The 49,326-nt window shown below is 69.5% G+C and carries 41 protein-coding genes and 2 tRNA genes; 17 read left to right on the forward strand and 26 right to left on the reverse strand.

Annotated features, from left to right (window positions below):
• The 6 genes from PROKR_RS00315 to pknB form a co-directional block, all read left to right on the forward strand.
• Nucleotides 1-362 (forward strand): FHA domain-containing protein FhaB/FipA (locus PROKR_RS00315; RefSeq protein ID WP_084800169.1); only part of this gene is annotated, 362 nt, incomplete at its 5' end.
• Between the two features lie 7 nt (nucleotides 363-369).
• On the forward strand, nucleotides 370-1,875 hold the full coding sequence (locus tag PROKR_RS00320; RefSeq protein ID WP_036958735.1) for a PP2C family protein-serine/threonine phosphatase: 1,506 nt from the start codon (nucleotides 370-372) through the stop codon (nucleotides 1,873-1,875).
• Nucleotides 1,872-3,362, forward strand: coding sequence for an FtsW/RodA/SpoVE family cell cycle protein (locus PROKR_RS00325; protein WP_036958736.1), 1,491 nt, complete (start codon nucleotides 1,872-1,874; stop codon nucleotides 3,360-3,362). The genes PROKR_RS00320 and PROKR_RS00325 overlap by 4 nt, the downstream gene beginning before the upstream one ends.
• Entirely contained in the window at nucleotides 3,359-4,888 is a 1,530-nt protein-coding gene (locus PROKR_RS00330) for a peptidoglycan D,D-transpeptidase FtsI family protein (RefSeq protein WP_036958737.1), read from the forward strand. The genes PROKR_RS00325 and PROKR_RS00330 overlap by 4 nt, the downstream gene beginning before the upstream one ends.
• Entirely contained in the window at nucleotides 4,885-6,702 is a 1,818-nt protein-coding gene (locus PROKR_RS32055) for a serine/threonine-protein kinase (RefSeq protein ID WP_157601780.1), read from the forward strand. The genes PROKR_RS00330 and PROKR_RS32055 overlap by 4 nt, the downstream gene beginning before the upstream one ends.
• Nucleotides 6,703-8,730: a Stk1 family PASTA domain-containing Ser/Thr kinase gene (gene pknB, locus PROKR_RS00340; RefSeq protein WP_036958738.1), complete on the forward strand. Its 2,028-nt coding sequence runs from the start codon at nucleotides 6,703-6,705 to the stop codon at nucleotides 8,728-8,730.
• A 58-nt stretch (nucleotides 8,731-8,788) separates the two neighbouring features.
• Here the strand turns inward: pknB and PROKR_RS00345 are convergent, their stop codons facing one another.
• Genes PROKR_RS00345 through PROKR_RS00360 form a run of 4 tightly spaced genes read right to left on the reverse strand, consistent with a single transcriptional unit; the run spans nucleotide 8,789 to nucleotide 11,294 of the window.
• On the reverse strand, nucleotides 8,789-9,466 hold the full coding sequence (locus tag PROKR_RS00345) for an anthranilate synthase component II (protein ID WP_036958802.1): 678 nt from the start codon (nucleotides 9,464-9,466) through the stop codon (nucleotides 8,789-8,791).
• A gap of 24 nt (nucleotides 9,467-9,490) precedes the next feature.
• A complete protein-coding gene (locus PROKR_RS33285; protein ID WP_020017313.1) occupies nucleotides 9,491-9,649 on the reverse strand; it encodes a hypothetical protein in 159 nt (52 codons plus the stop codon).
• The gene (locus PROKR_RS00355) at nucleotides 9,649-10,482 is read right to left on the reverse strand and encodes a class E sortase (RefSeq protein ID WP_020017314.1); all 834 of its coding nucleotides are present in this window, start codon (nucleotides 10,480-10,482) and stop codon (nucleotides 9,649-9,651) included. Before PROKR_RS00355 ends, PROKR_RS33285 begins: the two co-directional genes overlap by 1 nt.
• Nucleotides 10,479-11,294 (reverse strand): DUF881 domain-containing protein, encoded by an 816-nt coding sequence (locus PROKR_RS00360; RefSeq protein ID WP_036958739.1) that lies wholly within the window; start codon nucleotides 11,292-11,294, stop codon nucleotides 10,479-10,481. The genes PROKR_RS00355 and PROKR_RS00360 overlap by 4 nt, the downstream gene beginning before the upstream one ends.
• A 144-nt stretch (nucleotides 11,295-11,438) precedes the next feature.
• On the opposite strand from PROKR_RS00360, the gene PROKR_RS00365 reads away from it, so the two are divergent.
• Entirely contained in the window at nucleotides 11,439-11,711 is a 273-nt protein-coding gene (locus PROKR_RS00365) for a cell division protein CrgA (RefSeq protein ID WP_020017316.1), read from the forward strand.
• Between the two features lie 122 nt (nucleotides 11,712-11,833).
• Here PROKR_RS00365 and PROKR_RS00370 read toward each other — a convergent pair whose 3' ends face one another.
• Nucleotides 11,834-12,472: a rhomboid family intramembrane serine protease gene (locus PROKR_RS00370; RefSeq protein ID WP_342665837.1), complete on the reverse strand. Its 639-nt coding sequence runs from the start codon at nucleotides 12,470-12,472 to the stop codon at nucleotides 11,834-11,836.
• A gap of 324 nt (nucleotides 12,473-12,796) precedes the next feature.
• Nucleotides 12,797-13,336: a peptidylprolyl isomerase gene (locus PROKR_RS00375; RefSeq protein WP_036958741.1), complete on the reverse strand. Its 540-nt coding sequence runs from the start codon at nucleotides 13,334-13,336 to the stop codon at nucleotides 12,797-12,799.
• 89 nt (nucleotides 13,337-13,425) lie between these two features.
• On the opposite strand from PROKR_RS00375, the gene PROKR_RS30335 reads away from it, so the two are divergent.
• Nucleotides 13,426-14,460 (forward strand): TrbL/VirB6 family protein, encoded by a 1,035-nt coding sequence (locus PROKR_RS30335; RefSeq protein ID WP_211239980.1) that lies wholly within the window; start codon nucleotides 13,426-13,428, stop codon nucleotides 14,458-14,460.
• Nucleotides 14,461-14,545: 85 nt separating this feature from the next.
• Here the strand turns inward: PROKR_RS30335 and PROKR_RS00385 are convergent, their stop codons facing one another.
• From PROKR_RS00385 to gyrB, 7 genes are all read right to left on the reverse strand, one after another.
• Complete coding sequence (locus PROKR_RS00385; RefSeq protein WP_036958743.1) at nucleotides 14,546-15,748, reverse strand: beta-1,3-glucanase family protein; 1,203 nt, start codon at nucleotides 15,746-15,748, stop codon at nucleotides 14,546-14,548.
• 264 nt (nucleotides 15,749-16,012) lie between these two features.
• Nucleotides 16,013-16,085, reverse strand: a tRNA-Ala gene (locus PROKR_RS00390).
• A 13-nt stretch (nucleotides 16,086-16,098) separates the two neighbouring features.
• Complete coding sequence (locus tag PROKR_RS36710; protein WP_020017321.1) at nucleotides 16,099-16,218, reverse strand: DLW-39 family protein; 120 nt, start codon at nucleotides 16,216-16,218, stop codon at nucleotides 16,099-16,101.
• A gap of 35 nt (nucleotides 16,219-16,253) precedes the next feature.
• Nucleotides 16,254-16,327: transfer RNA gene (locus tag PROKR_RS00395), tRNA-Ile, on the reverse strand.
• A gap of 139 nt (nucleotides 16,328-16,466) precedes the next feature.
• A complete protein-coding gene (locus PROKR_RS37145) occupies nucleotides 16,467-17,687 on the reverse strand; it encodes a DUF3566 domain-containing protein (RefSeq protein WP_245605649.1) in 1,221 nt (406 codons plus the stop codon).
• Nucleotides 17,687-20,347, reverse strand: coding sequence for a DNA gyrase subunit A (gene gyrA, locus PROKR_RS00405; protein ID WP_036958744.1), 2,661 nt, complete (start codon nucleotides 20,345-20,347; stop codon nucleotides 17,687-17,689). Before gyrA ends, PROKR_RS37145 begins: the two co-directional genes overlap by 1 nt.
• Before the next feature lie 182 nt (nucleotides 20,348-20,529).
• Nucleotides 20,530-22,611 carry a DNA topoisomerase (ATP-hydrolyzing) subunit B gene (gyrB, locus tag PROKR_RS00410; RefSeq protein WP_036958746.1) on the reverse strand — a complete coding sequence of 694 codons (2,082 nt, stop codon included), beginning with the start codon at nucleotides 22,609-22,611 and terminating at the stop codon, nucleotides 20,530-20,532.
• A 607-nt stretch (nucleotides 22,612-23,218) separates the two neighbouring features.
• Here gyrB and PROKR_RS30340 point away from each other — a divergent pair.
• On the forward strand, nucleotides 23,219-24,028 hold the full coding sequence (locus tag PROKR_RS30340; RefSeq protein WP_051432544.1) for a hypothetical protein: 810 nt from the start codon (nucleotides 23,219-23,221) through the stop codon (nucleotides 24,026-24,028).
• A gap of 123 nt (nucleotides 24,029-24,151) precedes the next feature.
• Here PROKR_RS30340 and PROKR_RS00420 read toward each other — a convergent pair whose 3' ends face one another.
• The 5 genes from PROKR_RS00420 to dnaA all read right to left on the reverse strand — a co-directional run bounded on the left by PROKR_RS00420 (nucleotide 24,152) and on the right by dnaA (nucleotide 30,247).
• Entirely contained in the window at nucleotides 24,152-24,667 is a 516-nt protein-coding gene (locus PROKR_RS00420) for a DciA family protein (protein ID WP_020017325.1), read from the reverse strand.
• Nucleotides 24,668-24,686: 19 nt separating this feature from the next.
• Nucleotides 24,687-25,925 (reverse strand): DNA replication/repair protein RecF, encoded by a 1,239-nt coding sequence (gene recF / locus PROKR_RS00425; RefSeq protein ID WP_036958748.1) that lies wholly within the window; start codon nucleotides 25,923-25,925, stop codon nucleotides 24,687-24,689.
• A 26-nt stretch (nucleotides 25,926-25,951) separates the two neighbouring features.
• Nucleotides 25,952-26,848 (reverse strand): phosphogluconate dehydrogenase (NAD(+)-dependent, decarboxylating), encoded by an 897-nt coding sequence (gene gnd / locus PROKR_RS00430; protein ID WP_036958750.1) that lies wholly within the window; start codon nucleotides 26,846-26,848, stop codon nucleotides 25,952-25,954.
• A gap of 120 nt (nucleotides 26,849-26,968) precedes the next feature.
• Nucleotides 26,969-28,102, reverse strand: a complete 1,134-nt coding sequence (gene dnaN / locus PROKR_RS00435; protein WP_020017328.1) for a DNA polymerase III subunit beta — start codon at nucleotides 28,100-28,102, stop codon at nucleotides 26,969-26,971.
• Between the two features lie 708 nt (nucleotides 28,103-28,810).
• The gene (dnaA, locus tag PROKR_RS00440) at nucleotides 28,811-30,247 is read right to left on the reverse strand and encodes a chromosomal replication initiator protein DnaA (RefSeq protein WP_020017329.1); all 1,437 of its coding nucleotides are present in this window, start codon (nucleotides 30,245-30,247) and stop codon (nucleotides 28,811-28,813) included.
• A 431-nt stretch (nucleotides 30,248-30,678) separates the two neighbouring features.
• Here dnaA and rpmH point away from each other — a divergent pair, with 431 nt between their 5' ends.
• From rpmH to rsmG, 6 genes are all read left to right on the forward strand, one after another.
• A complete protein-coding gene (rpmH, locus tag PROKR_RS00445; protein WP_010849920.1) occupies nucleotides 30,679-30,816 on the forward strand; it encodes a 50S ribosomal protein L34 in 138 nt (45 codons plus the stop codon).
• A gap of 3 nt (nucleotides 30,817-30,819) precedes the next feature.
• Entirely contained in the window at nucleotides 30,820-31,197 is a 378-nt protein-coding gene (gene rnpA, locus PROKR_RS31210) for a ribonuclease P protein component (protein WP_084800171.1), read from the forward strand.
• Nucleotides 31,194-31,502: a membrane protein insertion efficiency factor YidD gene (gene yidD / locus PROKR_RS00450; RefSeq protein ID WP_036958751.1), complete on the forward strand. Its 309-nt coding sequence runs from the start codon at nucleotides 31,194-31,196 to the stop codon at nucleotides 31,500-31,502. Before rnpA ends, yidD begins: the two co-directional genes overlap by 4 nt.
• Before the next feature lie 83 nt (nucleotides 31,503-31,585).
• Nucleotides 31,586-32,776, forward strand: a complete 1,191-nt coding sequence (yidC, locus tag PROKR_RS00455) for a membrane protein insertase YidC (protein ID WP_036958752.1) — start codon at nucleotides 31,586-31,588, stop codon at nucleotides 32,774-32,776.
• An 11-nt stretch (nucleotides 32,777-32,787) separates the two neighbouring features.
• Entirely contained in the window at nucleotides 32,788-33,342 is a 555-nt protein-coding gene (locus PROKR_RS00460) for a Jag family protein (protein ID WP_036958754.1), read from the forward strand.
• 112 nt (nucleotides 33,343-33,454) lie between these two features.
• Nucleotides 33,455-34,123: a 16S rRNA (guanine(527)-N(7))-methyltransferase RsmG gene (gene rsmG, locus PROKR_RS00465; protein ID WP_036958809.1), complete on the forward strand. Its 669-nt coding sequence runs from the start codon at nucleotides 33,455-33,457 to the stop codon at nucleotides 34,121-34,123.
• Nucleotides 34,124-34,238: 115 nt separating this feature from the next.
• On the opposite strand, the gene PROKR_RS00470 is transcribed toward rsmG, so the two are convergent.
• Nucleotides 34,239-34,736: a hypothetical protein gene (locus tag PROKR_RS00470; protein ID WP_084800172.1), complete on the reverse strand. Its 498-nt coding sequence runs from the start codon at nucleotides 34,734-34,736 to the stop codon at nucleotides 34,239-34,241.
• Nucleotides 34,737-36,017: 1,281 nt separating this feature from the next.
• Here PROKR_RS00470 and PROKR_RS00475 point away from each other — a divergent pair.
• Together PROKR_RS00475 and PROKR_RS00480 are read left to right on the forward strand one after the other, a co-directional pair.
• Nucleotides 36,018-37,604 (forward strand): ParA family protein, encoded by a 1,587-nt coding sequence (locus PROKR_RS00475; RefSeq protein WP_425414843.1) that lies wholly within the window; start codon nucleotides 36,018-36,020, stop codon nucleotides 37,602-37,604.
• Nucleotides 37,605-37,701: 97 nt separating this feature from the next.
• Complete coding sequence (locus PROKR_RS00480; RefSeq protein WP_036958757.1) at nucleotides 37,702-38,979, forward strand: ParB/RepB/Spo0J family partition protein; 1,278 nt, start codon at nucleotides 37,702-37,704, stop codon at nucleotides 38,977-38,979.
• 92 nt (nucleotides 38,980-39,071) lie between these two features.
• Here PROKR_RS00480 and PROKR_RS00485 read toward each other — a convergent pair whose 3' ends face one another.
• The 7 genes from PROKR_RS00485 to PROKR_RS00515 all read right to left on the reverse strand — a co-directional run.
• Nucleotides 39,072-40,097, reverse strand: a complete 1,026-nt coding sequence (locus PROKR_RS00485) for a D-alanine--D-alanine ligase family protein (RefSeq protein ID WP_084800173.1) — start codon at nucleotides 40,095-40,097, stop codon at nucleotides 39,072-39,074.
• A 98-nt stretch (nucleotides 40,098-40,195) separates the two neighbouring features.
• Nucleotides 40,196-41,506, reverse strand: coding sequence for an aminotransferase-like domain-containing protein (locus tag PROKR_RS00490; protein ID WP_036958759.1), 1,311 nt, complete (start codon nucleotides 41,504-41,506; stop codon nucleotides 40,196-40,198).
• 187 nt (nucleotides 41,507-41,693) lie between these two features.
• Nucleotides 41,694-42,020 (reverse strand): thioredoxin, encoded by a 327-nt coding sequence (trxA, locus tag PROKR_RS00495; RefSeq protein WP_036958760.1) that lies wholly within the window; start codon nucleotides 42,018-42,020, stop codon nucleotides 41,694-41,696.
• Nucleotides 42,021-42,091: 71 nt separating this feature from the next.
• Entirely contained in the window at nucleotides 42,092-43,087 is a 996-nt protein-coding gene (gene trxB / locus PROKR_RS00500) for a thioredoxin-disulfide reductase (RefSeq protein WP_036958762.1), read from the reverse strand.
• Between the two features lie 238 nt (nucleotides 43,088-43,325).
• On the reverse strand, nucleotides 43,326-45,200 hold the full coding sequence (locus PROKR_RS00505; protein WP_036958763.1) for a protein kinase family protein: 1,875 nt from the start codon (nucleotides 45,198-45,200) through the stop codon (nucleotides 43,326-43,328).
• 169 nt (nucleotides 45,201-45,369) lie between these two features.
• Nucleotides 45,370-47,106 (reverse strand): murein biosynthesis integral membrane protein MurJ, encoded by a 1,737-nt coding sequence (gene murJ / locus PROKR_RS00510; RefSeq protein ID WP_051432545.1) that lies wholly within the window; start codon nucleotides 47,104-47,106, stop codon nucleotides 45,370-45,372.
• 81 nt (nucleotides 47,107-47,187) lie between these two features.
• The coding region (locus PROKR_RS00515) for a DUF6049 family protein (protein WP_036958765.1) at nucleotides 47,188-49,326 on the reverse strand (2,139 nt) is incomplete at its 5' end.

Below are 49,326 nucleotides of genomic sequence, written 5' to 3' on the forward strand. Positions count from 1 at the left end.
GGCCTGAGCAGGCGGGACCTGCCCCGACGCCGGCTCCCGGTGGCGGCGCGTCCCGCGCGCCCCAGCGCGGTGGCCCGTCGCGGCTCGTCGTGGTGGCCGGTCCCCTCACCGGAACGACCATCCCGCTGACCTCGTCCGGAGTGCTGATCGGTCGCGCGCCGAGCTGCACCCTCGTGCTCGACGACGACTACTCGTCGTCGCGTCACGCGCGGATCTTCCCCCAGGGCGGCCAGTGGTTCGTGGAGGACCTCGGTTCCACGAACGGCACCTACATCGGCGAGGAGCGGGTGCAGGGCGTCATCCCCCTCGGTCCAGGTGTGGGCGTGCAGATCGGACAGTCCGTAGTCGAGCTCCAGGGATGACCACCACGTGACCGTGACCTTGCGGTATGCCGCGCGCTCCGACGTCGGCCTCGTCCGCTCCAACAACCAGGACTCCGCGTACGCGGGGCCCAACCTCCTCGTCGTGGCCGACGGCATGGGCGGGCACGCCGGCGGCGACGTCGCGTCCGCGCTGACCATCGCGGCCCTCGTGGGCCTGGACCGGCCCGACCACAGCTCCGAGCAGTCGATGTCCGAGCTCGAGCGCACGATCGACCGCGCCCGGCAGGACCTCGTCGACGCCACGACGGCCGACCCCGACCTGGCCGGCATGGGCACCACGGTCACGGCGCTGCTCAAGTCCGGCAACACGCTCGCGATGGCCCACCTGGGCGACTCGCGCGCGTACCTGCTGCGCGACGGCGCCCTGGCGCAGGTCACGGTGGACCACACCTTCGTGCAGCACCTGGTCGACACCGGCCGCATCACCCCGGACGAGGCCGAGAGCCACCCTCAGCGCAACGTCGTCATGCGGGTCCTCGGCGACTTCGACCTGGACCTCACGCCCGACCTCTCCATCCGCGAGGCAGTGCCCGGCGACCGCTGGATGCTGTGCTCCGACGGTCTGTCCGGCTTCGTGCCGGACGAGGAGGTCGCCGAGGTCCTCAACACCGTTCCCGAGCCCTACGACGCCGTCGAGCGTCTGGTCTCGATGGCCATGCGCGCGGGCAGCACCGACAACATCACCGTGGTCGTCGCGGACGTGCTGGACGACGCCGCCTCGGCCGGCACCGCCGCCACGGTCACCCCGGAGATCGTCGGCTCGGCCGCCCTCGCGGGAGTGACCGCCGCGGGCGGCGGTACACCGTCCGCGAGTGCCACCCCGCACTCCGACATCGACGGCGACACCGTCACCGGGTTCAGCCGGGGCACCGCTGCGCCCGGCGGACAGCCGGCTTCGGCGCCCGTGGCGGTGGGCGTGCTGACCGACCCCACGGCCCCGGAAGACCTCGCCGACACGCTCGAGCAGGCCATGATCGCGGGCGGCTCCGACGAGGAGCAGTACCAGCCCGACATCCGGCCGGACGACGACGAGACCGAGGAGTCCGGCGAGGAGACGCCGGTGCGCAAGAAGCGCGCCTGGCTGACCGTGCTCGGTGCGCTGCTGCTGGTGGTCGGCCTGGGCCTGGCGGGCTGGGGCGGGTACCGCTGGACCCAGACCCAGTACTACGTAGGTGAGTCCGACGGGCAGGTCGCGGTGTTCCGCGGCATCCCTGCCACGGCGGGCCCTCTGACCTTCTCCACCGCGGTCGAGCTCACGGGCACCCGTGTCGACGAGCTGCCCGCGTTCGTCGGCGACCGCGTGAACGAGACGATCCGCGCCAACTCTCTCGAGGACGCCCGCGGCCGCGCCGAGCGGCTGATCTCCGAGGCCACCGCGGAGACGGAGCCGTCGGCCTCGCCGACGCCGTCCTCCACACCGTCGGCGACCACGAGCTCGACGCCGACGCCCACGCCGGACGCCTCGACCAAGAGCAGCGGGGGCAACGGATGAGCATCCTCCAGCCCGAGGAGAAGGCCCCGGCCCGCGTAGCGGAGGCGGTGCTGCTCCTCGTCGCGCTCGCGCTCGGCATGGGCGGCATGTGGATGGTGGGCTACTCGCTCGAGGACGGCCTGCCCGAGGGCTTCTGGACGTACTCGATCGTGCTGGCCGCGCTGGCCTTCACCATGCACATCGTGCTGCGTCTGCGTGCACCGTACGCCGACCAGGTGATCCTGCCCGCGGTGGTGCTGCTGAACAGCGTCAGCATGGCGATGATCCTGCGGCAGGACCTGGACGGCATCAACGGCGCGAACGCGTCCCGGCACCTGATGTGGACGGCGCTGGGCATCGTCGTGGCGGCCGTCGCCCTCTTCGTGATCCGCGATCACCGCAGCCTGCGCCGCCTGACCTACACGGCGATGGTCGTCGGCATCGTGCTCGTGGTCCTGCCCCTGATCCCGGGGCTGGGCCGCGAGATCAACGGCGCCCGGATCTGGATCTACGTCGGCAGCTTCTCGCTGCAGCCGGCCGAGTTCGCCAAGATCGCGTTCGCCGTGTTCTTCGCGGGCTACCTGGTCGCGAACCGCGACACGCTGGCCCTGGCCGGCAAGAAGTTCCTGGGCCTGCAGCTCCCGCGTCTGCGCGACCTCGGTCCGATCCTCATCGTCTGGGCGGTGTCGCTGGCGGTCCTCATCGGCGAGAAGGACCTCGGTACCTCGCTTCTGTTCTTCGGCCTGTTCGTCGGCATGCTCTATCTCGCCACGGACCGGGTGGGCTGGATCGTCATCGGCCTGGCGATGTTCGCCGGTGGCGCCGTCGTGGCCTGGTCGATCTTCAGCCACGTCCAGCTCCGCGTGAACATCTGGCTGGACGCACTCAATCCCGAGCTCATGGGCGGTCCGTCGTTCCAGCTGGTGCAGGGCCTGTTCGCCATGTCCTACGGCGGCATGTTCGGCGCCGGCTGGGGCGGCGGCTACCCCGAGTACGTGCCGTTCGCGTTCTCCGACTTCATCTACGCCGCGCTCGGCGAGGAGCTCGGCCTCACCGGCCTGCTCGCGATCCTGCTGGTCTACCTGGTGATCGTGCAGCGCGGCCTGCGCCACGCCGTGGGCGTCCGGGACGGCTTCGGCAAGCTGCTCGCGGGTGGCCTCGCCTTCGTGATGGCGCTCCAGCTCTTCGTCGTGGTGGGCGGTATCACCCGCCTCATCCCGCTCACCGGTCTGACCCTGCCGTTCATGGCACAGGGTGGTTCCTCCCTGCTCGCGAACTGGATTGTCATCGCCCTCATGCTGCGTATCTCCGACGCCGCCCGCCGCCCCTCGGCCCTGCCCACCCGCGGCGCGCTGGCCGAGCCGGTGCCCGCCGCCGTCTCGAACAGCGGTGCCATCGAGGTCGGTGGCCCCGGAGTGGGCCCGGTGCAGGCCGGGACCGAGGCCGGCGCGGGCCGTAACACGACGCCTGACGACGCGACCCAGATCGTCCGGGGGGTAGACCTGTGAACGCGACCCTCCGCCGGCTGTCGACCGTCGTCATGGTGATGTTCCTGGCCCTGATGGTGTCGACCACCTGGATCCAGTTCGTCTCGGCGGGGAGCCTGAACGAGAACCCCCGCAACGTGCGCGGCACCTACAGCGCGCTCTCGCGGGACCGCGGCCCCATCGTGGTCAAGGGCGGCGAGGCGATCGCCACCTCGGTGCCCGTGGAAGACAACTACAAGTACCAGCGCACGTACTCCGACGGGGACGCCGGCGCCGCGGCGGTCTACGCACCGCTCACGGGCTACTACTCCGTGGTCGGCACGATCAGCGGCATGGAGCGGTACGCGAACAGCTACCTCGCGGGCGAGGACGACTCGCTGTGGCTCGACCGCCTGCAGAACCTCATCACCGGTGAGGAGGCGCAGGGGTCCTCGGTCGAGCTGACCATCGACCCCAAGGTGCAGAAGGCCGCCTGGGACGCCCTCGGCGACTACACCGGTGCGGCGGTCGCGATGGACCCGAAGACGGGCGCCATCCTCGCGATGGTCTCCAAGCCGTCGTACGACCCGAATCCTCTCGCGTCGCACGACTCAGAGGCGGCCCGGGTCGCCGCGGAGAAGGTCATCAACGACAAGCCACGGGTCAACTCGGTCGGCGGCGAGGAGCGGTTCAGCCCCTACGGGCCCACCATCAACCGCACGATCAACGCCACCTTCCCGCCCGGCTCGACCTTCAAGCTGCTCACCTCGGCCGCGGCCATCGAGTACGACGGGAAGACCCCGGACACCGAGATCCCGGCGCCGAACACCTACACCCTGCCGGGTACCTCCACCGACGTGGCGAACTTCGGTGGCATCCCGTGCGCGGCCTCGCAGCAGATGACGCTCCTGGAGGCGCTCGAGATCTCCTGCAACACCGCGTTCCTGAACCTGGCCGACGAGGTCGGCAAGGACGGTATGCAGCGGATGTTCCAGGACTTCGGCTTCACCGACTCGATCGAGGTCCCGATGACCACCTCGGTCGGCGCCTACCCCGGTCTGATCGGCGGCGAGAACGACGACGACTCGGACGCGCGCATCGCGCTGTCCGGCATCGGCCAGGGCAGCGTCCGCATGACGCCGCTCCAGGTCGCCATGATCTCGGCGGCCATCGCGAACGACGGCGACCTCATGGAGCCGTACCTCATCCAGAGCGTGCGGGACAGCGACCTCGAGCTCGTGAGCCAGACCAAGCCGAGCCGCTACAAGAGCCCGTTCTCGTCGTCGACGGCGGACGCGCTGACCAAGATGATGGAGGCCGTTGTCAGCAACGGCTCGGGCAAGGGGGCGCAGATCCCCGGTGTCGCGGTGGCCGGCAAGACCGGTACCGCGCAGGACGAGCCGCGGTCCCCGTCGCTGTGGTTCACCTCGTTCGCCCCGGCCGACGACCCGCAGGTCGCGGTGGCGGTTGTCCTGGAGAACGAGGGCCAGTCCACCAACGAGACCACGGGTGGCGCCCTCGCCAGCCCGATCGCCAAGCAGATCATGCAGGCGGCGATCTCGAAATGAGACCGGTCGAGGGTCTGTCGCTGGGCGATCGCTACAAGCTGGTGCGGCGCATCGCCATGGGCGGCATGGGCGAGGTCTGGGTGGCGCGCGACGAGAAGCTCGCGCGCGAGATCGCCGTGAAGGTGCTCCGCGAGGAGTACACGGGCAACGAGGACTTCCTCCGTCGCCTGCGCACGGAGGCCCGGAACTCGTCGACCCTCGTCCACCCGAACATCGCGCAGATGTTCGACTACGGCGAGGAGAACGGCGCCGGCTACCTCGTCATGGAGCTGGTCCTCGGCGAGCCCCTCGCCGACCTGCTCGAGCGGGAGCCGGTGCTCCAGCCCGCCCGGCTGCTGCCGATCCTGGCGCAGACGGCGCGCGGGCTGCACGCCGCGCACCTCGCCGGCGTCGTGCACCGCGACGTCAAGCCGGGCAACATCCTGCTGGAGCACTCCGGTACGGTGAAGATCACCGACTTCGGCGTCTCGGTGGCCCAGAACCAGGTGCCCATGACGGCCACGGGCATGGTCATGGGCACGGCGCAGTACCTGTCGCCGGAGCAGGCCGTGGGCCAGTCGGCCACGGGCGCCTCGGACATCTACGCGCTCGGCGTGGTCGCGTACGAGGCGACGGCCGGCCGCCGCCCCTTCACCGGCCGGACGCCCGTCGACATCGCGATCGCGCACGTCAACGCGCCGATGCCGCTGCTGCCGACCTCGGTGCACCCCGGGCTCGCCGAGACCATCACGCAGATGCTGGAGAAGGACCCGGCCCAGCGCATCGCCTCGGCCGACCAGCTCGCGCGGCACCTCGACGTCCTCGCCGCGGAGATCGCCGAGGACCCGTTCGGCAGCTCGCGCTACGCGCGCCGGACTCGCCGGGACAACCAGAGCTCCGGTGGGCAGCGCTCCGGCAACGGCCGGTCCTCCGCTCCGCAGCCCGGCCCCTCGCACGCCCGCGGCCGCCAGACTCCCTTCGGCCCGACCAGCGGCGGGCGGCACACCACCGTGGCCAACGCCCAGTCCGCACCTCCCCAGCCGGCTCCTGGTCCGGCAGCGCCGCCCAGCACCTACAGCCCGGGCACGCCGGCCGGTGGCTACGGGTCGGGCACGCAGTCGGGCGGCTACGGCACGGGTGCCCCTGCGGGCGGCCACGGCTCCGGCCCGTTCGGCTCGGGCTCCTACGGCTCGGACTCGGCCGGGTACGGCACGACGTCCGGCGCCTACGGGACCGACGCCTACGGCCGCCCCTACGCGCCAGGTCAGGACGGCGCCGCCACCGGCGGTCCCGGTTCGGGGACGTACGGCACGGACTCCGCCGGGTGGGGCACGGACTCCGCGGGCTACGGCACCACGTCGGGCTCCTACGGGTCGGACGCCTACGGCCGCCCGACCACGCCCGGCTACGTACCACCGCCTGCAGCCGCGAACGGGGCCGCGCGCTCCTATCCGTCGCGGCGTGACCTGCACTCGACACGCCAGGACGGACGAAGGGTCCCCCAGCAGGGACGCTCGGGAGGGCACCCTGGTAAGGGACGGCGCAGCCTGTCGTCCGACATCCAGGGCTTTCTCAACAGGATCGAGGATCGTCTGGGGGTGCGCGTGTCCTGGCCGCTGGTCGCGCTCGTCGCGCTGCTGCTCATCGTCCTCGTCATCACGCTGGTCACCGGGGGCGGCAACGACGGCGCTCTGGGGGAGCCGTGGGGTTCCTCCGAAATCTACGCTGAAACGCTGAATCCCCCCGCAGCGGCCGGACTGGCCACTTCTGGGATGATGCTCCTCAACGAGTCGTATGCCCTGAGGCCGACGGCCATGACATCAAAGGACCTATGAGTGGTGGAGAACACGCCCCGCGTACTCGCCGGCCGTTATGAGGTCGGCGAGCTCGTCGGCCGTGGCGGCATGGCCGAGGTGCACATCGGCCACGACACCCGCCTCGGTCGTACCGTCGCGATCAAGGTGCTCCGTTCCGACCTGGCACGCGACCCGTCGTTCCTCACGCGCTTCCGGCGCGAGGCGCAGTCGGCTGCCGCGCTGAACCACCCCGCCGTCGTCGCCGTGTACGACACCGGCGAGGACATCCACCAGAACGCCGCCGGCGAGGACGTGCACGTGCCGTTCATCGTCATGGAGTACGTCGAGGGGCACACCGTCCGCGACATCCTGACGGACGGCGCCGCGGTGCCGATCGAGGAGGCCGTCGAGATCACGGTCGGCGTGCTGAGCGCGCTGGAGTACTCGCACCACGCGGGCATCGTGCACCGCGACATCAAGCCCGCGAACGTGATGATCACGCCCACGGGCGCGGTCAAGGTGATGGACTTCGGCATCGCCCGGGCCATGGCCGACTCCGCCGCGACCATGACGCAGACGCACGCCGTGATCGGCACCGCCCAGTACCTCTCGCCCGAGCAGGCCCGCGGCGAGCAGGTGGACACCCGGTCCGACCTGTACTCCACCGGCTGCATGCTGTTCGAGCTGCTCACAGGGCGCCCGCCGTTCCAGGGCGACTCGCCGGTCGCCGTCGCCTACCAGCACGTAGGCCAGGAGCCGCAGCGCCCGTCGGAGGTCGCCACCGACGTCCCCGAGGTGCTCGACCGCATCACCCTCAAGGCCCTCACCAAGGACCGCGACCACCGGTACAGCACGGCCGCGGAGTTCCGCCGCGACCTGGAGGCCGCGATGCGCGGTGGCCAGGTCACCGCACCCATGGTGGGCGCCGCGATGATGGGCGCGACCCAGGTAGCGGGCCAGCCCGCCTACGGGGCCACGCAGGTCATGACGCCGGGCCAGGGCAACTGGGGTCAGACGACGGCGCAGCAGAGCCCCGTCACGCCCGGCAACGGGTACCCGGGCCCGCAGACCCGCAGCGGCCAGCGCGAGCCCGAGAAGAAGAGCAAGGCGCTGATGTGGTGGCTGCTCGGGATCGCCCTGGCGGCGGTCGCGGCCATCGTCATCGCCATGGTCATCAACGGCGGTGGCGAGGAGGAGCCGACGACGGTCGCGGTGCCCAGCATCGCGGAGGGCATCACCGCGGACGAGGCGAAGGCGCAGATCGAGGCCGCGGGCCTGACGTTCCAGCAGGCCATCGACAAGGACTCCGACCTCGACCAGGGCCAGACCACCGGCAAGACCGACCCTGAGGCCGGCACGGACGTCGAGCCCGACTCGACCGTCACCGTGTACGTGGCGGGCGCCCCGGGGGAGGTCAACATGCCCGCCCTGAAGAACCTCTCGGAGAGCGACGCGAGGGCCAAGCTCGAGGAGCTGAACCTCTCGGTCAGCGGCACCGAGACGGAGAACAGCCCGGACGTCAGCCAGGGCCAGGTGACCAAGAGCGAGCCGAGCGCGGGTCAGACCGTGCAGGAGGGGTCGGACGTCGTCCTGTACCTCTCGACCGGCAACACCACACTGCCGAACGTGATCGGGCAGTCCAAGGAAGGCGCCCAGGCGCAGCTCGCCAACCTCGGCCTGGGCACCATCCAGTGGGACACCGAGGAGAGCGACCAGGTGAACCCGGGCACCGTGTCCCGCACCGACCCCGAGGCCGGCGACGTGAAGCAGGGCACGACCGTGACGGTCTACATCGCGGAGGAGCCGGCGCCCAAGGAGACCACCGTCCCGGCGGACCTGCTGGGCAAGACGCTCGACGAGGCCCAGGTCGCGTGCACCGGCGTTCAGATCACCTGTGACAAGGCATCGGAGGAACCGTCTGATGTCTTCGCGGCGGGCCAGGTCATGCGCTCGGACCCGCCCCCCGGTTCCACCGTGGACGTCGGCGCCTACATCAACCTCGTGATCTCGACCGGCCCGGAGGGCGGCGGTCCCCCCGAGGGCGACGGCGAGGACATCATCCCGTGAGGCGCGCGGCCCTGACCGGACTCCCGGTCAGGGCCGCTGCACTACCTGGCGTCGCAGGTCATGAGGTGACCAGCGGCGCCATTCCCTTTGCCCGCTCGACGGCGCCGTCGAGCCCGCACATCTCGAGCCAGTTCGCGAGCAAGCGGTGCCCGCCCTCGGTGAGCACGGACTCGGGGTGGAACTGGACGCCGTGCAGCGGCAGCTCGCGGTGCTGCAGGCCCATGACGATGCCCGAGTCCGTGGTGCCGGTGACCTCGAGCTCGGCCGGGACGCTGTCCGGCGTCACCGCCAGCGAGTGGTACCGCGTCGCGGTGAACGGCGTGGGCAGGCCGGCGAGCACGCTCGGCTGCGCCAGGTCGCCGTCCGCCGCGAACACCTGGCTCGTCTTGCCGTGCATGAGCTCGGGCGCGTGCGTGACCTTGCCGCCGAACACCTCGGCCAGCGCCTGGTGGCCGAGGCACACGCCGAGCATCGGGGTGCGGGACCGGGCGCACGCGCGGATCACGTCCTCGGAGGCACCGGCCTCCGCCGGCGTCCCCGGCCCCGGTGAGACGAGCACGCCGTCATAGGGCACGGGCACGCCGTCGTCACCGTCGTACCAGTAGCGGCCGTCGGCGTCGGGTGCGGGCACGGCGTCGTTCCGGACCACCACGGTCCGGGCGCCGATCTGGTCGAGGTAGCCGACGATCGTGTAGACGAACGAGTCGTAGTTGTCGACGACGAGGATGCGCGTCATGGCCACATGCTACGGCCCGGACCGTTACTCGCCCACGGTCGTGTCGTTGAACGGCATGTAGTCGCTCAGCCAGGGGAAGAACTGGGTGAAGCACACCGCGATCACGCCGAACGCGAGCACGAGGCAGACCAGGAACTTGAACCAACCGGGGCCCGGGATGGCCCGCCACAGCAGCCCGTACATCAGCTGATCAGCTCCTTCGGCTTGCCCTCGCCCACGGGGGACCAGTACTCGAGCTCACCGTGGACGATGTACCGCTCGGTCGCGGAGAACATCGGGTGGCACGAGGTCAGCGTGATGAACCGCTTGGTGAGCTCGGGCATCGGCTCGTCCTTGGTGACACCCGGGACCGGCGCGATGACCTCGACGTTCTGCGGGTAGACGATCTTCGACTCGGTGACCTTGTACACGTACCAGGTGTCCTCGGTGCGGACCACCAGGGCGTCGCCGTTCTTGAGCTCCGCGATCTGGTTGAACGGCTTGCCGTACGTGGTGCGGTGCGCGGCGAGGGCGAAGTTGCCGAGGTCGCCCGGCATCGCGGTGTCCACGTAGTGACCGATGCCGATGGTGTCGAGCACCGTGGCCTTGTCCGTGCCCTCCGCGACCGGCTTGACGTAGTCGTCGCCGAACCGCGGGATGTACATCTGCGCGAACAGCGTGCCGGCCTCCGGCGGCTCCTCCATCACCGGCGGCGGCCCGTGGTTCTCGACGGCGGTCTCGGGGCCGGTCGGAGCGGCCTCCCAGTCCATGCCGGCGATGATCTCGCTCTGGGCACGGGCGCCCTCGACGTCGGTCCACCAGAGCTGCCACACCACGAACAGCCCGAGCACCAGTCCCGCCGTCACGAGGAGCTCGCCCATCACGCCGATGAGCCAGGCGACGGGCCGCATGGGGCCGCCCGACGACTGCGGGCGCCGCGCGTTGCGGGGGCCCATCCCGGACGGACCGCGCTGGTACGCGATGGGGAACACCTCCTGGGGCAGGGGCACGTTGTGACCGGCCTGCGCGTGGGTCATCCAAAGACCTCCGTACCATCGGGAACCGTCGCGTACTGCAGACCGCCGCCGTCGTACGCGGGGAGGTCCAGGTGGTCGCTACGTCGCACGTCCCACCCCAGGTGTACCCAGTCCACGTACTCGAGGTACGTCTGGACACCCTCGGATCGGTCGAGCGACGCCTCCATCTTCGCCGGGTCTCCCACAGCCGTCACCTTGTACGGTGGTGAGAAGACCTTTCCGTGCAGCAGCAGGATGTTTCCCGAGCACCGGAACGCCGACGTCGACGTCACACGCTCGCCCTGGAGGCTCATCGCCTCGGCACCGCCGCTCCACAGCGCGTTGATCACGTGCTGGAGGTCCTGCTGGTGCACGACGAGGTCGTCCGGCTGCGGCTCCACGCCCCCGGGGCCCGCGCCGACCGCGGTGGACGGGGCGTCGTCGAGGGTCACGGTCAGGCCGGCGCCCTGCACCGGCGCGGTCCCGGAGACAACGCCCTCCCGCCGCCTCAGGTCGTCGTCCAGCGTGGGCACGGTCGTGCCGGCGCGGGCGCTCAGCGTCTCGATCTCGCGGTCCAGCACGGCACTGCGGTCGGTGAGGTCCTGGACCCGGTTCGTCTCGGTGTCCACGAGCTGCGCCAGGTCCTGCGGGTCGCGGTTGCCCGCGCCGCCGCCGTCGGCCAGGCGGGCGCTGGCGCTGAACATGAGGCCCGCCAGCACGGCGACGGCGCCCACGCTCAGCCAGGAACGCCGACGCGCGTGGGTGAGCGCACCAAGGAAGCCTCCCGCACCGCCCTTGGGCGCCGGTGCGGAGGTCGGCTCAGGTCCGGTCACACGCGTCCCTCCTGCAACATTCGACAAACCCGCGGACGCGTCTGGTCACGACTCGGGCTGTCGACCACTACGCTAGTCCACGAGCAAGCAGACGTCGGCTCGGCACACCCGTCGGGCAGACCCCCCAGGACAGGAGCCCGCCTCGTGCCCGAGTCGAAGTCCCGCAACAAGAAGAAGGCCACGCCCAAGGCCGCCAAGGCCGAGGCCAAGGTCGCGCTGCCCGGTGAGGCGGTCAACCCGCGTTGGCTCGCCCCCGTCATGGTCGGCCTCATGGTCCTCGGTCTCGCGTGGATCGTGACGTACTACCTGACGAGCGCCGACCTCGCGCTGCCGATCCCGCCGATCGGCCAGTGGAACCTTGCGGTCGGCTTCGGCCTGATCATCGTGGGTTTCGGACTCACCACGCGCTGGCGCTGAACACGGCGGCTCCGCGGCCGCACAGCGGCGGCCGCGGAGCTGTGTACCCATTTATCCACAGCTGTGGGTAAAGCTGGGGAAAAGAGAGCGGCGATACACCGCCAGCTGCTCCGTCCGCCTGTTCACAGGACGCCGACGGAGCTGTAGCGCCACACGGCGAGGCCGACAAGAACCGCGATCCCGGCCACCGGGACCAGCCAGGCGACCAGCTCGCGACGCTCCTTCGGCGCGTAGGCGTAGGCCGTCGCCACCAGCGCACCGGTGACCAGACCGCCGAGGTGCGCCTGCCACGCGATGTTGAGGTTCGGGACGAACCCGATGGCGCCGTTGATCGCGAGCAGGACGAGTACCTGACCCATGCTGCGGCCCAGGCGGCGCATCACGGGGAGCATCGCCCCGAACAGCCCGAACACCATGCCGGACGCGCCGACGACCGGCGTCACCCACGCGCTCGACGTGAACGGGTCGCCGGCGAGGAGCAGCACGCCGACGGATCCGCCCACCGCGGAGAGCAGGCACAGGACCGCGAACCGCGCCCGGCCGAGCAGCGGCTCGAGGAACTGGCCCGTTATCCACAGCGCGTACATGTTGAACAGGATGTGCAGCGGCGACGTGGAGTGCAGGAAGGACGCCGTCAGGAAGCGCCACGGCTCCACCGCGCCGCCCCAGGGCCAGAACCACAGGGCATGCGTCCACGCACCCCCCGTCGCCAGCTGCAGCACCCAGCTCACCACGCAGATGCCGATGATCGTGAGCGTCACGACCGGCCGGCCGTTGGCCGTGGCGGTGGCCGTACCACCGAAGACCGTCCGGACACGCGGCGCGGCGCGGCTCGACTCACGGACGCAGTCGACGCACTGGATGCCGACCGCGGCCGGCCGTTGGCATTCCGGGCACGCCGGCCGACCGCAGCGCTGACAGCGCACGTAGGCCACCCGGTCCGGGTGTCGCGGGCAGACGGGAGCCTCGGCCTCGGTCGGCTCCTCGGCGGCCGGGTCGTTCATCGTGATACGTCCTCAGTCCCCTCGGTCCTCGTGCTCAGGTCGTACGTGTCCGGTCCGACGGCGCCGGCGCGCCCCCGAAGCTCAGGGCTCGATGGTGACGGACTCGATGACGATGTCCTCGACGGGGCGGTCGCCGGGACGCGTGCGCGTCTTGCCGACCTGGTCGACGACGGCACGCGACTCGTCGTCCGCGACCTTGCCGAAGATCGTGTGCTTGCCGTTCAGCCACGGGGTCTCCGCGGTGGTGAGGAAGAACTGGGAACCGTTGGTGCCCTCGATCTCGCCGGTGACCGGGTTCCGGCGCTTGCCGGCGTTGGCCATCGCGAGGATGTACTTCTCGTTGAACTGGAGCTCCGGGTGGATCTCGTCGTTGAACGTGTACCCCGGGCCGCCGGTTCCCGTCCCGAGCGGGCAGCCGCCCTGGATCATGAAGTCGTCGATGACGCGGTGGAAGATCAGGCCGTCGTAGAACGGGTCCTTGCGCTCCTCGCCCGTCCGCGGGTCCGTCCAGGCCTTCTCACCCGTCGCGAGGCCGACGAAGTTCTCGACAGTCTTGGGAGCGTGGTTCGGGAAGAGCTCGATGCGGATGTCACCGGAGGTGGTGTGCAGGATTGCGAACATGTATCAATCCTCCCACGGAGCGGCCCGCAGGTGCTGCAGCGGCGCCGCCCGCCCTCGCCAGTAACGTCAGGCGATGGCAGAGTGGCACCTTGAGGAGTATTGAACAGTTCGGGGGGAGTTACATGACCCGCAAGAAGGTGACCGACTACGTGGACACGACCAAGATCGACACCGAGAAGGTCAAGGAGAAGGCCGCGGAGGCCACAGCTCTGCTTTCCGACGTCAGCTCCAAGGCCGCGACACAGGCCGGGTCGCTCGCGGCCCAGGCCAAGGACCGGGCCTCGAACGCGAAGGACTGGGCCCAGCCCCGCGTGCACGATTTCATCGCGTGGCTGACACCGCGCGCGGAGAAGGCGTGGCAGGACAGCGTCCAGGCCGCAGCGCCCCAGGTCGAGAAGGCGGCCGGCAAGGCCGCGCCGCTCATCGACTCCGCGCACGACAAGCTCGTGGACGACCTGCTCCCGAAGATGGTCTCCGCGTTCAACGCCGCAGCGGACAACGCCGCGGCGGCACAGGGCAAGGCCTCGCTCGCCGCGACCGTCACGGACGCGGCGGACAAGGCGAGCAAGAAGTCCCGGAAGGGCTGGCTCATCGCGCTGGCCGCCGGCGGTGCGGCCGTCGCGGGCTACGTGTTCTGGAAGCGCGCACAGCCGCAGACCGACCCGTGGGCCGAGCCCTGGGAGCAGAGCTCGGGAGCGGACTACTCCGACGGCGCCGCCAAGCACTCCTCCGGCGCCGGTTCCGCCGTGGCCAAGGGTCGCGAGGCCGGGGCCAAGGCCGCACAGACGGCCAAGGACCTCGGTGCCCGGGCCTACTCGGCCGCGAGCCCCGCGTTCGAGGCGGCGAAGGAGAAGGCCGGCCCGGTGCTCGAGAAGGCCGCACCGGTGATCGACGCCGCCAAGGAGAAGGCCGCACCCGTGATCGACGCAGCGCGGTCGACGGCGCAGAAGGCCAGCAGTGCGGTGTCCGATGCCGCGCACAAGGCCGGTATCAGCGGCTCCGAAAGCGCCGCCGACGCACCGTCCGCGACCCCGGAGCCGGAGGACGCCGCGCCGACCCCGCCGGTCGTGGACGAGCCGGTCGTGGACAAGGTTCCGCCGGGGGAGAGCAAGCAGGGGAGCTGACCTCCGAGTCGCTGTCCGAACTCCAGGAGGGCCCGGCCGATTCGGCCGGGCCCTCCTGTCGTGCGCGAACCTGGCGTGCCCGGCGTCAGCCGCCGATCGGCGTAGCGGCACCCGCGAACGGGTCGAGCTGGATGAAAGCCTCGGTCGGGTCACCGTCGTGCACGAGCGACTCCTGCGCCACGACGTCGTCGAACGCGAACGCGTACGCCTTGCCGTCCGCCATCTGCTCGTGGATGAACTTCGCGTAGTAGTTCGTCACCGAGTCCTGGTAGAAACCGGCGGGATCCTGGGTCGGCTGCGTGCTGCTGTCGAGCAGCGAGGACCGGTTGAATCCGGCACAGAGCGTGCGCGCGATGGCACCGATGTCGTTGTTCGGCGCCGCGAGGTCGCCCGCGCAGCCGAAGATCGACTCGCCCGACGGCTTCGGGAACGTCGTGACGACGGCGCCCGAGCTGTCGGTGAACGTCATCGTGTCGCCCGACACGGTGCCGAGGAACTTCTTCTCGGGCTGGTCACCGTAGGGCACGACCGTCAGGGTCTCGCTCGAGTACTTGCTCCACACCCGGTCGACATAGTCCGACAGGATGTTCGCATCGACCTGACCCGTGCCGACACCGTGGCCGGGGGAGAGCACCCGCAGCACGGACCCGTCAGGGCCGGTCTGCGCGAGGCCGTCCCAGCCGTCCTGCTGCGCGAGCGAGGAGACCACGTTGTCCCAGCCGTCCGGCTTGAGCATCCCGGTGTGCATCAGCTCGCCGCTCGAGGAGCGCAGGCCCGTCTGGTACGGGGCCGAGAAGAAGTCGACCTGGGTGCTGTTGATCCACAGCCCCGAGTCGTTGAGCGTGTACTCCGTCCAGTTGAACAGGATGTCCCGGTTCGGGTCGCTCGGGTTCTGCACGGCCGGCTGCACGAGCTGGCCGTCGTTGACGATCTTGAAGTCGAGCTTGCTGCCGTAGGAAAAGTAGACCCGTCCGGACAGCTTCGGCATCTGGATGGTGACGTCCTGGCCGTCCGCGGGTCCCGCGATGGACGCGTCGGGTGCCGCCTCGGGCACGCCACCGACGTCGGGCCAGGCGTGGAACGTCCCCTCGGCGTCGGAGTAGCCGAGCTGGCCACCCGTCTCGCCCAGCACATAGATGAACACCTGGTCGCTCCGGCCGGAGTCGTTGGTGATCGTGAGCGGGATGGTGTCGGGTACTGCTGTGGCTGTCGGCGTGGCGACCACGGCAGCCGCCAGGGCGGCGGTCACTGCGGCGGCGGTGCCGATGAGCTTCCTGGTCAGGGACACGCTGTCCTCCTCGGTTCACGAGGGGCCGAACAGTGTGGTGGTGCTGCCCCTCGCGACTCGACGATATGGAAGGAGTCCTGCCTTGTCAGTAGGCGGAAGCGGATTGAGGGTGAAAAATCGCGCGAACGGGCCGAACCTACGGGTATTCCACAAGCAGGGCCTACGTGGTTACCCCGACGGGTGTCCGCCGACCATGAGAGCCGGAGGTGGCGAGAACGCAAAAATGACCGAAGCCGGGACGAATCCGGGCTTCGGTCATGGGGGTGGAGCCAGGGGGACTCGAACCCCCAACCCCCTGCTTGCAAAGCAGGTGCGCTACCAATTGCGCCATGGCCCCGATGGAGGACCGCTCAGTCGATCGAGTCGGTGACCTCGGACCAGAGATCGCGGCCTGCGGCGTCCTCGCTCAGCTTGCGCCAGAGGATGTAGCCGGCTCCGGCCGCCAGCAGCAGTACGAGCAGCTTCTTCACGAGTTCCTCCTGGGGAGCCTCTGCAGGTCCTGGAGTGGGGCTAGGAGGACTTGAACCTCCGACCTCTTCCTTATCAGGGAAGCGCTCTAACCGTCTGAGCTATAGCCCCGAGAGCGTTGCGCACGCTCTTGGCGACACTGGAGATTACCCCAGGTAGGGACGATGTCCCAAACCGAAATGATGGTTCGCGGTGTGACGTGCGCCGAGCCGTGCGTGATGACGCACGGGAACGCTCTGGTACTGCTGGATCAGTCGTCGGTCAGCGTCATGTGCACGCCGCCGACCAGTGCTGCCGTGATGTTGTACAGGAACGCCATGATCGTCGCGATCGCCGTCAGGAGCACGATGTTGCAGATGCTGATCAGGGTCGCGAGCGAGATGACACGGGGGAACTCCACGAACTGCGTGAGGTTCACGTTGCTCTGCGGGCCGACGGCGTCCTCCACGAAGGTCTGCACCGTCGTGAACACACCGAGGCTGTTGAGCACCGACCAGAAGACGGCGGTGGCGACCACGGTCATGATCGCGACCGCGACGGCCAGCAGGAACGCGAGCTTCATGACCGACCACGGATCCACGCGGGAGAGGGCGAGCCGCACCCGGCGAGGCCCGGCCGGCGCCGGACGCGGCACCTCCGGCGTGGGGGTCGACGCCGGCTGCGCGGGCACCTGCTGGACCTGTGGGCCGTCGGGGACCGGCGTGGCCGTGCCGCGCACGCCTGCCGCCGTGTAGTGCATCTCGGGCCGCGGCTTGGGCTCGTTCTGGGCGGACGCCGTCTGCCCGTCGTCGTCAGGCATGATCGAGGACACCTTCTTCGCCGCGCTGCGGGCGGCGTCCAGGGCGGCCTGGGCCGCCTTCATCGCGCCGGCCTTCACGCCGTCCGTCGGTCCCGCCGGGGCCGGGGCCGGGGTGCTCACCGACGCAGTGGGCGCCGGCACCCGGTTCCACGACTTGGCGTCGGGTTCGGTCGGGGTGGAACCCTGCGCCGTCGAGGCGTCGTTCTTGGCCGAGGCCCGCCCGATGGCCGATACCAGGCCCGCCGGGTCCTTGTCCTCGTCGTTCGACGCCGGCGTGGGCTCTGCCGACTTCTGGTCCTTGCCCGACTTCCCGGCCTCGTAGGCCGACCGCCAGACGCCCCCCGTCGTCGGGACGTCGGTGGTGGGATCGCCGGGAGCAGGCGGTGCCGGGGGCTTGCCCTCGGCCTTGGCCGGGGTCGTCTTCGCCGGCGAGGCCACCACGATCGGCTCGGACGCCTTCTCGCCGTCCTTGCCCTGCCCTGTGGCGGCCTCGGTGCTCGCCGAGCCGTCCGACGCGGAGCCCTTCTCCGAGCCGGCCCCTGCCGACTCCGTGTCCGGGGTCTCGGCCTCGGCCGACGCCGCAGTCACGTCCTTGCGGTCCCGGGTGATCTCCAGGTCCTCTTCGAGCGAAGGCGTCGCGATGCGCACGTGCCCGTTCTTGTCACTCGTCATCAGCTGTCCTCGCGTCCGGTGCTGTCCTGCTCAGGGGTGCTCGGAACTTCGTCGGGGGTCGGATTCTCTTCCACGGTAACCCGCTCGGTGGGTTCGCCGTCGGAGTTCTCGTCCAGGGCTACCACCGCATCGCCCGCGTCCTCACGCTCCGCGTTGCGCGCGACGGCGATGATCCTGTCCCCCTTGTCCGGCTTTGCGAAGGTTACCCCCTGGGTGTTCCGGCCGGTGAGGTTAACTTCTGCGACAGCCGAGCGCACGATCTTCCCGCGCTCCATGATGACCAGCACCTCGTCGTCGGCGTGGGTGACGAGCGCCCCCACGAGGTCGCCGCGTGCCTCGACGAGGTTGGCGACCTTGATGCCGAGGCCACCGCGGCCCTGGATCCGGTACTCCGAGATCCGGGTGCGCTTGGCGAACCCGCCCTCGGTGACGACGAACAGGTCGGCGCCGTCGATGACGACGTCGGCGGACAGCAGCTCGTCCTCCTCACGGAACTTCATGCCGGTGACGCCGGACGTCGCGCGGCCGAGCGGACGGATCGACTCGTCGTCCGCGTGGAAGCGGATCGACTGGCCCTTGCGCGACACGAGGATGAGATCGTCGTCGGCGTTCACGAGGCGGGCGGAGACCAGCTCGTCGGCGGCGCCGTCGGCGTCCTCTCGCAGGTTGATCGCGATGAGGCCGCCGGAACGCGGCGAGTTGTACTCGCTCAGCCGGGTCTTCTTCACGAGCCCACGTCGCGTGGCGAGCACCAGGTAGTCGGCGGCCTCGTAGTCGGGGATGTCGAGCACCTGGGCGATCTTCTCGCCGGGCTGGAAGGCCAGCAGGTTGGCGACGTGCTGGCCCTTCGCGTCGCGGCCGCCCTCGGGGAGCTCGTAGCCCTTGGCCCGGTAGACCCGGCCGAGGTTGGTGAAGAACAGCATCCAGTGGTGGGTCGTCGTCGTGAAGAAGTGGTCCACGATGTCGTCCTCGCGCAGCTGCGCGCCACGCACACCCTTGCCGCCGCGCTTCTGCGAGCGGTAGTTGTCCGTCCGCGTCCGCTTGGCGTACCCGCCGCGCGTGATCGTGACGACCACGTCCTCCTCGGGGATCAGGTCCTCCATGGACATGTCGCCGTCGTAGGGGAGGATCGTGGTGCGGCGCTCGTCGCCCCAGCGCTCGGTGACCTCGTCGAGCTCCTCGCCCACGATGGCCCGCTGCCGCTCCGGCTTCGCAAGGATGTCCTCGTAGTCCTCGATCTCGGCACGCAGCTTGGCGTGCTCGTCGAGGATCTTCTGGCGCTCGAGGGCGGCCAGACGGCGCAGCTGCATCGACAGGATCGCGTTGGCCTGCTGCTCGTCGATCGTGAGCAGGTCCATCAGGCCCGTGCGCGCCTCGTCGACGTCGGGGGAGCGGCGGATCAGCGCGATGACCTCGTCGAGCGCGTCGAGCGCCTTGAGGTAACCGTCGTAGATGTGGATCTGGTCCTGTGCCTCCTTGAGGAGGTACTCGGTACGCCGGCGGATGACCTCGATCTGGTGCGTGGTCCAGTGCCGCACGAACGCGTCGATGCTGAGCGTGCGAGGCACCTCGTCGACGAGCGCAAGCATGTTCGCGCTGAAGTTCTCCTGCAGCGGGGTGTGCTTGTAGAGGTTGTTCAGCACCACCTTGGCGACGGCGTCGCGCTTGAGCACGATCACCAGGCGCTGCCCGGTACGGCCCGACGTCTCGTCGCGGATGTCGGCGATGCCGTTGATCCGGCCGTCGTTGACGAGGTCCGCGATCTTCGAGGCCAGGTTGTCCGGGTTGACCATGTAGGGCAGCTCGGTGACGACCAGGCAGATCCGGTTCTGGATCTCCTCGACGTTCACGACCGCGCGCATCGTGATGGAGCCGCGACCGGTGCGGTACGCGTCCTCGATGCCCTTGTGGCCCAGGACCTGTGCGCCCGTCGGGAAGTCGGGGCCCTTGATGCGCTGCAGGAGCGCCTCGAGCAGCTCCTCGCGCGTGGCGTCGGGGTGGGCCAGGTGCCAGCGGACGCCCTCGGCCACCTCGCGCAGGTTGTGCGGCGGGATGTTCGTCGCCATGCCGACGGCGATGCCGGCCGAGCCGTTGACCAGCAGGTTCGGGATGCGCGCCGGAAGGACGACGGGCTCCTGCGTGCGACCGTCGTAGTTGGGCCGGAAGTCGACGGTGCCCTTCTCGATGTCCCGCACCATCTCCAGGGCGAGCGGAGCCATCTTGCACTCGGTGTACCGCGGGGCCGCGGCCGGGTCGTTGCCCGGCGAGCCGAAGTTGCCCTGCCCGGCCACGAGTGGGTAGCGCAGCACCCAGTCCTGGACCAGGCGGACCAAGGTGTCGTAGATCGCGGTGTCGCCGTGGGGGTGGTACTTACCCATGACGTCACCGACGACGCGCGAGCACTTGGAGAACGCGCGGTCCGGCCGGTAACCGCCGTCGTACATCGCGTAGATGACGCGGCGGTGCACCGGCTTGAGGCCGTCACGCACGTCGGGCAGCGCACGGCCCACGATCACGCTCATCGCGTAGTCGAGGTACGACCGCTGCATCTCGAGCTGCAGGTCCACCTGCTCCACGCGGCCGTGCTGCACCGCGACTCGTGCGTCCTCCGCGGGAATGCCGTCGTCGGCGTTCTCCACGCCGGGGGTCTCGTCCGTCACCGTCTGTACTTCCTTTCCACGCCGGTGGGCGTGTCACTTCGTCTCCTGGGCCGCCCTGTCCGTTCCCGGGGCCGCACGCCCGGACGGGCGGCGGCTCCGGGGCTCACGAGCCCCTGGCTCGTGCGCTCGTTCCTCGGACGACTCTGCACATGTCGATGTCCTGCGAGGCTGCGCCTCACTCCTCAGATGTCGAGGAACCGCACGTCCTTGGCGTTGCGCTGGATGAAGGTGCGGCGGGACTCGACGTCCTCGCCCATGAGCACGGAGAAGATCTCGTCGGCCGCGGCCGCGTCGTCCATGGTCACCTGCAGCAGCGTCCGGTGGTCCGGGTCCATCGTGGTGTCCCAGAGCTCGGAGTAGTCCATCTCGCCCAGGCCCTTGTAGCGCTGGATGCCGTTGTCCTTCGGGATCCGCTTGCCCTGCGCGGCGCCGGCCTCGAGGAACGCGTCGCGCTCCCGGTCCGAGTAGACGTAGTCGTGCGGTGCGTTGCTCCACTTGATCCGGTACAGCGGCGGCTGCGCGAGGTACACGTGGCCGTGCTCGATGAGCGGACGCATGTACCGGAACAGCAGTGTGAGCAGCAGGGTGGCGATGTGCTGACCGTCGACGTCGGCGTCCGCCATGAGCACGATCTTGTGGTACCTCAGCTTCGCGATGTCGAAGTCCTCGCCGATGCCGGTGCCAAAGGCCGTGATGAGCGCCTGGACCTCGGCGTTCGAGAGCGCCTTGTCCAGCCGTGCCCGCTCGACGTTCAGGATCTTGCCGCGCAGAGGGAGGATCGCCTGGGTGCGCGGGTTGCGACCGCGGACCGCCGAGCCACCTGCCGAGTCACCCTCGACGACGTAGATCTCGCACTCTTCCGGGTGGTTCGACTGGCAGTCCCGCAGCTTGCCAGGCATGCCGCCGCTGCTCAGGATTCCCTTGCGCCGGGTCGCCTCGCGCGCCTTGCGCGCCGCGATGCGGGCCTGGGAGGCCTGGATCGCCTTGCGGATGACGTCGCGTGCCTCGTTCGGGTGGGCGTCGAACCAGTCGACGAGCTGCTCGCGCACGACGCGCTGCACGAAGGTCTTGGCCTCCGTGTTGCCGAGCTTCGTCTTGGTCTGGCCCTCGAACTGCGGTTCGCCGAGCTTGACGGAGATGACGGCGGTCAGGCCCTCGCGGATGTCGTCACCCGTGAGGTTCTCGTCCTTCTCCTTGATGATCCCCTTGTCTCGCGCATAGCTGTTGACCAGCGTGGTCATCGCCGCGCGGAAGCCCTCCTCGTGCGTGCCGCCCTCGGTGGTGGAGATCGTGTTGGCGAAGGTGTGCACCGACTCGCTGTAGGCGCTGGTCCACTGGAGCGCGACCTCGACGGAGATCTTGCGCTCGGTGTCCTCGCTCTCGAACGAGATCACGTCGGGGTGGATGAGCTCCACGCGCTTCGCCGAGTTCAGGTGGTGCACGTAGTCCATCAGGCCGTCGTCGTACTTGTACGTGACGGTGCGCCAGGCGTCGGCCCCCTGCGCGTCCGGGGTGGTCCCGTCGGCGTCGGCCTGCCCGTCGGTGACCCGCTCGACGCCGTCGGCGGGCACCTCGGGCTCCGCGCCCGTGACCTCGTCGGTCGCAGCGGAGTGACCCGCGCGCTCGTCGGTCAGCGTGATCTTCAGGCCCTTGTTCAGGAACGCGTACTGCTGGAACCGCGCCCGGAGGGTCTCGAAGTCGTACTCGGTGGTCTCGAAGATGCTGCCGTCGGCCCAGAAGGTCTGGGTGGTCCCGGTGTGCTCGTCGGCACCGAGCGGCTCGAGCTTGTCGACGCCGGTGATCGGGTTGCCACCGTCGGTGTACTCCTGGCGCCAGTGGAAGCCGTCGCGGCGCACCTCGGACACGAACCGGGTGCTCAGGGCGTTCACCACCGACATACCGACGCCGTGCAGGCCGCCTGAGACGGCATATCCGCCGCCGCCGAACTTTCCGCCGGCATGCAGGATCGTCATCACGACCTCAAGCGTGGGCTTGCCCTCGGTCGGGTGCATGGCGACCGGGATACCGCGGCCGTCGTCGGTGACTCGCACCCCGCCGTCGGCCAGAAGGCGTACGTCGATCTCCGTGGCGTGGCCTGCGAGAGCCTCGTCCACAGCGTTATCCACAATCTCGTACACAAGGTGGTGGAGCCCACGCTCACCGGTTGATCCGATATACATGCCCGGTCGCTTACGAACGGCCTCGAGACCTTCCAGGACTGTGATGTTCCCGGCGTCGTAGCCGCCGTCGATTCGCTCTGTCACGGGCGGGGTTGCTCCTCGTCTTTCAGGCACACGATGTGCACGACGACGGACGTACCAGCTACGGCACGAGCGGCTCGGGCCCGGTGGGACCCCGGCCTGCTCGGGTGCTATGCACGGTCCGACGGCTCGTCGGTGCTCAGCGTTCCGGGCTCTCAGGACGTTCCTGGGAACCCGGCGCGGTTGACCCCCTCATACTACCTTCTGAGCGGCGAAAACCCGGGATCCTGGGGTGTTTGTAGCCACTCCTCCACAACCTTTCTCCACAGGGTGATTTCTGGGGCCCTGGAGGGGTTCGGATCAGGCCTCCGGACCGCCGCCGCGGTGGTTGATCGGGTTCGCGGCCCGGACGTTGATCACCGTCGGGGGCGGCACGCGATCGCCAGGCCCGGACGGTGTCGTCCGCCGGTCCACGGAGCACGTGCCAAGCGCATGTCGCGACCGCACCAGGCATGCAGATGCCCACTGAATCGCAACGTCACTGCCTGACGAAGGTCAGAAAATTTGTACGCAGAAGGAGACATTTCGTTGATTTGTCTTTTTCTGCTCTAATGGCACCGACCGGTCACATGCGCGCGCTCGCGCACTCTCACTTCGAAGGGCTTATAGAGTGAAGAAGCTTCTTGCCGGCGGAACCCTCGCCGTCCTGGCTTTCGGCGGCATGATCGCCTCGGCCGCACCCGCATCCGCACACACGCCGAGCGTCTCCTCGGACTGCGGTTTCGTGAACGTTGATCTCAAGTACTACCAGGACGCCAAGGTCACGGTCGTCATTGACGGCCAGACCGTCGAGGACACCGAGTTCAGCGGTGGATTCCAGAAGCGCTACGAGGAGAACCTCGGGCTCGACAAGGCGCACGAGTGGACCGTCACCGTCGACGCCTACGACGGCAAGGACGGCACGCAGTACGACTGGTCGCAGTCGGGCTCCATCGGTGTCTGCCAGACGCCGCCGCCCGCCGAGGTCGTCAACCCCGTGGTGCCGGAGGCCGTTTCCGGCTGCGCCGCCAGCCTGGACGACATCGTGCTCCCGGAGAGCACCGAGGCGATCACCTACACCAAGACCGAGGCCGGCATCGTCGCCACCCTCAACTCGGAGGAGTTCACCTTCCCCGAGGAGCTCGGTGCCTACATCCCGCAGGAGGACGGTTCGGCCCTGCTGCCGACCGAGGCCATCGTCTTCGAGGAGGAGTGCGAGCCGACGCCGACGCCGTCCGAGCCTTCGGTCGAGCCGAGCGAGGAGGCCTCCGTGGCGCCCGTCGACGAGCCGTCCGCCTCGCCCAGCCCCGCGGCTGAGGAGCCCGAGGAGCTCGCCGCGACCGGTGCGACCGTCGGTGGCGCCATCGCGTTCGCCGCGCTGCTGGCCATCGGTGGCGTCGCCCTGGTCTGGGCCCGCAAGCGCATGCAGCACAACGCGTGAGCTGATCGCTCCTGGCTGACGCCACGGCGCAGCTGAGCAGAGAAGGGCTCCCCGGCTTCGGCCGGGGAGCCCTTCGTGCGTCTGTGGACGCGTGAGCGTGCGCCTGTGGATATCCGGACGGCGTCAGCCCCAGGTGTCGCGGGGACCCGGTCCGCGCACCGAGCGCGGACCGCGCCGGAAGCCCGGACCCGCGGGGCCGAGAACGGTGACCTCCTCGACGACGCCCTCACCGATCTCCTCGGCCATGCGGCGGATCAGGTTCGGCACCAGCAGCCGTAGCTGGGTCGCCCAGGCGGTGGAGTCCGCGCGCACCACGAGGACCTTGTCCTCGAACGTCTCGGGCGTGCAGTGGTCGGCGATCTCCGAGCCCACGACCTCGCGCCAGCGGCCCACGACACCGCCGACCGACACCTCCTCGGTCCAGCCCTTCTCCCGCAGCAGCCGGCCGACAACGGCCCCGAGAAGCTGTGGATCCCGCGCTCCGGGGCCCGAACCGCTCGACCGGGGCTCGGCCAGGGGAGATCGCCGTGAGGGCGATCCGGGCCGCAGCCCACGGGCACGGGCCGCCGCCTTGGCACGGTTCAGCGCCGCGCGTGCGACCTCCGACGGTGGGGTCAACGCGGGCTCGGAGTTATCCACAGGCCCCTGTGGAGATTCATCAGTCACGGGTCACCGTCCCGGGTTCCACGTGAAACCGTACGCCGTCGAGCGCCGCCGGGATGTCCTCGGGCACGGCAGCCGTCACGAGTACCTGGCGGGCCGGCAGCACCAGGTCCGCGAGACGCTGCCGGCGTCGGACGTCGAGCTCGGCGAACACGTCGTCAAGGATGAGCACCGGGTCTGCGTCGGTGCCGAGATCCGGGTCCCAGAATGCGGGTGAATCCGCCGAATTCTGCGGATCCCCGCCCAGCAGACGGAACGACGCCAGCCGCAGCGCGAGAGCGAACGACCACGATTCGCCATGGCTCGCGTACCCCTTGGCAGGTAGCCCGCCGAGCGTCAGGACAAGGTCGTCCCGGTGCGGCCCGACCAGGCTCACGCCACGTTCGAGCTCCTGCGGCCGGGCGGCGGCCAGTGCCTCCAGCAGGAGGTCACGGAGGCGCGCGACGTCCGAAAAGTTATCCCCAGAGCCTGTGGACAAGTCCGGTGGATTGTCCTCCGACAGCGCCGGGAGGGACGACCGGTAGGCGATCTCCGCGTCGCCGTCGGCGTCGCTCACCTGCTCGTACGCCGCGGCGACCGCGGGACGGAGCGCGTGCACCAGCTGGACCCGCAGCGACAGGATCTCTGCCCCCAGCTCCGCGAGCCGGGCGTCCCAGACGTCGAGCGTCGAGAGCTCGGCTGCCGCCGAGCTCTCGGAGCGGGACGACCCACCCGACCGCCTCGCCGACCGGGCCGACTTGAGAAGTGCCGACCGCTGCCGCAGCACCCGTTCGTAGTCCGAGAGCACCGCGGACATCCGCGGCACCATCAGGACCAGCAGCTGGTCCATGAACCGCCGGCGGCCGTCCGGGTCACCCTTCACCAGGGCGAGATCCTCGGGGGCGAACAGGACCGTCCGCAGGACGCCCAGCACGTCTCGCGCCCGGACCGGCTGGCCGCGATTGATCCGGGCGCGGTTCGCCTTGCCCTGGGTGATCTCCAGCTCGACCGTGCTTGCCCGGTCGCCACGCACGATCCGGGTCCGCACCACGGCGCGCTCCGCGCCCGAACGCACCAGCGGTGCGTCCGTGGCGACGCGGTGCGAACCCAGGGTCGCGACGTACCCGATGGCCTCGACGAGGTTGGTCTTGCCGCGGCCGTTGCGCCCTACGAAGGCGTTGACCCCGGGCTCGAGCTCCACGTCGGCCGACGCGTACGACCGGAAGTCCAGCAGGGAGAGGTGGGAGACGTACATCGGTAGGAGATCGTACGTCCCGGACGCTACTCCGCCGACTTGACCGCGTGCCCGCCGAACTGCTGGCGGAGCGCGGCCACGGCCTTCATCGCCGGCGACTGCTCCTGGCGGGAGGCGAACCGCGCGAACAGTGCGGCAGAGATCACGGGGAGCGGGACGGCCAGGTCGATGCCCTCGTCCACGGTCCAACGGCCCTCGCCCGAGTCGTCGACCCAGTCGTCCAGCAGGGCGAGCTTCGGGTCCTCCTCCAGCGCCTTGACCATGAGGTCGAGCAGCCATGAACGGACGACCGTGCCGCGGCTCCAGGCGCGGACCGTGCCGTGCACGTCGGTGATCAGGTCGGACTTGGCAGCCAGGAGCTCGTAGCCCTCGGCGTAGGCCTGCATGAGGCCGTACTCGATGCCGTTGTGGACCATCTTGGCGTAGTGCCCGGCCCCGACCCCGCCCGCGTGGACGAAGCCCTCCTCACGGGGCCCCTCGGGACGCAGCGCGTCGAAGACCGGCATGACGCTCTCCACGTCCGCGGCAGCCCCGCCGACCATCAGGCCGTAGCCGTTCTCGAGGCCCCAGACACCGCCGCTCACACCGACGTCGAGGTAGCCGATCCCGTTCTTGGCGAGCTCCGCGGCCCGCTCCTGGTCCTCGACGTAGTGGGAGTTACCACCCTCGATCACGATGTCGCCCTCGGACAGGATCTGCCCGAGCTGGTCGAGGACCCCGCGTGTGGGCTCGCCGGCCGGCACCATCACCCAGACGACCCGCTTCTCCTCGGGAAGTGCAGCGGCGAGGTCGGCGAGCGTCTCGACGTCGGACACCTCGGGGCGCGGGTCGAACCCGGTGACCTCGATGCCGCCCTTGCGAAGGCGGGCCCGCATGTTGTTGCCCATCTTCCCCAGGCCGACCAGGCCGATGTGGGTAACCATGTGCGTGAAATCCTCCAGGGTCGTTCGACGGGGTCGCTCGTGGCGGCCGCCTTGGTGCTTGCTGACGGTGCTGTGGATGCACTGGACCGGTCCGGCCCCGAGGGGCGGAGCGACGGACCGTCAGCCGGTGAAGCGGATCGGCACCAGCAGGTACCGGTAAGCGGAGTCGTCCTCGCCGTCCAGGCTGCCCTGGCCGGTGAACTCCACCGGCTTGTTCGGGTGCGTGAAGGACAGCCGGACGAAGTCCGTGCCCAGTGCGCCCAGCCCGTCAAGCAGGAACTGCGGGTTGAAGGCGACGGCGATGTCCTCGCCGACGAGCACGGCCTCCAAGGCCTCGGAAGCCTGCGCGTCGTCACCCTGCCCGGCGTCCAGCACGACCTGCCCCTCGCTGAACGAGAGGCGGATCGGCGTGTTGCGCTCCGCGACGAGGCTCACGCGCTTGGCGGCCTCGATCAGCGGCGCGGTGGCGACGACGGCGTGGATGGGGGTGCTGTCCGGGAACAGGCGGCGGACGGCCGGGTAGTCGCCGTCGACCAGCTGGGACGTGGTCTGCCGGCCGCCGGCCTCGAAACCCACGAGGTCGAGGCCTTGTCCTGTGGACAGACCGACGTTCACGAGACCGCCGCCCGAGCCGAGCGACTTGGCGACATCGTTGAGCGTGCGGGCCCGCACCAGCGCGACCGCGGAGAAGCCCGGGGTGGCCGGGGTCCACGTCAGCTCACGCAGGGCGAGCCGGTAGCGGTCGGTGGACAGGAGGGTGATGCGCTCGCCCTCGATCTCGACCCGCACGCCGGTGAGCAGAGGCAGCGTGTCGTCCCGGCTGGCGGCGACAGTCACCTGCGCCACGGCGTGGGTGAACGCGTCGCCCGAGACCGTGCCGCTGACCTCGGGGAGACCCGGCAGCGCGGGGTACTCGTCCACAGGCATGGTGAGGAGGGTGAACCGGCTGGCGCCGCAGGTGACGATCACCTTGTTGCCCTCGAGCGCCACGTCGACGGGCTTGTTGGGCAGCGCGCGGGAGATCTCGGCGAGCAGTCGCCCGGAGACCAGCACCGTGCCCGGCTCTGCGACCTCGGCGGGGATCTCCGACCGCGCGGACGTCTCGTAGTCGAAGCTCGCGAGGTTGATCACGCCCTGTGCGTCGGCCTCGATCCGCACGCCGGCGAGGACCGGAGCCGGCGGGCGCGTGGGGAGCGTGCGAGCGGTCCATGTCACGGCATCGGCGAGGACGTCGCGCTCGACCCTGAACTTCATGCCGTTGCATCTCCTCTTGTTCCTGGACTGTCGAGGGAAACCCTACGCGAGTTGAGGACCGGGCGGCACTCGATAGACAGGGGCTGTGGATGGACTTCCTGAAGGCTCTCGTACTAGTGTTCGAAGTGCTGTCCGAGCGCCCGATCGCCTGATGAAGGCGTGTGGATTCCCCCTGATAGATAACTGTCGTAGTAGTAGTCGGTGTTGTGGAAACTGGGGAAATCGTGTCTTTCCGCAGGTCAGGTGCCATTTCTGCCTGTGGAGGAACTGTGGGTCCAACTGTGCATGAACTGGGGACCACTGTGGACGGCCAGTTTTTACACACAGGCTGTCCACCGATTCGGGTCTCGTCGCCCACAGAAAACATGCCTTCATCCACACCCGTCCACAGGCTTGTCCCCAGGTGTGTATGGGCTGGTCAGCGCGGCGGACCAAGTTCTGCACAGACTCGGTCCACAGCGCTGGGGACAACCTGATCGGAGTCGCCGGAATCCGGGGATCCTGGTGTGGACAGACCTGTGGAGGTGCGTATACGCAACACCCCTGCGCACCGATATGGCTGTGCACAGGGGTGTGGATAGGTGTGGAACTGCTGGTTATGCCGGATTTCACAGACGGGTTCGGGCCTCTGTGTGGCCCAGGGGACGTGGGTCCCGCGCAGAACACGGAGACAGGCCGGCATGAGCCAGGGACGGCCAGGAGGGCTCGTCAGCCGCGCTGCTGCTGCTTGATCCGGCTGGTGAGCTCGGTGACCTGGTTGTAGGTCGAGCGGCGTTCCGCCATCTGTCCGGCGATCTTCTTGTTCGCGTGCATGACCGTGGTGTGGTCACGGCCGCCGAACTGCTGGCCGATCTTGGGCAGCGACAGATCGGTGAGCTCGCGGCACAGATACATGGCGATCTGCCGGGCGGTGACCAGCACGCGGGAGCGTGACGAGCCGCACAGGTCGTCGATGGTGAGGCCGAAGTACGCGGCAGTCTGCGCGATCACGACGGCGGGAGTGATCTCCGCCGTGTCGTCGTCGTCGGTGATGAGGTCCTTGAGGACTATCTCCGCCAGCGCCAGGTCGACCTGCTGCCGGTTGAGGTTGGCGAACGCGGTCACGCGGATCAGCGCGCCCTCCAGCTCACGGATGTTCGTGGAGATCCGCGAGCCGATGTAGGAGAGGACCTCGGCCGGCACGTCGAGGTGTTCGCTCGCCGCCTTCTTGCGCATGATGGCGATGCGGGTCTCGAGGTCCGGGGGCTGGACGTCGGTGATGAGGCCCCACTCGAAGCGGGAGCGCAGCCGGTCCTCGAACCCGTTGAGCTGTTTGGGCGGGACGTCGGACGTGATGACGACCTGCTTGTTGGCGTTGTGCAGCGCGTTGAAGGTGTGGAAGAACTCCTCCATCGTCTGTTCCTTGCCCTGCAGGAACTGGATGTCGTCGATGAGGAGCACGTCGACGTCGCGGTACCGACGCTGGAACGCGCCCGCCTTGCCCTCGCCGATGCTGTTGATGAAGTCGTTGGTGAACTCCTCGGAGTTCACGTACCGCACCCGGATGTGTGGATACAGGTTGTGGACGTAGTGCCCGATGGCGTGCAGCAGGTGGGTCTTGCCCAGCCCCGAGTCGCCGTAGATGAAGAGCGGGTTGTACGCCTTGGCCGGCGCCTCGGCCACGGCGACCGCGGCAGCGTGCGCGAACCGGTTGGACGAGCCGATGACGAACGTCTCGAAGATGTACTTCGGGTTCAGCCGGGTGGGCTCGGCGGAGGGCTTGGGCGCGGGCTGCGGCGCTATAGGCATCTGCGCCTGCTCGGGCTCCGGTGGCTCCTGCTCGAGGGAGAGCGCGGCCGGTCCGGAGATCTGCGACGGGCCGGCGAGCGTGCTGCTGCTCAGCTCGGGGTCCACGGTGATGCCGAAGCGGACGTCCCGGCCGAGCACCGAGGACATCGCGGAGACCAGGTCGTCGCGAACGGCCGTCTCCAGGTAGGTACGCGTCTGCTCGTGGGGAACGGCGATGAAGACCATGTCGTCCAGCACAGCCATCGGCTTGGCGAGACGGATGAAGGCGAGCTGCCGGGGGCTCATGTCAGGCCGGGCCTCGAGCGCTGTCAGGGTCTGCGCCCAGACGTCGCCGATGTTCTCGTCCGGGTTGGCCACTGGCTTTCCTTCGTCTCGTGCGTGGGGTGGTGCGCGATGCTGGGGTGTGTTGGAGTCTGCCATGATGGGGCACCGTCCACACAGTTGTCCACAGGTTGTGGATGGCGGGGATCATGGCTGGGTAAGTGGTACGTAGCCTGCGTTGACGGGGTGGGGACACGGACGTCCGGGACGCACGGTGTGGCGCGTCCGACACGCATGATCCTGCGGTTCTGGTTTGACCCGGGGGCTCCCGTCGGCGTAACGTCAGACAGCCGTTCCAGGTACTTCTGCGCGCCTATACACGGATCCGAGCCACGTCCTCCGACGTTGGCCAGGACCAGTGGGCCAGGCCCCGGGTCGGCTCGGTCGATCGAAGTACTGAGCGGCCACCATTCACTGCATCGTCGAGGACAGACGGTGTGCCTACCCCGACGTTCTTGGAGTACCTCGTGAGCAAGCGGACCTTCCAGCCGAACAACCGCCGTCGTGCGAAGACCCACGGCTTCCGGCTGCGCATGCGCACCCGTGCCGGCCGCGCCATCCTGGCAGCTCGCCGGCGCAAGGGTCGCGCCGAGCTCTCAGCCTGAGCCATGTTGCCCGCGGCGCACCGTCTGCGCCGTTCCGTCGACTTCGAGCGGACGGTGCGCCGCGGCACGCGCGCAGGTCGATCGACCTTGGTGGTTCACCTTCTCGTTCCGGACGAAAGCGTCTCGGATCCGGGATCGGGAACTCCCCAGGTCGGTTTTGTCGTTTCCAAGGCTGTGGGTAACTCCGTGCAGCGCAACCTGGTGAAGCGTCGGCTCCGTGCCGCGGCGCTCGGCCAGCTCTCAGTGCTGCCCGACTCCGCTCGGGCCGTCGTGCGCGCTCTTCCGCCGTCGGCGGGCGCGACCTACGCAGACCTCGATCGTGACCTCGACTCGTGCTTGCGCCGTGCCGTCGCGCGCGCTTCCGGAGGCGGGAAGAGATGACCACCGTCCCCGCACCCGAGGGTGAGGCACCGGTGCGCGAGCCATCGCTCATCGGCCGGCTCCCGGTGACGCTCCTCGTGGGGATGGTCCGGTTCTACCAGGCGTTCATCAGCCCGATGAGCCCTCCGAGCTGCAAGTACTACCCGTCCTGCTCGCAGTACACCGTGATCGCGCTCCGTCGCCATGGTGCGCTGCGTGGGCTCGGTCTCGCGCTGTGGCGCCTGCTGCGGTGCAACCCGTGGAGTCTCGGCGGCGTCGACGACGTGCCGCCGGCGCGCGGCACGCACACTCACGCCGAGGGCTGACCTGCCCCGGTCCGTGCCGCCGTACACGACCCCCTCGCACCTCCCGCAGACTTCGCGTCACCAACACTGGAGCTTCTTGACCGATGGACTTCTTCGCCTTCCTCTACCCCATCGAGTGGGTCGTGGCCTGGATCATGTACGGGTCGCACTGGCTGTTCACGACCCTGGGGATGTCCAGCGGCCCCGGCACCGCGTGGGTGCTCTCGATTGTTGCCCTCGTGATCGTCATCCGCGTGCTGCTCATCCCGCTGTTCTTCAAGCAGATCAAGGCGTCGCGCGGGATGCAGATGATCCAGCCCGAGCTGCAGGCCGTGCAGAAGAAGTACAAGGGCAAGACGGACCCGGCGTCCCGCGAGAACATGACCCGCGAGACCATGGAGCTGTACCGCAAGCACGGGACCAACCCGTTCGCCTCGTGCATGCCGATCCTGCTGCAGTCGCCGATCTTCTTCGCGCTCTTCCGGGTGCTCAACGGCCTGGAGCCGATCTCGACCGGCGCGCAGGATCCGATCGGCCCGATCACTCGTGAGGTCGCGAGCGACATCGAGTCGTCGACGCTGTTCGGCGCACAGCTGAGCGACGTCTTCCTGCAGACGGACTCGATGACCTCGCGCATCGTGGTGATCGTGCTGATCGTCGCGATGAGCGTCACGACCTTCACCACGCAGCGCCAGCTGACGATGAAGAACATGCCGCCGTCGGCTCTCGAGGGCCCGATGGCGCAGACGCAGAAGCTGATGCTCTACATGCTGCCGATCGTCTTCGCGATCTCCGGCGTGAACTTCCCGGTCGGTGTGCTGATCTACTGGACCGTCACCAACCTGTGGTCCATGGGCCAGCAGTACTACACGATCAAGCGGATGCCGACGCCTGGTTCCATCGCCGAGAAGCAGATGAAGGAGCGGCAGGCAGCGAAGGCCGCACGCAAGGCAGCGCGTAACGGCACGGTCATCGAGGACGAGGTCCCGGTGGTCGAGGAGCCGAAGAGCGGTCAGCGAGTTCAGCCGAAGCGCAAGAACCGGCAGAAGGGCGCGGCTCGGCCCGAAGCAACGCGACCGGCGATCGCTCAGGCGGCACCGCAGGACGCGGCCGACACGACGACCGATGCGCCGGCCGACAAGCAGCAGGTCGCCAAGTCGAAGCAGTCCGGCACGCCGAAGCAGGCCGGCTCGGCCAAGCAGTCCAGCACGCAGCCGGGATCGAAGCCCAAGCAGTCCGGTACCGCGCCGGGGGCGACCTCGTCGTCGTCGGGCAAGCGCAAGCAGAAGAAGTAGGAGGAGACTCGATGAACGCGAGCACAGGTACGGCCGCCCCCGATCCCGCGGCCACGGTCGCCGATCCGGAGGACCGCACCAAGCGCCTCGAGGAGGAGGGCGAGATCGCCGCTGACTACCTCGAGGAGTTCCTCGACATCGCCGACCTCGACGGCGACATCGACCTCGACATCAAGCACGATCGCGCCGCGGTCGAGGTGGTCGCGGACGACCCCTCGTCGCTGTCCCATCTGATCGGCCGCGAGGGCGAGGTGCTCGACGCGATGCAGGAGCTCACCCGGCTGGCCGTGCAGACGCGGACCGGGGACCGGAGCCGGCTGATGCTCGACATCGGCGGCTACCGGGCAGCACGCCGGGTGGAGCTCACCCGCATCGCTGAGAAGGCCGTCGAGCAGGTGCAGGCCTCGGGCGAAGAGGTAGAGCTCGAGCCGCTGAACGCCTTCGAGCGCAAGGTCGTGCACGACGCCGTCGCCGCTGCCGGCCTGGTCAGTGACTCGCGTGGCGTCGAACCGGAGCGGTACGTCGTGGTTCAGCCGGCCGAGACGTCGGCTGTGGTCACCGACTGAGCAGATGGCTTCGGCCGAGGGCCGGTGCGCGTCCCCAGGACGTGCACCGGCCCTCGGTGTGTTTGGCTACTTTCGACAGCGAGTGGAGGACAGGGACGTGGAAGGTTCCGACGTGGCAGGGGAGACAGGCACGGCCGATGAGGTGTTCGACGGCGAGACGCTTGGTGCGAGTGACACGGTCAAGGCGTACCTCGGTGATGCGTACGACGGCGTGGCTCGCTACGCAGAGCTGCTCCGCGACCAGGGTGAGCTGCGTGGGCTGATCGGGCCTCGCGAGGTCCCGCGCATCTGGGAGCGGCACATCCTGAACTCCGCCGCCGTGGTCCCGTACCTGCCGACGACCGGGTCGGTCGCGGACATCGGATCTGGGGCTGGTCTGCCGGGCATCGTGATCGCAGTGATGCGGCCCGAGCTCGACGTCATCCTGGTGGAGCCGATGGAGCGGCGGACCACCTGGCTCGCCGAGGTGGTCGCCGAGCTAGGACTCACCAACGTCCAGGTGAAGCGGGGGCGGGCCGAGGAGTATCACGACGCCTTCGAGGTCGACGCGGTCACGTCGCGGGCGGTCGCCGCACTGTCGAAGCTGGTCCGGATGAGCATGCCGCTGGTCCGGGTGGGCGGCGAGCTGGTGATCCTCAAGGGGCGCAACGTGGTGCAGGAGATCGAGCCTGCCCGCAAGGTGCTGCGCAAGTTCTCGGCCGTCGAGCCGGAGATCCTTGAGGGGGTCACGGTCGAGGGCGTCGAGGCGACGACGATCCTGCGGGTGCGGCGCAGCAAGTAGCGATGTTTCACGTGGAACGGGAGCGGTCGCCGGTGGGGCGACCGCTCCCGTTCTGTGTGGTGGCTGGCACCTGCTGGTCCTGCGTTGCCGGGTGGAGCGTGGCCTGCCTGAGGCCTCAGCAGCCGCCGCAGTTGTAGTACAGGATGTCCCAGTGGTTGCCCTCGTCGGTGTACAGATTGCCGGCGCCGGAGCGGTACTGGTAGCCCCAGCCGGAGATGTACCCGACATACGTGAAGGTGCTGGTGATGTAGTTGTCGATGCAGGTGGTCGGCCGGATGTCGAGCTTGTAGCCGTTCCAGTGACTGTAGGTGCCGCTCGAGTGGCCCGTCTCGGTGCCACCCGTGATCGTGATGGCACAGCCGCTGGCGGAGCGCAGCGTCTTGATCCCGTCGATGGTGGTCTGCCGCACCTGTTCGAACGACGTGCAGGTGGCGACGTTGCGATCGCTGCACCCGCCGCTCGACGTCCAGCTGATGCCGGCAGCGCTCAGCTGACTGGTCGCTTGTGTGTGGGTGAGGAAGGTGGCCGCGCTCGCCGGGGCGGCGAAGCCGAGCACGAGTGCTGCTGTGAACGCGGTGATGAGGGCAGTGGCTCGGGTGCTGAGTCTGGACAAGACGCCTCCCTGCGTGGAGTCAGACGTACCTGGCGCATTGAGGATATGTGGAGCGCCGGCTCGGTGGGGCATACCAGTTCTGCCATAGCGAGTAGTGCGCGGGTGCGGCGGCGGGATCTGATCTGCGGCTACGTGAGCCCGAGATGCGCGTGGCGCGTGGTGTGACCAGGGATGGCGGACGGCCCGGGGGCGCCAATCACAGGTCGGGAAGGGAAGGCGGAGAAAGGTAGGCGCAGGAGAGCAGCTGGCGGCGCCTCTCACGCATTGGCCGGGGCATCGTTTCACGTGAAACAGCGTGCGATGTCTGGCCTCTCGATCACACCGCTCCGGGTAAGGCCGAGAGGTCAGCGCGAGCGGGAGAGGCAGGAGTTGAGCGGCCCCTCTCGTAGATCTCTTTGGCTCAGGGGCATTCGGGGCGATGCCGGTTGGCGTGATGTCACGCTGGGGCGGGGGTTGCGTTTCACGTGAAACAGACTGGGTCGGACGGTGCGATCAGGGAGGGCGGCTGCAGTTGGCGACGAATGCTCGTCAGGCGACATCTGATCCCCCGCGCGACGGCGTTTCGGCACGCTTGAACAAGGGCGCGACCGTAGCGTTACACGGGTGTGCTTCTTCAGACGAAAGTCCAAGCGAGCGGCGGCGGCTGCGGCTGTAGCGGCGCGCGCAGCGACGGAAAATACGTCCGAGTCGTCCGCTTCTGCGCCTCTTGCGCCCAAGCGTGACGCCAACCCGGCCGCGGATGACACCGGAGCGGGGGGTGACGGCGCCAGTGCTGCCGGTGCGGTCGCCTCCGCGCGGAGTGTGCCACCACTGCACACTCCCGTGTCGAGCGCCGTCGGGACTGGGGCGTTGGTTGCGGGTTCGGAACAGGGGAGCGATGCCGAGACAGCCAGTCCCGGAACTGGACCGGTGGAGCAGCCTGACGCCGAGCCAACCAGCGTCTCCCCGGGTGAAGCGTCTGGCACGCCCTCCGTCGTGACGGTCGCCGAGCCGGCCGGACCCGAGTCGACCGTTACCCACTCTGGGCCGGCCACCGCTCAGGAAGCCGAGCCGCACAGCCAGGCAGGACAGGACGCGGATGCTCCAGCGGTCGAGACCGCACTGCTCGGCGTAGGGCTCGCAGGAGCGCGGTCCGCTGAAGCCCCTGAGCAAGGGGAGCCGTTGGCGGACGACCCGGCAACGGAGGTCCTCCGGGACGCCGGGCGTGCGGAGCCCCTCGCCACTCCCACTGGGACTGGCGCTGAACCCGGAGGCCAAGAAGCAGTTCCCTCGTCAGTCGACATGGCGCCGCCGACCGCGGAGATCGTGAGCGGTCTTCCGCGACACGAGATCTGGGGCCAGGACCGACCAGACCCTGAGGGAAAGAACGTTGCCGTACTCAACCAGCTGATCCAGTCGGTCACCCAGGCGGTGGCGACGGAAGACGACGAGAGCACCCACGTGGCAGAGGTCCTGGAGAACGACACGATGATGGAAGCAGTCCTGGAGCCGGCAGTTGGCGAACGGGAGGCGACCGCGGAGACGACGAACGGCGTCGCCGTCGACCCGGACCTCATGGAGGAGTTGCCCAACCAGCGGATCCCGGAGGATGCGATCAAGCGGGCGAGCGAGGCGCTCGACGCGGCCGTGAAGGCCGCACCGGCAGTGATCGGTTCCAGCACGATGGTGCGGGACGACGAGGCGGTGGAGTTCGTGGACTCCGAATTCACACATTTCGACGGAGAAACCGCGCCTGAGTCCGAGCCAGATGTCGGGGGCAGCGATTACAGTGTCCGCGTGACGGATCCGATTCCTGTGCAGAGCCTCTCCGCTCCTGGTGTTTCACGTGAAACGTCCGGGTCCGCGCAGACGCCCAATGGCACTCAGCAGCCCACGGGCGGCCCGCACGGCGGCGATGACGAGCGGCGATCGGCCCTCATCGCAACCGTCCCGGCCGTTGACGATACGACTCCTGTCGCCGCCGAGCTCGCAATGGACGCTCGCCGACGTATAGAACTACAGGGCAGGCGCTTCCCGCGCCCGCCGAAGACCCGCATCATCACGGTGGCGAACCAGAAGGGCGGCGTCGGCAAGACGACGACCACGGTGAACATCGCCGCTGGGCTGGCGCAGTCTGGCCTGAACGTGCTCGTGATCGACAACGACCCGCAGGGCAATGCCTCCACGGCGCTCGGAATCGAGCACCGCGCGGGTACGCCTTCCGTCTACGAGATCCTGGTCGAGGGCGAGCCCCTGGCGAACACCGTGCAGCAGTGCCCGGACATCCCCAACCTCTGGGGCGTGCCCGCGACGATCGACCTGTCGGGTTCCGAGATCGAGCTGATCTCCCTTGTTTCACGTGAAACGCGGCTCCGCAAGGCGCTCGACAAGTACCTGGACGACCGCGTAGCCGCAGGTGAGGAGCGCATCGACTACGTGCTCATCGACTGCCCGCCCAGCCTGGGCCTCCTGACGGTGAACGCGTTCGTCGCGGGCCGCGAGGTCTTCATCCCGGTGCAGTGCGAGTACTACGCGCTCGAGGGGCTGAGTCAGCTGCTCAAGACGATCGACCTCATTCGATCCCACCTCAACCCCGAGCTGCGCGTCTCGTCGATCCTGCTGACCATGTACGACGGCCGGACCAACCTGGCACAGCAGGTCGCAGGAGAGGTGCGGTCGCACTTTCCGGCGGAGACCTTCAAGACGACGATCCCACGCTCGGTCCGTATTTCCGAGGCGCCGAGCTACGGCCAGACCGTGATGACCTACGATCCTACGTCCACTGGCGCGCTTGCATATCTCCAGTCCTCCCGGGAGCTCGCCGAGCGCGGGCAGGGTGGGTCGAGTCCTCGCCGCATGAAGGCAGAAACGGTCGGAGCGCAGGACTGATGGTCGGCAGTGATGAACGGGATGCGCTGCACCCGGTGATGATGGAGACGAAGCCCGTCCGCGCTCGGCGTCGGACCGGAACCGACGAGGAGACACGATGAGTGCGAAGCGACGCGGGCTCGGGCGGGGCCTGGGCGCCCTGATCCCGACGGGTCCGGAACCCGACGAGCAGGTTTCCGGCGGAGGGGAGTCTGACGGTTTGGATGACGCCTTGGCGGGCTCGGTCGCGACCGTCGTCGAGGAGCGTCCATCGCACGAACTTGCTTCGACGGACGAGGCGCCGGTCAGCAGTGTGTCGGTCGGGACGACCACGGAGTCCGCACCCGAGCGGGCCACTGAGAAGAAGGTCTCCAAGAACACGGGACCACGTCCGAGCACGGTGAAGTGGGACTCCGCGATCGCCAGCGGCCGCCTGTCGGTGGCCAACGAGGGTGCGGACGGCAACGGCGCCTCGGCGTTGGACGATGCCTTCTTCAGCCGGGAGGAGAGCGCGGCCGAAGCTGTTTCACGTGAAACGCCGGACCTCGTCCCCGTGCCGGGCGCACGTTTCGCCGAGCTGCCTGTCACCGCGATCCGGCCGAACACGTGGCAGCCGCGCACGGTCTTCGACGAGGGTGATCTCGACGAGCTGGTCGAGTCGATCAAGGAGATCGGCGTGCTCCAGCCGATCGTCGTTCGGCCGGACAAAGAGCACCCGGGCGAGTACGAGCTCATCATGGGTGAGCGGCGCTGGCGTGCGACGCAGGCCGCTGAGCTGGAGACCATCCCGGCGATCGTCCGAGACACGGACGACGGGGACATGCTTCGGGACGCGCTACTGGAGAACCTGCACCGGTCGAACCTGAACCCGCTCGAGGAGGCAGCCGCCTACCGGCAGCTGCTCGACGACTTCGACTGCACCCACGAGGAGCTGGCGAACCGAATCGCGCGCAGCCGTCCGCAGATCTCGAACACCCTGCGGCTGCTGCGCCTTCCCCCGCTGGTCCAGCGCCGGGTCGCGGCCGGCGTGCTCTCGGCGGGCCACGCTCGGGCCCTGCTCGGGCTGAGCGACGGCGCCGAGATCGAGCGGCTCGCGCAGCGCATCGTGTCGGAGGGACTCTCGGTCCGCGCGACCGAGGAGATAGTGATGCTCACGGAGTCGGACGGCACCGGCTCCAAGGCTCGGAAGGCCCCGCGGGCCGGTACGCGCTTCGAGGCCGTGGATGAGCTGGCGACCCGGCTCTCCGACCGGTTCGAGACGCGCGTCAAGGTGGCCCTCGGCAAGAACAAGGGTCGCATGACCGTCGAGTTCGCCTCGGTCGAGGACCTGAACCGCATCCTCAACGTCATGGCTCCCGAGGAGCGCGGACTCCTCCGTCCGCCGTCCGAGGACTGACGGACAACGCGCGGACAAGCACACGGCTCAGGGCCGGCACCCGTAAGGGGTGCCGGCCCTGAGCCGTTTCACGTGAAACCGACGACGCCGAACTAGCGGACCGGGGTCAGTGCTCGGTCGATGACCGCACGGTAGAGCGTCGCCAGATCGTGCCCGCTGGCCGCGACGGCCTGCGGCAGCAGTGACATCTCGGTCATGCCCGGTGCGACATTGACCTCGAGCACATGGGCGGTGCCGTCCGGGTCGAGGATCAGGTCGGTGCGGGACAGATGCCGCAGGTGAAGCGCGCGGTGCGCGCGCACCGCGACGTCCGACACGAGGGCAGCCTGGTCCGTGGTCAGTCGCGCCGGCGCGAAGAACTCCGTCTCGCCGGCCACGTAGCGCGCGGCATAGTCGTACCCGCCGTCGGCCACGATCTCGACCGAGGGGAGGGCCTCCGGGCCGTCCGCGCCCTCGATGACACTGACCGCGAGCTCGATTCCGTCGACCGCCCGCTCGATGAGCGCCGTCTCGCCGTAGGCGAAGCACTCCACCATCGCGCGCGGCAGATCCTCGGCGCGGGTCACCACGGTGACGCCCAGCGCGGAGCCGCCCTCGGTCGGCTTCACGACCAGCGGCAGTCCGATACGCCGAAGGATCGTGTCGAGCACCGGCTGCGCCCCGAGATCGCGGAACAGGCTCTGGGGGAGCGTCACGTAGTCGGGGGTGGCGATCCCGGCGCCGAGCAGCGCGGACTTGGCGATCGGCTTGTTCCACACCACTCGGCTCGCCCGCGGACCCGTACCCACGTAGGGAAGGCCGACCATGTCGAGCACGTCGCGGACCGAGCCGTCCTCGCCGGACGCTCCGTGCAGCAGTGGCCAGACGACGTCCGGCCGGGTCTTCTCCAGGAAGGGTAGGAGGTCTGCGTCGACGTCGTGCAGCAGGACTTCCAGGCCGGTGGCGCGGAGCGCCTCGGCGACGCGACGCCCGGAGCGCAGGGAGACGTCGCGTTCGTGCGAGAGTCCGCCGGCCAGGACGACCACGAGCGGAACGCTCCGGGCGCCGTCGGAGCTGGAGGAGGTAGAGGGCAAGCCAGCGGTGGCCGGCTCGGCCGGGACGGGTGCGGGACTGGTCATCGAGGACTCACTCGGTCGGGACGAACTGGAACAGACAGCTGCCATGGTGTCAGACGCGCAGGTCAGCGGCGTGATCAGCCGCCCGCTGGCGCGCTGCGTCAGGCCAGGTCGGGTGCGGGGCCCTCGACGTCGTCCGTGTCGGGGTCGGGCTGCCCGGCGGTGCCGAAGAGCTGCACCAGCTCGGACTCGCCGTGCACGACGCCGGCCAGTCGGCGTACACCCTCGCGGATGCGCTCCGGAGTGGGGAAGCAGAACGAGAGGCGCATGTGGTCGGAGCCGCTGCCGTCGTAGTAGAAGGCGGTGCCGGGCACGTACGCGACGCGGGCGGTGACTGCCCTCGGTAGCATCGCCCTCGCGTCGAGGCCCTCGGGGAGCCGAACCCAGACGAAGAAGCCGCCCTGCGGTACGTTCCACGACGCGCCGGGCAGGTGTTCGCCGAGCGCGCCCACGAGCGCGTCACGCCGTTCGCGGTACGTCTCGCGGTAGGCCTTGATCTGCGCCTTCCAGTCGCAGGTCTCCAGGTATGTCGCCACGGCGAGCTGGGACGCGTTCGAGGGCGACAGGACCGCGGACTCGCTGGCGAGGACGAGCTTGTCCCGCACCGCGTGCGGCGCGATGACGAAGCCGACGCGGTAGCCGGGAGCGAACGTCTTGGAGAAGGAACCGAGGTACAGCACGCCGTCGGTGTCGTAGGAGCGGAGCGCGGGCATCGGCTCGGTGTCGAAGCCGAGCAGCCCGTACGGGTTGTCCTCGACCACGAGGACGCCGTGTTGGCGGCAGATCTCCAGGATCTGCGGACGCCGTTCGGTGGACAGCGAGACGCCTGCGGGGTTCTGGAAGGTCGGAACGGTGTACAGGAACTTCACGCGCCGGCCCGCGGCGGCGAGGCGGGTGAGCGTCGCGTCGAGCTCCGCGGGGACCAGGCCGTCGGCGTCGAGCGGTACCTGGACGACGTCGGCCTGGTAAGAGCGGAAGACGCCCAGCGCGCCGACGTATGACGGCGCCTCGGCGATGACGACGTCGCCCGGGTCCACGAAGATGCGGGTCACGAGGTCCAGCGCGGACTGCGACCCGGTGGTCACCACGACGTCGTCGGGGTGGGCGGACACGCCCTCCAGCGCGACGACCTGCGTGATGTGCTCGCGCAGCGACTCCTCGCCCTGTCCTGAGCCGTACTGCAGGGCCGTGGTCCCCTTGGTGACGATGAGCCGCTGCATCGTGTCGGCGATGACGTCGAGCGGCAGGCCCTCGAGATACGGCATCCCTCCCGCCAGCGACACGACCTCGGGACGGTTCGCTACCGAGAAGAGGGCTCGGATCTCCGAGGCGCGCATGCCGTGCGCTCGCGCCGCGTATGAACCGAACCACGGGTCGAGGCGGGTACCGGCAGTCTCGGGAAGCTCGTTCACGCACGTCAGTCTCGCACGCACCGTGTGCGAGACACAGTGGTCGTTCGTAGTGAAACGGTGAGACTGCCAGGCAGACCGGCTCCGGTAAGGCCCGAGCGGGCAGCAGAAGAGCGCGTGCCCGGCTCCACGTCCGGTCACGAGGACCAGCGGGCCGGGCACGCGCTCCTTGCACGCGGTGAGGGGACGGTCAGCCCGCGAGGACCTCGTCGATCTCCTCGGTCAGCGCGCGCTTCGGGCGGGCGCCGATGATCGACTTCACGACCTCGCCGCCCTTGTAGACGTTGAGCGTCGGGATCGAGACGATGCCGTAGTCCATGGCGGTCTGCCGGTTCTCGTCGGTGTCGAGCTTGACGATCTTGATCTTGCCCTCGTACTCGTCGGAAAGCTCCTCGAGGATCGGCGCGACCATGCGACACGGGCCGCACCAGGTGGCCCAGAAGTCGACGAAGACAGGAATGTCAGAGTCGAGGACCTCGGCCTTGAAGGTGTCGTCGGTGACCTTGATGGTGCTCATCCAGCATCCTCCTTGTAGATGGCCCCGTGCGGGGCCGAGCGGGGCGGGCCAGCGGGTGCCGGCCGGAGGGCTCAGTCGTTCAGCGAGTCCAGGAACGCCTGGGCGTCGAGCGCCGCCGAGCAGCCCGAGCCGGCGGCCGTGATCGCCTGGCGGTAGGTGTGGTCGACGGCGTCGCCGCAGGCGAAGACGCCGGGAAGGTTGGTGCGGGTGCTGCGGCCCTCGACGAGGATGTAGCCGTTCTCGTCCAGGTCCACCTGGCCCTTGACGAGATCCGTGCGGGGCTCGTGGCCGATCGCGACGAACAGCCCGGTCGCGTCCAGGTCGCGCACCTCGCCGGTGACGGTGTCCCGCAGGCTGAGCCCGGAGACCTTGTCGTCGCCCGTGATGCCGGCGATCTCGCTGTTCCACGCGAACTCGATCTTCGGGTCCGCGGTGGCACGCTCCGCCATGATCTTCGATGCGCGCAGGTCGTCGCGACGGTGCACGACGGTCACCTTCGAGGCGAAGCGTGTGAGGAACGTGGCCTCTTCCATCGCCGAGTCGCCACCGCCGACGACAGCGATCTCCTGGTCGCGGAAGAAGAAGCCGTCACACGTGGCGCACCACGAGACGCCGCGCCCGGAGAGGCGCTTCTCGTCGGGCAGCCCGAGCTCGCGGTAGGCCGAGCCGGTCGACAGGATCACCGAGCGGGCACGGTAGGTGTCGCCGCCACCCGTGACGATCGTCTTGACGTCGCCGGACAGCTCGACCTGCTCCGCGTCGTCCCAGACGACCTTGGCGCCGAACTTCTCCGCCTGCTCCCGCATGGCCTCCATCAGGTCAGGGCCCTGGATGCCGGCGGGGAAGCCGGGGAAGTTCTCGACCTCGGTCGTGTTCATGAGCGCGCCGCCCGCGGTGACCGAACCCGCGATGACCACGGGCGCGAAGCCGGCACGAGCCGCGTAGATGGCCGCGGTGTAACCCGCGGGACCGGACCCGACGATGACGACGTCGAGCACAGGGGCGTCGGCGGTGCCGGCGGCCGGAGCGGTGGTCTGTTCGGTCAAGGTGTTCTCCTCGAGTTCCATTGGCACACGCAACAACACGCGGGCGGGTCCCAGTGTTCCAGCCCTGACCACGCAGGGCTCGACCGTGGACGTGAGTCTCGACACACGGTATCGACATCCGTCGACGGATCCGGTAACAGGGCCAGCCCTGTCACGGCAGAACACCGGCGGGAGCGAACCATCTGCATGAACATGGTTCGGACCCGCCGGTGTTCCGTATTGCTCGGTACTGCTCGGTGCTGTCGGTGACGGCGATCCGTCAGCTCAGCACTACCTCGTTCAGCTCCAGCCGGAAGCCGTCCGAGACCTGCGGGAGCTCGGTGACCCAGATCGTGAACGAGTCGCTCACGACGGGCTCCGACAGCTCGAAAGTGGTGGTCTCCGAAAAGGTGCCCTCCGCGAGCACCTCGCCGCCCTCACCGCCCTTGAGGATCTGCACCTTGCCACCGGGGGTGTTGGTGAGCAGCTCGATCTTGGTGACGGACGCCGGCTCGCGGAGCCGCAGCTCCAGGCCGAGGAAGTCCTTGAACCCGCCGAACGCGGCCTGCTGGTACGTCGTCGTGAAGTAGAACGTGGCCGGGTCCGTGTCGAATGCCCGCTCGACCGCCTCGGGGTGGTCGAGCGGGCTGCCGTCCCAGGTGAGCTCGCCGAGCAGCGTCCCGGAATCGATCACCGGACGTGCCTCGGTCTCCGTGGGCGCCGACGGCTCGGTGCTGCCCTCGCCGTCCGCTCCGGCCGACACGGAGACCGACGGGGAGGGAGAAGCGTCGGCGATCACATCAGGCGTGGGGGAGAGAACCGCGTTGACGGCCCAGATGAGTCCCGCCACCACGGCGACACCGACCAGGCCGAGCACGATCGGTGTCGGGTTCACGCCGCCACGCTTGGGCGCGGGCTGGGTGGCGAAGCCGCCGTCCTGCTCGTAGTAGCCGCCGTTGTCGGGCGGGTAACCGCCGGGGGCAAAGGACTGCGGTGGGTACTGCTGCGGCTGTTGCGGGGCGTACTGGGCCTGGTCGTGACCGGGCTGGCCCTGCGCGACCGGCTGGCCGTACTGGTCGTACCCCGCCGGCGGGTAGCCGGCCGGCGCCCCCTCGGGCGGCGGGGGTGGCACCGGGGCGTGCTGCTGCCCGTACGCCTGCGGCTCGTAGGTGTAGTCGTTCTGCTGTTCGGGATAGCCGGCGGGCGCGTTGCCCGCCCCCATCGCCATGGTCTCGTCGTTTCGTGCGATCCGGCCCGTGGCGGGACGCCGCACGGGCGGGACTCCTTCGCCTCCGAAGGCCTCGGCGATGGACTGCCGCCGCGGCTCCTCCGGCTCGGGCTGTACGAATCCAGGCAGCGATGCCACTACGGAAACCTCTCCCCACGGCGCGAGGGCCGTGGTCACGTCGTCGGGGTTCTTCGGTCCGTCGGTGCCGCCGGACGCGTCGAACGTCCGGGCCACCAGGCCGTCGATCTCGGGGTCCACGTGCGGGACCAAGCTGGAAAGGGGCGCCACGGCGCCGGAGTCGTCGACCTGCGCGGGCAGAGGGATCAGGGTGTCCTTCGCGATCCACTCCGCTTCGAGGTCCGGGCCGGGCCAGCGCGCGGTCATCGCGTAGTAGAGGAGGGCCACCAGGCCCTGGGCATCGAGCTCCGCGGGCTTCACGTTGAGCGTGTCGCCCGAGGCGAGCCCTCCGTCGAGCCCCAGGCCCGTGATCCGCACCCGGTGGCCGTCGACCCGCAGCGCCTCGGGGCGCAGGGCGGCATGGTGCACGCCGCGGGAGTGCGCCACGGCGAGCGCGCTCGCCGCCTCACCGACGATCGCCCGGGCCTGCTGCTCGTCCACCAGGCCGCTGGAGATGACCTGGGTCAGCGTGGTACCGGTGTGCGGTTCGGTGACCACGTACTTGCGGCCCTCGGGGTCGGAGCCGGCGTCGAGCACCCGGACGAGGCGGGGATCCGTCACCAGGGCGGCGCGCCGCGCGGCGTCCAGGGCATCGCCCGTATAGGGCCCGGTCACGAGCGTTACGCGGACGTCGCGGTCCAGGATTAGGTCGTGCGCTTCCCATGCGGTGGCCGCGGCAAGGTCGGTGGACGCCTGCTGGCGCAGCCGGTATCTCTCGACCAGCACGGTGCCTGGTTCGACAGTGCTCACGCGGACCTCCTCGCTCGGTCGGGGGACAGTAGCAGGTACGTGACCGCCGGGATCACGCACCGTCGCCATGCTACGCGGAACCGCTGCGGACCCGCCGGAACGTCGTCCGTATGTACGAAAGCGCAGCCCACGCGAGTGAGCTGCGCCTCCCGTACGACGGTGGCGCGCGTCAGCGCCGGAAGCGAGCCAGGACGGGGCGAAGCAGGCCGTCGAGCTCCCGGACCCGGAACAGGCGCAGGAGCAGGACGTAGACGGCGAGCATCACCAGGCCGCAGAGCGCGGTCACCCACAGGCCGCTGAGCATCGTGAGCACCCAGCCCTTCCCGAAGACGAGCGCGTCGAACCCGCCGACCAGCTGGTAGACGCCCCACCCGATACCACCGGCGACCGCGGCGGCGAGCACCGTCTTGGCGTGCAGCGCGAAGACGCGGCCGCCGTCCAGGCGGCCGCCGAGCTTGCGCTTGAGGCCGCCCGTGCGCAGCAGCACCGTGATCCAGTTCGACAGCGCGTAGGCGCCACCGGCGGCGATGACCCAGTACTGCGGCTCCAGCCACAGCTGTGCGGCGACCAGGCCGGCCACCAGGGCGACCGTGGATGGCACGGTGATCCAGAACACCGAGCGGCCGTCCTCGTAGGCGTAGTAGACCCACTTCATGAGCGCCATGCCGCCGAGCGGGACGAGGCCGAACGAGAGGGCCACCAGGACGGGCGCGATGAGTGCTGTGTCCTCGGCTCCCGCGGTCGGGACGATGAAGGCGGTGAGCGGCCCGGCCAGGACCACGAGCGCGGCGGTGGCGAACACGGTGAAGACGCCGATGGTGCGCAGCCCCAGGGAGAGGTCTTCGCGGACCTTGTCGGTGTCACCCTCCTGAGCGGCCTTGCTGATGCCGGTGAAGAGCGCGGTCGCGATGGAGACCGTCACCAGGGAGTGGGGGAGCAGGTAGATCAGGAGCGCCTGCGTGTAGGACGCGTTACCGGCGAACGACTCCGTGGCCGTGCTCGCGGCACCGGCCTCGGACGCGACACGGGTCAGATAGAGGACCCCCGCCTGCTCCAGGACGACGGCGGCGAACGTCCACATCGCGACGGCGCCCGCCGAGCGCAGGCCGATACCCCGCAGGCCGAAGCGGAGGTTCCAGCGGAAGCCGGAGCGCAGCAACGGGACGAGCAGGACCAGCGCCTGCGCCACGATGCCGAGCGTGGCCGTGCCGGCCAGCAGGATGGTGCGCGGGGTGTTCCACTCGGAGAGGTCGTTGATCCCGGCGTCGGCGCCGCCGAACACGATCAGGAAGATCGCGAACCCGAGCACGGAGACCACGTTGTTGGCGACCGGCGCCCACATGAACGGCCCGAACTGCTCTCGGGCGTTGAGCACCTGACCCAGCAGCGTGTACAGGCCGTAGAAGAAGAGCTGGGGGATGCACCAGTACGCGAAGACGGTGCCCAGGGCGAGCTGCTCCGCCGACCAGCCGTCGGTGTAGAGCATGACGACCCACGCGGCGCCACCGGTCAGCACGGCGGTGATCGCGAGGATGCCGACGGCCGAGATCGTGAGCAGCTTGTCGACGCGTTCCTGCGCGTTGTGCGCGCGGAACGCCTTGACGATCTGCGGCACGAGGACGGCGTTCAGCATGCCGCCCGCGAGGATCGCGAACAGCACGTTGGGCAGCTTGTTCGCGACGTCGAAGGCATCGGCGACGGTGCCCGTGGCGCCGATGGCTGCCACGAGCATCAGGTTGCGAACGAGCCCGCCGAGGCGGGAGGCGGCCGTGCCGGCCGCCATCACTATCGAGTTGCGCCCCAGGCTGCTGCTCGACGATGCCGCGGCCGTAGGCGTCTCGGGCGCGCCCGGTCCGCTCGCGGCATCGGCGCTCGGGTCCGACGCTGGGTCGGTCGATGCGGTCACGGCGTTCTCCTGGGTCAAGCGACTACTCCCGTGGTCTGGGCCCTGCCCGGCGCTGTTCGGCCGACGTGTGCGGCCGAAACCTTACTCTGCCCGGACGGCCACGGAGGTCGCCGGCGCCGCCGGGGCGGGACCCGACGCCTCGGCGGCCGCTCCCGTGGCCTCCTCTACGTCCTTGCTGGTAGCGCGGTACGGCGACCGCCCACGGCGCACCGTGCGCCAGATCCCGGTCAGGAACAGCAGGGCGACGAGCCCCGCGGCGATCCAGGTGCCGAGCTCCTCCCAGCCCGCGCGGACGCGAACCTGGAACGACGAGTCGTCGTTGATCTTGGCGCCGTTCGGGGTGAGCACCTGGGCCTCCACCCGTACGTCGCCCGAGCCGATGGCCCGCACCGGCACCTGCACGTCCATCTCCCGGCCCGCCGGGATGACCTCGGTGATGCGGTCGTCCACGGTCAGGCGCGGGTGGTCGGGGCGCAGCACCACCGTGACCGTCGCGTCGACGCTGAGCGTGTTGCGTACGCGGACCGGGATGTTGCCCTTGTCCGTGATGAAGTTGACGTCCTGGCGCGGCACCACGCTGACGGACTGCTTCGTGAGCGCGTTCGACGCCTCCAGGGTCTGCTTGACCAGCGTCTCCCGCAGCCCGGCGTCGGCGCGGTGCGCGACGGCGAGCGGGGCGATCAGGTGCGTGACACCGGGTTTCCAGATCTCGCGGGCGCGGTCGCCGGCGACCGACGAGAACGTGACGACGGCGTCGCGAGCCCGCTCCAGCGCCTTGACGCTCGTCGCGCCCAGCTCGGCCTTGGCCACGCTGCGCTTCGCCAGGCCGGCGCGAGCCACGTCCGGGGCGTCCTGCGCGAAGAGCGTGTCGACGGTCGTGACGTCGACCCAGCCCGCCTCGTCGACCTCGTTCAGGATCCTGCTCGCGCCCTCCGCGTCGGGCGTCCAGGTCCGGGGCGCGACGATCAGCAGCGACGGCGGGGTGAGCGGCGTCTGGCTCACGACGGCGGCGGTCTCCGCGAGCAGCCGCTGCGCGCCCTCGGTCGGGGTGGCCGCGCTGGTGGCGGCCTTCGTCGAGGTGGAGCTCTCCGTGGACATCCCGTCGTCCGCGCCCGACAGGTCGGTGGCGGAGAGGAAGGCCTGCGTGAGGGCGCTGTCGGCCACCGCGGCGCGCGCGGTGCCGCCCGGAACCCGGAGGTCCGCCCGGCCCGTCACGGTACCGGCGCCCTCGTACGCGAGTCCGCCGCTCCCGACGACGATCTGCCGGCGGTCCGCGGTGACGGCCAGGCTGAGGGTCGCGACGTCGGGCACGACGCCGTCGGCCGGCCAGGCCAGCTTGGTCCGCCATGTCTCCGGGACCTCCCAGTTCCCCTCGCGAGGTGCCTGGAGGAAGCTGCGCGTGCCCGTGGTGCGCACGTTCGCGTGGGCGAGCGCGGCGAGGTCGGGGTCGTGGCTGGGGAGGGCGTACGTGGTGGTGTTCGCAGCGGCCGCGGTCATGCGCTCGGACCAGTCGATGAGTGCTGGGTCGTCCGACGCCGCAGCCACGCCGATGGTGTCGGGGTCGATCGCCAGCGACACCTTCGCGTTCTCCGCGACCTGCAGCACGCCGTCGAGGCGCTGGCCGGACGCCGTCTGCTGGGCCAGCTCGATCTCGGCGGTGCTCGGGTCGGCCGGGTCGATCGCGGGGCTCGTGACGGCGGCCAGGACGCTGAGCTGCATCGGTGCGCGCTCAAGGCCGTCGGCGTCGTACACGAGGAAGGAGCGGGCGATGCCCAGGCGGCCCGAGGCGTCGCCGGCGGCGACGGCTAGCTTGCGCGCACCGAAGCCCTTGAAGGTCTGGGCTCCCGGGTCGTAGGTGAACGAGACGCTCTTGGACGCGCCCGGCTTGAGGTCGCCGAGCGGCTTCGGCACCGGTGTGCCTCGGACCTCGTCGAGAAGCCCGGCCGTGGCCCACTCCTCGATCTCCAGGCGCGACGTGATCGCGACGTAGTCGATGGTCAGCTGGGCCACCGCGTCGGGCACCGTGGCGTCGCTCGTGTTGGTCACCTCCGCGCGGATCGTCACCTTGTCCCCGGGATGTGCCACGGGGTGCGAGATGTCGGTGACGGCGACGTCGAGCGCGCCGGCCTCGGCGGAGGTGGTCGTGGCGAGCGGCTCGGTGACCGTGGCGTCCGCGATGGCGCGCGCCGTCGTCGGACCGGTGGCGGCCGCCGGGGGCAG

Origin of the sequence: Promicromonospora kroppenstedtii DSM 19349 (genome assembly GCF_000515355.1) — a bacterium.
In the GTDB taxonomy this organism is placed as follows: domain Bacteria; phylum Actinomycetota; class Actinomycetes; order Actinomycetales; family Cellulomonadaceae; genus Promicromonospora; species Promicromonospora kroppenstedtii.

What these genes read in the sequence shown, in the direction of transcription:
- PROKR_RS00325 (WP_036958736.1), top strand. Translation starts at nt 1,872, where the DNA reads ATGAGCATCCTCCAGCCCGAGGAGAAGGCCCCGGCCCGCGTAGCGGAG.
- PROKR_RS32055 (WP_157601780.1), top strand. Translation starts at nt 4,885, where the DNA reads ATGAGACCGGTCGAGGGTCTGTCGCTGGGCGATCGCTACAAGCTGGTG.
- PROKR_RS00345 (WP_036958802.1), bottom strand. Translation starts at nt 9,466, where the DNA reads ATGACGCGCATCCTCGTCGTCGACAACTACGACTCGTTCGTCTACACG.
- PROKR_RS33285 (WP_020017313.1), bottom strand. Translation starts at nt 9,649, where the DNA reads ATGTACGGGCTGCTGTGGCGGGCCATCCCGGGCCCCGGTTGGTTCAAG.
- PROKR_RS00355 (WP_020017314.1), bottom strand. Translation starts at nt 10,482, where the DNA reads ATGACCCACGCGCAGGCCGGTCACAACGTGCCCCTGCCCCAGGAGGTG.
- PROKR_RS00375 (WP_036958741.1), bottom strand. Translation starts at nt 13,336, where the DNA reads ATGTTCGCAATCCTGCACACCACCTCCGGTGACATCCGCATCGAGCTC.
- PROKR_RS37145 (WP_245605649.1), bottom strand. Translation starts at nt 17,687, where the DNA reads ATGACGAGTGACAAGAACGGGCACGTGCGCATCGCGACGCCTTCGCTC.
- recF (WP_036958748.1), bottom strand. Translation starts at nt 25,925, where the DNA reads ATGTACGTCTCCCACCTCTCCCTGCTGGACTTCCGGTCGTACGCGTCG.
- gnd (WP_036958750.1), bottom strand. Translation starts at nt 26,848, where the DNA reads ATGGTTACCCACATCGGCCTGGTCGGCCTGGGGAAGATGGGCAACAAC.
- dnaN (WP_020017328.1), bottom strand. Translation starts at nt 28,102, where the DNA reads ATGAAGTTCAGGGTCGAGCGCGACGTCCTCGCCGATGCCGTGACATGG.
- rnpA (WP_084800171.1), top strand. Translation starts at nt 30,820, where the DNA reads ATGTTGCCCGCGGCGCACCGTCTGCGCCGTTCCGTCGACTTCGAGCGG.
- yidD (WP_036958751.1), top strand. Translation starts at nt 31,194, where the DNA reads ATGACCACCGTCCCCGCACCCGAGGGTGAGGCACCGGTGCGCGAGCCA.
- yidC (WP_036958752.1), top strand. Translation starts at nt 31,586, where the DNA reads ATGGACTTCTTCGCCTTCCTCTACCCCATCGAGTGGGTCGTGGCCTGG.
- PROKR_RS00460 (WP_036958754.1), top strand. Translation starts at nt 32,788, where the DNA reads ATGAACGCGAGCACAGGTACGGCCGCCCCCGATCCCGCGGCCACGGTC.
- PROKR_RS00475 (WP_425414843.1), top strand. Translation starts at nt 36,018, where the DNA reads ATGGCGCCGCCGACCGCGGAGATCGTGAGCGGTCTTCCGCGACACGAG.
- PROKR_RS00480 (WP_036958757.1), top strand. Translation starts at nt 37,702, where the DNA reads ATGAGTGCGAAGCGACGCGGGCTCGGGCGGGGCCTGGGCGCCCTGATC.
- PROKR_RS00485 (WP_084800173.1), bottom strand. Translation starts at nt 40,097, where the DNA reads ATGACCAGTCCCGCACCCGTCCCGGCCGAGCCGGCCACCGCTGGCTTG.
- trxA (WP_036958760.1), bottom strand. Translation starts at nt 42,020, where the DNA reads ATGAGCACCATCAAGGTCACCGACGACACCTTCAAGGCCGAGGTCCTC.
- trxB (WP_036958762.1), bottom strand. Translation starts at nt 43,087, where the DNA reads ATGGAACTCGAGGAGAACACCTTGACCGAACAGACCACCGCTCCGGCC.